Origin of the sequence: Streptomyces sp. NPDC057623 (assembly GCF_042800355.1) — a bacterium.
Taxonomy (GTDB): domain Bacteria; phylum Actinomycetota; class Actinomycetes; order Streptomycetales; family Streptomycetaceae; genus Streptomyces.
The window spans coordinates 1-40,850 of sequence record NZ_JBHVGZ010000005.1 but is presented as its reverse complement, the minus strand read 5'-3'; the positions used below and the strand labels follow the sequence as shown (position 1 = coordinate 40,850).

Annotated in this window: 35 protein-coding genes and 1 pseudogene; 18 read left to right on the top strand and 18 right to left on the bottom strand. The window is 72.1% G+C overall.

Annotated features, from left to right (window positions below):
• Positions 1–125 precede the first annotated feature (125 nt).
• Complete coding sequence (locus ACFU95_RS07350; protein ID WP_383823646.1) at positions 126–887, bottom strand: CDP-alcohol phosphatidyltransferase family protein; 762 nt, start codon at positions 885–887, stop codon at positions 126–128.
• Positions 888–995: 108 nt separating this feature from the next.
• On the opposite strand from ACFU95_RS07350, the gene ACFU95_RS07345 reads away from it, so the two are divergent.
• From ACFU95_RS07345 to ACFU95_RS07325, 5 genes and pseudogenes are all read left to right on the top strand, one after another.
• Positions 996–1,979, top strand: a complete 984-nt coding sequence (locus ACFU95_RS07345) for a zinc-binding alcohol dehydrogenase (protein WP_383823057.1) — start codon at positions 996–998, stop codon at positions 1,977–1,979.
• Between the two features lie 150 nt (positions 1,980–2,129).
• Positions 2,130–2,528 carry a 6-pyruvoyl tetrahydropterin synthase family protein gene (locus ACFU95_RS07340; protein ID WP_383823055.1) on the top strand — a complete coding sequence of 133 codons (399 nt, stop codon included), beginning with the start codon at positions 2,130–2,132 and terminating at the stop codon, positions 2,526–2,528.
• The gene (locus tag ACFU95_RS07335; protein WP_383823053.1) at positions 2,525–3,745 is read left to right on the top strand and encodes a glycosyltransferase family 4 protein; all 1,221 of its coding nucleotides are present in this window, start codon (positions 2,525–2,527) and stop codon (positions 3,743–3,745) included. Before ACFU95_RS07340 ends, ACFU95_RS07335 begins: the two co-directional genes overlap by 4 nt.
• Before the next feature lie 137 nt (positions 3,746–3,882).
• Positions 3,883–4,830, top strand: a complete 948-nt coding sequence (locus ACFU95_RS07330; RefSeq protein WP_383823644.1) for an SAM-dependent methyltransferase — start codon at positions 3,883–3,885, stop codon at positions 4,828–4,830.
• A pseudogene (locus ACFU95_RS07325) lies at positions 4,827–5,843 on the top strand (lysylphosphatidylglycerol synthase transmembrane domain-containing protein); the annotation flags it as partial. The gene ACFU95_RS07330 and the pseudogene ACFU95_RS07325, both read left to right, overlap by 4 nt.
• A gap of 146 nt (positions 5,844–5,989) precedes the next feature.
• Here ACFU95_RS07325 and ACFU95_RS07320 read toward each other — a convergent pair.
• Positions 5,990–6,775, bottom strand: coding sequence for a creatininase family protein (locus ACFU95_RS07320; RefSeq protein WP_383823050.1), 786 nt, complete (start codon positions 6,773–6,775; stop codon positions 5,990–5,992).
• A gap of 41 nt (positions 6,776–6,816) precedes the next feature.
• Between ACFU95_RS07320 and ribA the strand changes: the two genes are divergently transcribed.
• The 6 genes from ribA to ACFU95_RS07290 are packed head-to-tail and all read left to right on the top strand — an operon-like array spanning position 6,817 to position 12,004.
• On the top strand, positions 6,817–7,485 hold the full coding sequence (gene ribA / locus ACFU95_RS07315; protein ID WP_383823047.1) for a GTP cyclohydrolase II: 669 nt from the start codon (positions 6,817–6,819) through the stop codon (positions 7,483–7,485).
• 33 nt (positions 7,486–7,518) lie between these two features.
• On the top strand, positions 7,519–8,490 hold the full coding sequence (locus ACFU95_RS07310; RefSeq protein ID WP_383823045.1) for an ornithine cyclodeaminase family protein: 972 nt from the start codon (positions 7,519–7,521) through the stop codon (positions 8,488–8,490).
• A gap of 2 nt (positions 8,491–8,492) precedes the next feature.
• Positions 8,493–8,648, top strand: a complete 156-nt coding sequence (locus ACFU95_RS07305) for a hypothetical protein (RefSeq protein ID WP_383823042.1) — start codon at positions 8,493–8,495, stop codon at positions 8,646–8,648.
• Positions 8,645–9,790, top strand: coding sequence for an NAD(P)/FAD-dependent oxidoreductase (locus ACFU95_RS07300; protein ID WP_383823039.1), 1,146 nt, complete (start codon positions 8,645–8,647; stop codon positions 9,788–9,790). The genes ACFU95_RS07305 and ACFU95_RS07300 overlap by 4 nt, the downstream gene beginning before the upstream one ends.
• Entirely contained in the window at positions 9,787–10,848 is a 1,062-nt protein-coding gene (locus ACFU95_RS07295) for a saccharopine dehydrogenase (protein ID WP_383823037.1), read from the top strand. The genes ACFU95_RS07300 and ACFU95_RS07295 overlap by 4 nt, the downstream gene beginning before the upstream one ends.
• Positions 10,841–12,004, top strand: coding sequence for a saccharopine dehydrogenase family protein (locus tag ACFU95_RS07290; protein WP_383823034.1), 1,164 nt, complete (start codon positions 10,841–10,843; stop codon positions 12,002–12,004). Before ACFU95_RS07295 ends, ACFU95_RS07290 begins: the two co-directional genes overlap by 8 nt.
• A gap of 12 nt (positions 12,005–12,016) precedes the next feature.
• Here ACFU95_RS07290 and ACFU95_RS07285 read toward each other — a convergent pair whose 3' ends face one another.
• The 3 genes from ACFU95_RS07285 to ACFU95_RS07275 all read right to left on the bottom strand — a co-directional run bounded on the left by ACFU95_RS07285 (position 12,017) and on the right by ACFU95_RS07275 (position 15,240).
• Positions 12,017–13,249, bottom strand: coding sequence for a serine hydrolase domain-containing protein (locus ACFU95_RS07285; protein ID WP_383823031.1), 1,233 nt, complete (start codon positions 13,247–13,249; stop codon positions 12,017–12,019).
• 66 nt (positions 13,250–13,315) lie between these two features.
• A complete protein-coding gene (locus tag ACFU95_RS07280; protein ID WP_383823028.1) occupies positions 13,316–14,665 on the bottom strand; it encodes an MFS transporter in 1,350 nt (449 codons plus the stop codon).
• Positions 14,662–15,240, bottom strand: a complete 579-nt coding sequence (locus ACFU95_RS07275; RefSeq protein ID WP_383823025.1) for a TetR/AcrR family transcriptional regulator — start codon at positions 15,238–15,240, stop codon at positions 14,662–14,664. The genes ACFU95_RS07280 and ACFU95_RS07275 overlap by 4 nt, the downstream gene beginning before the upstream one ends.
• 101 nt (positions 15,241–15,341) lie before the next feature.
• Here ACFU95_RS07275 and ACFU95_RS07270 point away from each other — a divergent pair, with 101 nt between their 5' ends.
• Entirely contained in the window at positions 15,342–15,791 is a 450-nt protein-coding gene (locus ACFU95_RS07270; protein ID WP_383823023.1) for a PPOX class F420-dependent oxidoreductase, read from the top strand.
• Positions 15,792–15,871: 80 nt separating this feature from the next.
• On the top strand, positions 15,872–17,974 hold the full coding sequence (locus ACFU95_RS07265; RefSeq protein WP_383823021.1) for a tetratricopeptide repeat protein: 2,103 nt from the start codon (positions 15,872–15,874) through the stop codon (positions 17,972–17,974).
• Here the strand turns inward: ACFU95_RS07265 and ACFU95_RS07260 are convergent.
• Entirely contained in the window at positions 17,961–19,262 is a 1,302-nt protein-coding gene (locus ACFU95_RS07260) for a hypothetical protein (RefSeq protein ID WP_383823018.1), read from the bottom strand. The genes ACFU95_RS07265 and ACFU95_RS07260 overlap by 14 nt on opposite strands.
• A 646-nt stretch (positions 19,263–19,908) precedes the next feature.
• On the opposite strand from ACFU95_RS07260, the gene ACFU95_RS07255 reads away from it, so the two are divergent.
• Complete coding sequence (locus ACFU95_RS07255; RefSeq protein ID WP_383823015.1) at positions 19,909–20,325, top strand: VOC family protein; 417 nt, start codon at positions 19,909–19,911, stop codon at positions 20,323–20,325.
• Between the two features lie 67 nt (positions 20,326–20,392).
• Here ACFU95_RS07255 and ACFU95_RS07250 read toward each other — a convergent pair whose 3' ends face one another.
• On the bottom strand, positions 20,393–21,733 hold the full coding sequence (locus ACFU95_RS07250; protein WP_383823012.1) for an MFS transporter: 1,341 nt from the start codon (positions 21,731–21,733) through the stop codon (positions 20,393–20,395).
• Positions 21,734–21,976: 243 nt separating this feature from the next.
• The gene (locus ACFU95_RS07245; protein WP_383823009.1) at positions 21,977–22,642 is read right to left on the bottom strand and encodes a TetR/AcrR family transcriptional regulator; all 666 of its coding nucleotides are present in this window, start codon (positions 22,640–22,642) and stop codon (positions 21,977–21,979) included.
• Between the two features lie 166 nt (positions 22,643–22,808).
• On the opposite strand from ACFU95_RS07245, the gene ACFU95_RS07240 reads away from it, so the two are divergent.
• Both ACFU95_RS07240 and ACFU95_RS07235 read left to right on the top strand, forming a co-directional pair.
• Complete coding sequence (locus tag ACFU95_RS07240; RefSeq protein ID WP_383823005.1) at positions 22,809–23,693, top strand: shikimate dehydrogenase; 885 nt, start codon at positions 22,809–22,811, stop codon at positions 23,691–23,693.
• A 23-nt stretch (positions 23,694–23,716) separates the two neighbouring features.
• Positions 23,717–25,510 carry a bifunctional sugar phosphate isomerase/epimerase/4-hydroxyphenylpyruvate dioxygenase family protein gene (locus tag ACFU95_RS07235; RefSeq protein ID WP_383823002.1) on the top strand — a complete coding sequence of 598 codons (1,794 nt, stop codon included), beginning with the start codon at positions 23,717–23,719 and terminating at the stop codon, positions 25,508–25,510.
• Here ACFU95_RS07235 and ACFU95_RS07230 read toward each other — a convergent pair.
• Genes ACFU95_RS07230 through tkt form a run of 8 tightly spaced genes read right to left on the bottom strand, consistent with a single transcriptional unit; the run spans position 25,497 to position 35,838 of the window.
• Positions 25,497–26,963 carry a membrane-associated oxidoreductase gene (locus ACFU95_RS07230; RefSeq protein WP_383823000.1) on the bottom strand — a complete coding sequence of 489 codons (1,467 nt, stop codon included), beginning with the start codon at positions 26,961–26,963 and terminating at the stop codon, positions 25,497–25,499. The genes ACFU95_RS07235 and ACFU95_RS07230 overlap by 14 nt on opposite strands.
• A 51-nt stretch (positions 26,964–27,014) precedes the next feature.
• The gene (locus tag ACFU95_RS07225) at positions 27,015–27,602 is read right to left on the bottom strand and encodes a histidine phosphatase family protein (protein WP_383822997.1); all 588 of its coding nucleotides are present in this window, start codon (positions 27,600–27,602) and stop codon (positions 27,015–27,017) included.
• Between the two features lie 6 nt (positions 27,603–27,608).
• Entirely contained in the window at positions 27,609–28,487 is an 879-nt protein-coding gene (gnd, locus tag ACFU95_RS07220) for a phosphogluconate dehydrogenase (NAD(+)-dependent, decarboxylating) (protein ID WP_383822995.1), read from the bottom strand.
• A gap of 1 nt (position 28,488) precedes the next feature.
• Positions 28,489–30,141: a glucose-6-phosphate isomerase gene (gene pgi / locus ACFU95_RS07215; RefSeq protein ID WP_383822992.1), complete on the bottom strand. Its 1,653-nt coding sequence runs from the start codon at positions 30,139–30,141 to the stop codon at positions 28,489–28,491.
• Positions 30,134–31,069 carry a glucose-6-phosphate dehydrogenase assembly protein OpcA gene (gene opcA / locus ACFU95_RS07210; protein WP_383822989.1) on the bottom strand — a complete coding sequence of 312 codons (936 nt, stop codon included), beginning with the start codon at positions 31,067–31,069 and terminating at the stop codon, positions 30,134–30,136. The genes pgi and opcA overlap by 8 nt, the downstream gene beginning before the upstream one ends.
• On the bottom strand, positions 31,066–32,595 hold the full coding sequence (gene zwf / locus ACFU95_RS07205) for a glucose-6-phosphate dehydrogenase (RefSeq protein ID WP_383822986.1): 1,530 nt from the start codon (positions 32,593–32,595) through the stop codon (positions 31,066–31,068). Before zwf ends, opcA begins: the two co-directional genes overlap by 4 nt.
• Positions 32,592–33,734, bottom strand: a complete 1,143-nt coding sequence (gene tal, locus ACFU95_RS07200) for a transaldolase (RefSeq protein WP_383822984.1) — start codon at positions 33,732–33,734, stop codon at positions 32,592–32,594. The genes zwf and tal overlap by 4 nt, the downstream gene beginning before the upstream one ends.
• A 28-nt stretch (positions 33,735–33,762) precedes the next feature.
• On the bottom strand, positions 33,763–35,838 hold the full coding sequence (gene tkt / locus ACFU95_RS07195; RefSeq protein ID WP_383822982.1) for a transketolase: 2,076 nt from the start codon (positions 35,836–35,838) through the stop codon (positions 33,763–33,765).
• Positions 35,839–36,013: 175 nt separating this feature from the next.
• On the opposite strand from tkt, the gene ACFU95_RS07190 reads away from it, so the two are divergent.
• Positions 36,014–36,928, top strand: a complete 915-nt coding sequence (locus ACFU95_RS07190) for a helix-turn-helix domain-containing protein (RefSeq protein WP_383822980.1) — start codon at positions 36,014–36,016, stop codon at positions 36,926–36,928.
• 55 nt (positions 36,929–36,983) lie between these two features.
• Here ACFU95_RS07190 and ACFU95_RS07185 read toward each other — a convergent pair whose 3' ends face one another.
• The gene (locus ACFU95_RS07185) at positions 36,984–38,345 is read right to left on the bottom strand and encodes a rhodanese-like domain-containing protein (RefSeq protein WP_383822977.1); all 1,362 of its coding nucleotides are present in this window, start codon (positions 38,343–38,345) and stop codon (positions 36,984–36,986) included.
• Between the two features lie 124 nt (positions 38,346–38,469).
• Between ACFU95_RS07185 and ACFU95_RS07180 the strand changes: the two genes are divergently transcribed.
• Entirely contained in the window at positions 38,470–38,889 is a 420-nt protein-coding gene (locus ACFU95_RS07180; RefSeq protein WP_383822975.1) for a spore germination protein GerW family protein, read from the top strand.
• A gap of 88 nt (positions 38,890–38,977) precedes the next feature.
• On the opposite strand, the gene ACFU95_RS07175 is transcribed toward ACFU95_RS07180, so the two are convergent.
• Complete coding sequence (locus tag ACFU95_RS07175; protein WP_383822973.1) at positions 38,978–40,372, bottom strand: glycoside hydrolase family 16 protein; 1,395 nt, start codon at positions 40,370–40,372, stop codon at positions 38,978–38,980.
• Positions 40,373–40,850 lie beyond the last annotated feature (478 nt).

Here is a 40,850-nt window from a genome sequence, read left to right as displayed (position 1 = left end):
GGTGGGCAACATTGGGGGGAATGACGAAGCCCCCCCCCCCGACGCGGCCCCGACCCACAAACCAACCGAACCGCGCTACACGCACCCCCACCGAACAGCAACAGGCGCCGCAGGCATCCACCCGCTCAGGACGCCACCAGCTCCCGCACCTCTGCCAGCCGCGCCCCCCGCCGCGTACGCGACGTCCGGAACAGCCACAGCACGTCCCGGCCGAACGACCAGACCAGCGCCGCCAGAGCCGTCGCGGTGACCGCGAACGTCGCCGCGTACGGGAAGAGACCGGACGCCGCCAGCAGCAGGAAAACGCCCTGCATCGCGGCGACCGTCTTACGCGGGGTGCTCGGCGGGAGCGGGGCGTTGAGCCAGGGCCAGACGCGGGCGGCGGCGACGAAGCCGTAGCGCATGGCGCCGATGAGAAGGACCCACGGGCCCAGCGACATCGAGACGTACACGCTCAACACCAGGATCAGGAACGCGTCCACTTCCATGTCGAAACGTGCGCCCAGGGCCGTCGACGTGCCGGTGCGGCGGGCCACCTTGCCGTCCACGCCGTCGAGGATCAGCGCCACCGCCGTGAGGCCGACGAACAGCGTCACCGGCGGTGAACTCTGGAAGGAGTCCGCCACCAGGGCCGTGACACCGCCCACCAGCGTCGCCCGGCCGAGGGTGACCCGGTTCGCCGGCCCGAAGGAGCGCAGCCGGGACCGGTGCAGGGCCAGCGAGAGCAGCGCCCAGGTGGCGATGGCGAAGACGAGGCCGGTCAGCCAGCCCGCCGGTCCCATGCCGATCGCCGATCCGAGCAGGGCCAGCAACAGGATCTGCACGCCCGCTCCCACAGCGGTCTCCTGCTGGACCAGCCTTGCTTCGTACGTGTTGTTCAGGGCCACCGCACATTCCTCCGGCCAGATGACAGAGTCGATCAAGGCCGCGTACTGTGCGCGACCTGTGCACACCTCGGTACGTGAACAGCTTCCCGATCGTTCAGGAGGAATCCGATGAACCGCACCGCACGTGCGTTCTGGCTCAGCTCTCCGGGTGAAGGAGAGATCCGGGAGGTCACCCTGCCGGAGCCGGGCGAGGACGACGTCCTGGTGCGGTCGCTGTACTCCGGAGTCAGCCGGGGCACGGAGACTCTCGTGTTCCGCGGCGGCGTCCCGGAGAGTCAGCACGCGGCCATGCGGGCGCCGTTCCAGGAGGGCGAGTTCCCCGCCCCGGTGAAGTACGGGTACCTGAGTGTCGGCGTGGTGGAAGCGGGGCCGACGGCACTCGTCGGCCGCACCGTCTTCTGTCTCCACCCGCACCAGACCCGGTACGTCGTCCCCGCCGCCGCGGTGACCGTCGTACCGGACACCGTGCCCGCCGAACGGGCCTTCCTCGCGGGCACCGTCGAGACCGCCGTCAACGCCCTCTGGGACGCCGCGCCCCTGGTCGGCGACCGGATCGCCGTGGTCGGCGGCGGCATGGTCGGCTGCTCGGTGGCCGCCCTCCTGGCCCGCTTTCCGGGCGTGCGGCTCCAGTTGGTCGACGCCGATCCGGGCCGGGCCGAGGTCGCCAAGGCCCTCGGCGCGGGTTTCGCCTTGCCCGAGGCGGCGCTCGGCGAGTGCGATCTGGTCGTCCACGCCAGCGCCACCGAGCAGGGCCTCGCCCGGTCGCTCGAACTGCTCAGGCCCGAGGGCACCGTCCTCGAACTCAGCTGGTACGGCGACCGGCGGATCAGCCTCCCGCTCGGCGAGGACTTCCACTCCCGCCGGCTCGTCGTCCGCAGCAGCCAGGTCGGCACCGTGTCCCCAGCCCGCAGCGCCAGCCGTACCTACGCCGACCGGCTCGCCCTGGCCCTCGACCTGCTCGCCGACCCGGCCCTGGACGCGCTCGTCACCGGGGAGAGTGCCTTCGAGGACCTGCCCGAGGTGATGCCGAAGCTCGCCTCCGGGCAGATCCCGGCGCTCTGCCATCGCGTCAGGTACACGGACGCGCCCTGACAGGCTCGTTCAATCCGGGACGACGACAGTGCCTGACCTGAGAAAAGAGTGAGAGAGGGCTGAACAAGGGGAAGCGAAGAGCCGTACTACACGGCATCCCCGGCGGCAATCAGCCGGGGACTAGGCGTACCGCACCTGGAGGGTCGTCCGTTGTTCAGCATCACCGTCCGCGATCACATCATGATCGCCCACAGCTTCCGCGGCGACGTCTTCGGGCCCGCGCAGCGTCTGCATGGAGCGACGTTCCTGGTGGACGCCACGTTCCGGCGCGAGCAGCTGGACGACGACAACATCGTCGTCGACATCGGACTGGCCACGCAGGAACTGGGCGCCGTCGTCGCCGAGCTGAACTACCGAAACCTCGACAACGAGCCCGCCTTCGCCGGCGTCAACACCTCCACCGAGTTCCTGGCCAAGGTCATCGCCGACCGGCTCGCCGAGCGGATCGAGAAGGGCGCGCTGGGCGAGGGCGCCCGGGGGCTCGCGGGCCTCACGGTCACCCTGCACGAGTCGCATGTCGCCTGGGCGAGTTACGAGCGTGCCCTGTGACCGACGTGACCCTGGAGAAGCGGGCCCTGCAACAGCCGAGCCCGGAGAAGGCGGAGAAGACCAAGCTCGGCTATGTGCCCGTGCAGCACTCCGCTCTGAAGAACGCCGAGATCATCCCCATGTCCCTGCGCTCCGTGCACTTCGTCATGCCGGGCGGCGTCGACGACCCGACCGTGCCGAGCGGCGGCAACGCCTATGACCGGCGGGTCAGTCTGGATCTGCCCGGCTTCGGCTGGCAGGTGCACAAGCACGCGGTGGACGGCAGCTGGCCCAGCCCCGGTGCCGCGGCCCGTGCGGAACTCGCCCGTACGCTGCGGGAGTTCCCGGACGGGACCGTCGTCCTGCTGGACGGGCTGGTCGCCTGCGGTGTGCCCGAGATCATCGTCCCGGAGGCTGAGCGGCTGCGCCTCGCGGTCCTCGTCCACCTCCCGCTCGGCGACGAGACGGGACTGGAGCCCGCCGTCGCCGCGGAACTCGACGCCCGGGAACGCACCGTGCTGCGGGCCGTCCCCGCGGTGATCGCCACCAGCGACTGGGCGGTCCGCCGTCTCGTCTCCCACCACGGCCTCGCCCCCGAACGGGTCCATGTCGCCGCCCCCGGCGCCGACATCGCCCCCCTCGCGTCCGGCACCGACGGTGTGTCACGTCTGCTGTGCGTGGCCGCCGTGACGCCGCGCAAGGGACAGCACCGGCTGGTGGAGGCACTGGCGACGGTGACCGACCTGCCGTGGAGCTGTGTGTGCGTGGGCGGGCTGAACCAGGATCCCGAGTACGTGGCCGAGCTGCGGTCCCTGATCGCCCGGCACGGCCTCCAGGACCGGCTGATCCTCGCGGGCCCGCAGTCCGGCGCCGAACTCGACGCCAGCTACAACACCGCCGACCTCATGGTGCTCACCTCCTACGCCGAGACGTACGGCATGGCGGTGACAGAAGCACTCGCGCGCGGTATCCCCGTACTGGCGACGGACGTCGGTGGCCTGCCGGAGGCGGTCGGCCGGGCCCCCGACGGCGGTGTCCCCGGCATCCTCGTCCCGCCGGAGAACCCGGCGGCGATCGCCGTCGAACTGCGCGGCTGGTTCGGCGAGGCGGACGTACGACGCCGGCTGAAGGCGGCGGCCCGCGGACGCCGGGCCGCCCTGAACGGCTGGGCCGGCACGGCCCGCAGCCTGGCCGCGGTACTGGGCCGACTGCCGAACGAACCCCGGAGGGCGGCATGAGGAAGACGGCGACGACACAGGCCGGGGGGACGATTCCGGCCCAGCCGGGCCCCAGGGACGCGACGGACGCGACGGACATGTCGGCTCCGGCGCAGCAGCCGGGGCCGCAGAGCGGGATCGTTTCGGCGGAGGGTGACATGAGCGGCGTATCCGTACCGGCGGGGTCCGACGCGGACGCCGTGATTCTCGGGGCCGGGCCCAGCTTCCGCCCCGGAGAGCGGGCCACCGTCCGCCTCAGGGACGCCGGGCCCGACGACCCGCCCCGCTACGCCCCGGAGTGGCTGGAGCTGCGCGAAGGCGCCGATGCCACCGCGCGGGCCCACGACCTGCTCGATCCGCTGCGGATCCGGCTCGCCAATCTCCCCGGACGTGCCGGGCTGGTCATCCACGACGTGGGCTGCGGCACCGGCTCCATGGGCCGCTGGCTCGCGCCCCATCTGGACGGCGCCCAGCACTGGATCCTGCACGACCGCGACCCCTACCTCCTGCACTTCGCCGCGGTGGCCTCCCCGCGCTCCGGCGCCGACGGCAGCCGTGTCACCGTCGAGACGCGCCGCGGCGACATCGGCCGCCTCACCGCGGACGCCCTGGCCGGCGCCTCGCTGGTGACCGCCTCCGCCCTGCTCGACGTCCTCACCCGCGACGAGGTCGGCGTTCTCGCCGCGGCCTGTGCGGGCGCGGGCTGTCCGGCGCTGCTGACGCTGTCCGTCGCCGGCCGCGTCGAACTCACCCCGTCCGACCCGCTGGACGCGGAGATCGCCGAGGCGTTCAACGCCCACCAGCGCCGCTCGGGCATGCTGGGACCGGACGCGATCACCGCGGCGGCCGAGGCGTTCGCCGAGCACGGTGCGACCGTGCAGGTGCATCCCAGCCCCTGGCGGCTGGGGCCCGACGAGGCGGCGCTCACCGCCCAGTGGCTGCGCGGCTGGGTCGGCGCGGCGGTCGAGGAACGCCCCGGACTGCGCGAGCGCGCCGACCGCTATCTGTCCGAACGCCTCGCCGCCTGCCAGGCCGGCGAACTGCGCGTCGTGGTCCACCACAGCGACCTGCTCGCACTGTGCCGACCGACGGGCGGAGCGTCATGAGCGTGGAGACGGTGGCCAGGGCGCGCGTCACACGGCGCGCGGCGGTACGTACGGCTGCCCTCGCCCCCACCGCCGTGGCCGTCTCCGCCTCCCGTATCGGCGTCGTCGTCACCGAGCCCCGCCCGGGAGCCGTCGACCCCGACGCACCGCGCCGCCGTCCCCTGCGTGCCCTTCTGTCCCGCCTCAACACCCCCACCGTCCGCACCCACCTGGGCACGGCCGTCGGCGTCGCCATCCTCGGCGTGCTGTTCTGGCGGCTCGGCACCGGTGTCTTCCTCGACGGGCTGCGGCGGATCGACGCGACGGCGCTGGTGGCGGCGCTGGGGATCGGGGCCGCCACCACCGTGTTCAGCGCGTGGCGTTGGCAGCTCGTGGCCAGGGGTCTGCGGATCCGGCTGCCGCTCGGGCCCGCGGTCACCGACTACTACCGCGCGCTGTTCCTCAACGCGGCCCTCCCGGGCGGTGTCCTCGGCGACGTGCACCGGGCGGTGCGGCACGGGCAGAGCGCCGGTGACATGGGGCGCGGTGTCCGCGCGGTCGTCCTCGAGCGGACCGCGGGGCAGGTCGTCCTCGCGGTCGTCGGCGCCGTCGTGCTGCTGACCATGCCGTCCCCCGTGCTGAACGAGGCCCGCGACCTCACGCCGCTCGTCCTGTTCGCCGCGGTGGGCGCGCTCGCCGTGGTGGCCGCCGTGCGCATGAACCGTGCGCCCTCCCGTCGCGACCGGACGAAGCCGACCGCTGTGCGCACCACCCTCGGTGAGGCCCGCGAAGCCCTGCTGTCCCGCCGCAACGGTCCCGGGGTCGCCATCTCCTCCGCGGTCGTCCTCGCCGGACACCTCGCGATGTTCGTGCTCGCCGCGCGGATCGCGGGCTCCGCCGCCTCCGTGGCCGCCTTGCTGCCGCTCGCCGTCCTGGCCCTGCTCGCCATGGGCCTGCCCCTGAACGTCGGCGGTTTCGGCCCCCGGGAAGGCGTCACCGCCTGGGCGTTCGGGGCCGCGGGACTGGGCGCCGACACCGGCCTGGCCGTCGCCGTCGTGTACGGCGTCCTCAGCTTCGTGGCCGCCCTGCCCGGCGCTCTCGTTCTCGTCGCCCGCTGGTACACCGGCCTGCGCGCGGGTTCCGGGTCCGCCGTCCCCATGGCGGACCCGGAACCCAGCCGCTATTTTGCGTCTCCCGTGTCCCGAACGGAATCGTCCGTGGAGGTCAGCAGTGACACATACGCGCCGAAGGAATCCGCGAGGCTCGCCAGCAGCCGCTTCCCCTTTTCCGCGGAGCCCAGTGAAGGGCGGCCGATGACGCCCGAATCGGTATAGCCGGACATACCGAGGGTGAGCAGATGACGGCGGTCGTCCGATACGAAATCGGAAGTCTCATAACCGGGTCGGATCAATTCGGGATGAGTGTGCAGAAGGATGGAGGTCTCAATTTCCCCCGCGTGCATGTCGGTGAGCAGCGAGGTCTCCACCCCCGCCCGCTCCCGTGCCGCCTCCCAGTCCTCCGCGGCCGGGAACAGCGCCATCCGCTCACCGCGCGCGCAGGACTCCTGAACGACGTTGCCCAGCACGTAGTTTCCGCCGTGCCCGTTGACCAGCACCAACGCGTCGACGCCCGAACGGCGGAGCGAAGCCGCTATGTCCCGTACCACCGCATGAAGGGTCACCGAGGAGATGCTGACGGTCCCCGGCCAGGCCGCGTGCTCGTGCGAGCAGGAGATGGTCACCGGCGGAAGGAGGTGCACCGGGTACGCGCCGGCTATCTCGCGCGCGACGGCACAGGCCACGAGCGTGTCGGTCGCCAGCGGAAGGTACGCGCCGTGCTGCTCGAAGCTCCCGACGGGAAGGACCGCGACCTGCCGTGAAACGCCCGCTCCTCGCGCCCGTACGTCTTCGGTGGTGTCCGCCGGCACCAGCGAGTGTGCCGCCGGCCGCGTTTTTGAACCACTCATCTTTTCACGGCCTTTCGTCTCTGCTTAGGAACTGAAGAATCATGACAGAAAAAATGGGCGTACTCGGCAAGAAGTCCGGACAGCGGACGCAGCGTTCCGGCGTGGAACGCGTGGTGAATGCCCCCTTGCCCACCGTGTACGGCGAATTCCGCGCGGTCGGCTACCTCGACCACGATCGCGGTGACGAGCAAGTGGCCCTGGTCTACGGCGAGATAGGCACGCAGGACGTTCTCACCCGGCTGCACTCCGAGTGCCTGACCGGCGACGCCTTCGGTTCCCAGCACTGCGAGTGCGGTGACCAGCTGGCCTCCGCGCTGCGTGCCGTCGTCGCCGAGGGCAGCGGCATCGTCGTCTATCTGCGGGGCCACGAGGGCCGCGGCATCGGTCTGCTCGGCAAGCTGCGGGCGATGGCCCTTCAGGCGGAGGGCCTGGACACCGTCGAGGCCAACCTCGCGCTCGGCCTGCCGGTGGACGCCCGCGACTACGGGGTCGCCGCCGAGATCCTGCACGACCTGGGGGTGAACAGCGTCCGCCTGATGTCGAACAACCCGCGCAAGCGTGAGGCGTTGGTGCGCCACGGCATCGAGGTGGCCGAGCAGGTCCCGCTGCTGATCCCGCCGTGCGAGAACAACATCACCTATCTGCGCACCAAGCGGGAGCGCCTCGACCACCACCTGCCCCATCTGGACGCGGTCGCACACCTGTCCTGATTGCGGCAGGGTCCGTCCGGACAGGAAGAGGGAATGACCGACGACGTCCTCTTCCTCTCCGGAGAGCAGGTGGCACGCCTGCTCGACCTCGACGCGGCGATCGCCTCGCAGCGCGCGGCCTTCATGGCGCTCGGCGCCGACGCGGCCGACCTGCCCGGGAAGATCATGCACCCGAGCCGCTTCGACGACAGCGTGGTCTTCGCGTATCTGTCCCGGTTGTCGGCGGACACCGGGACCGTCGCGAAGATCGGCAGCGTCAACCCGGGCAACGCGGCGTCCGGCCTGCCCACCGTGCACGCCGTCATCACCGTGCTCGACCCGGTCACGGGCCGCCTGGCCGCCGTCATGGACGGCACGGCCGTCACGACCCTGCGCACGGCCGCCGGGAGCGCCGTGGCGTTCGACGCCCTGTCCACCCCCGACAGCGCGGACCTCGCCCTTCTCGGCTCCGGCACCCAGGCCCTCGCCCACGCGCGGGCCGTCGCCCGGGTGCGGGACCTGAGGTCCGTACGCCTGTGGAGCCCGACCGCACGCAACCGCACCCGCGCCGCCGAGCGGCTCACGGCCGAACTGGGCCTCGCCGTCGAGCCGGTCGGCACCGCGGAGGAGGCCGTGACGGGGGCGTCGCTGGTCGCGGCCTGCACGCTCAGCACGACGCCGGTCGTGCGCGGTCAGTGGCTGGCTCCCGGGTGCACGGTGGTCAGCGTGGGGTCGTTCGAGCCGGGCCGGCGCGAGGTGGACGCGGAGGTCGTACGGCGGGCCGCGGCCGTCGTCGTCGACGATCCGGTGACCGCGGCCGAGCACGCCGGGCCGGTGGTGGAAGCCCTGCGCGCGGGGTTGCTGACCACCGACGGTCCGGTCGGGCTGGGAGCCGTCCTCACCGGCCGGCGCACCGCCCGGACGGGACCCGACGAGATCGTCTACTACAACAGCGTCGGCCTCGGCATCCAGGACGCGGCCGCCGCCTGGGCCGTGGTCGAGGCGGCCGGAAAGGCGGGTCTGTGACCATGCGCGAGGACATCGTGGCGGGCGGGGCAGCACCCCGGCGTATCGACGGTGCGGGAGCCGGCCGCCGTGCCGACCGTGTCGACCGCGGGCCGGGCAGCCGGGAGCCGTCCGGCGACGGAGTGACGGTCGGGCCGGCCGAGGAGGTGCGGTCGTGAACAGCCACGCGAGCGTCGTCGTCATCGGCGGCGGCGTGATGGGCACCAGCATCGCCTGTCACCTGGCCCGGGCGGGCGTACGGGACGTCGTCCTCGTCGAGCGGGACGAGCTGGCTTCCGGGTCCACCTCCAAGGCGGCCGGCGGGGTGCGGGCGCAGTTCTCCGACGAGCTCAACGTGCGGCTGGGGGCGCGGAGTCTGGAGGCGTTCGCGCGCTTCGAGGAGGAGACCGGGTACGACATCGGGCTGCACCGGGTCGGCTACCTGTTCCTGCTCTCGACCGCGCAGGAGGTCGAGAGCTTCGAGGCGGGCGTCCGGCTCCAGAACTCCCTGGGGGTGCCGAGCCGGATGATCGAGCCCGCCGAGGCGCGCAGGCTGTCCCCGCTGATCAGCACCGACGGACTGCTGGCGGCCGCCTACTCGCCGGACGACGGCCACTGCACCCCCGAATCCGTCGTCCACGGCTACGCGTCCGCCGCCCGCCAGTACGGGGCGCGGATCCTACGCCACACCGACGTCACCGGCATCGAACTGCACGGCGACCGGATCACCGCCGTGACGACCACCATCGGCCGCATCGCCACCGACACCGTGATCTGCGCGGCCGGCCCCTGGTCGCGGGCGGTCGGCGCGATGGCCGGCGTGGACCTGCCGGTGGTACCGCTGCGCCGCCAGATCGCCGTCACCGAACCCGTCCCCGGACTGCCGCCGCGGCTGCCCATGACCATCGACTTCACCACCAGCCTCTACTTCCACACCGAGGGCCCCGGCCTCCTCCTCGGCATGTCCGACCCCGACGAGCGTCCCGGCTTCGCCACCGACACCCACGACCGCTGGATCCCCCGCCTGACCGCGGCCATGGAACGCCGCGCCCCCGCCCTGCTCGACCTGCGCCGCACGGGAGGCTGGGCGGGTCTCTACGAGGTCACACCGGACCACAACGCCCTGATCGGCGAGGCGACTTCGGTGTCCCGCTTCCTGTACGCGACCGGCTTCTCCGGCCACGGCTTTCTGCAGGGCCCGGCCGTCGGCGAGGTCGTCCGTGACCTGTACCTCGGCCGCGTACCCTTCGTGGACGTCACCCCCTTGAGCGCCGGCCGGTTCGCGGCCGACGCCCCGCGCCCGGAGGCCAACCGCGTATGACCGATCTCCACCTGTGGCTGCGCCACGAGGTCCGTTCCACGGAGCGACGCACACCGATCGTGCCGTCCGACGCACGGCGGCTCGTCGAGAGCGGGGTGACGCTCACCGTCGAGGAGTCCCCGCAGCGGATCTTCCCCGTCGAGGAGTACGAGGCGGTCGGCTGCCGGGTCGTCCCTGCCGGGTCGTGGGTGTCGGCGCCCGAGCAGGCCGTCGTCACCGGACTCAAGGAACTCCCGGACCAGCCGGGCGCACTCACCCACCGGCACATCTTCTTCGGGCACGCCTACAAGCAGCAGCCCGGCGCCGAGGACCTCCTGGGGCGCTTCGCCGTCGGCGGTGGGGCGCTCCTGGACCTGGAGTACCTGGTGGACGACGACGGCCGACGCCTCGCCGCCTTCGGCTTCTGGGCCGGCTACCTCGGTGCCGCCCTGGCCGTCCTCCAGCACCGCGGGAAGCTCGTCGCACCGCTGACGCCCACGTCGAAGGAGGATTTGGACGAGACCCTCCGACCCGCCCCCGGCGACGAGGGGTTCACCGCCCTCGTGATCGGCGCCCTGGGCCGCAGCGGCCGGGGAGCACGCCTCGCGTTCCTGACCGCCGGGGTCGAGGCCACCCCCTGGGACCTCGCCGAGACCCGGGACGTGGACCGGCCGGCCCTGCTGGCGCACGACGTGACGGTGAACGCCGTCCTCGCCACCACCCCCGTCCCGCCCTTCCTCCGTGAGCAGGACCTCGACGACCCGGCCCGCCGGCTGCGCACCCTCTGCGACGTCACCGTCGACGTCGGCTCCCCCCTGAACGTCCTGCCGGTCTACGACCGCACCACCGACTGGACCGACCCCGTCCGCCGGCTGCGCGAGGAACCCCCGCTCGACCTGATCGCCATCGACAACCTGCCCTCCCTGCTGCCGCGCGAGTCCAGCACCGACTTCTCCGCGGCGCTGCTGCCTCAGCTGCTGGACTTCGGGACGGGCGGGCCCTGGGGGCGCTGTCTGGAACGGTTCCACCAGACCTGCCGTGAACTCGGCGTCGCAGAGGGGGAGTTCCGTCATGCCTGAGCTCTCCGCGCGGCTTCCCGCGAGCGGCACCGTCCACTGGGTCGGCGCCGGACTGTCCACGGGCAGTGGACTGGCCCGGCTGTGCGACACCGCCGACCGCGTACGGCTGTGGCACCGCACCGAGGACCGCGCCGCCGACGCGTTGGCCGGACTCGGGCTCACCGGACGTGCCGAGCCCCGCGCCTACACGCTTCCCGCGCTCGCCGCCGAACTGGCCCCCGGCGACATCGTCGTATCGATGCTGCCCGCACCGGAGCACGCCGGGATCCTGGCGGCCTGCGTCGCGCAGGAGGCGCACTTCGCCTGCTCCAGCTATGTGTCGGACGCCGTCCTCGAACAGGTGCCCGCGGCTGCCGCGGCCGGGCTCGTCGTCCTCACCGAGGCCGGCCTCGACCCGGGCATCGACCACCTCTTCGCCCACTGCCTCGTCGGCCGCGCCCGGGAGGCCGTCGGTGACGACACGGCCGCCTCGTACAGCCTCACGTCGTACTGCGGCGGCGTCCCCGCCGTCCCGAACGACTTCAGGTACCGCTTCAGCTGGGCGCCCGCCGGAGTGCTCAACGCCCTGCGCTCACCGGCCCGTTACGTCCAAGGCGGCGCCGAGACCGTCGCCGGGCGGCCGTGGGAGGCGACGCGGAGGCATGTCGTCGACGGGGAGACCTTCGAGGTCTACCCCAACCGTGACAGCGTTCCGTTCATCGAGCAGTACGGGCTGCCGGACACATGGAAGCCGCAGGACTTCGTGCGCGGCACGCTGCGCCTGGAGGGCTGGCTGCGCGCCTGGGACACCGTCTTCGAGCAGCTGAAGGCCGGTGACGACGCCCGGATCGCCGCCCTGGCGGCCGAGTTGGCGGCCGCCCACCCCACGACGGACGCCGACCGCGACCGGGTGGTCCTCGCCGTGTCGCTGGACGTGCGCGGCGGGGGAGGGCGGACGTGGTCCGGCAGTTACCTCCTCGACCTGGTGGGGGACGCGGAGGAGAGCGCGATGGCCCGCTGTGTCTCGCGCCCCCTGGCCCTGGGCGTCCGCCACATCCTGGACGGCTCCCTGCCGGCGGGCCTGAACCGCGCCGCCGAGACGGCGGCCCGCTCGGCGGAGTGGTTGCGGGAACTCGCCCTGGAGGGCGTGGAGTGCACCTTGCGCGTGGACCAGTGACCGGCAGCGCTCTCAGGCGTCGGTGACGGACTCGTTCACGAGCCGCTTGAGGTCCTGGAACAGCGTGTGCGAGGACTTGGGCCGCACCTGCGTCATGAACTGCACCGTCAGGTCGTGGCGCGGGTCGACCCAGAACGTGGTGGTCGCCACCCCGCTCCAGCCGTAGGCGCCCAGGACGGTCGGGGCCTTCGTCCGCGCCGGGTCGATCACCACGGAGACGCCGAGACCGAAGCCCATGCCGTCGTTGCCGTGCTCGTCATGGGCGGGGCGGCTGCCGAAGGCGCGCAGGTCGGCGCCGCCCGGCAGATGGTTGGTCGTCATCAGGTCCACGGTCTCGGGGGCCAGCAGCCGGGTGCCGTCGAGCTCGCCGCGGCGGCGCAGCAACTCCATGAAGCGGTGGACGTCGTGCGCGGAGGCGGCCATACCGCCGCTGCCGGACAGGAAGCGGGGCCTGCCGCGCAACGGGAGGCCGGGGATCGGCTCGATGCCGCCGGTGTCGCTCTCGCCGTACAACTCCGAGAGCCTGCCCGCCTGTTCGTCGCTCACGCAGAACCCGGCGTCGGTCATCCCGAGCGGCCCGAAGATCCGCTCGGCGAAGAACGTGTCGAGCGGCTGTCCGGACACCACCTCGATGACCCGGCCCAGGACGTTGGTGGCGACCGAGTAGTTCCACTGCGTCCCCGGCTCGAACTGCAACGGCAGGCTCGCGTACACGTCGACCGTCCTGGCCAGGTCGGAGCCGGGCAGCACGGCCGACTCCAGGTTGGCGTCGCGGTACAGGGCGTCGACGGGGTGGGTGTGGTAGAAGGCGAAGGTCAGTCCGGCGGTGTGGGTCATCAGGTGCCGGACGGTCATCGGTCCCTCGGCGGGACGGGTCACCGTGTCGGCGCCGGATCCGCTGACGTACACCCTGGGCTCGGCGAAGGCGGGCAGATGGCGGCCGACCGGGTCGTCGAGCGACAGCTTCCCCTCCTCCACCAGCAGTAGCGCGGCCACCGAGGTGACCGGCTTGGTCATGGAGTAGATCCGCCACAGGGTGTCGGCCTCGACGGGCAGCCCCGCCGCGAGGTCCCGACGGCCGTGCGTGGCGAGGTGGGCGACGCGTCCGCCGCGGGCGACGGACACCAGGTAGCCGGGTATCCGCCCCTCGTCGACGACATGGGCGAAGTGCTGGTCGAGGCGGTCCAGTGCCTTCGGGTCCAGCCCGACCTCACCCGGGTCGACCTCTTGTGTCAGCAGTGCCATCGTTCTCCTCCGAATACGTACGACGAGGGTGCGCTCCGGCATACCCCGGCGGAACGGCCTCTGATCTCATCGTCGCGCAGGAACACGTGTACGGTCCGTCGATTGGCCATGATCGTCGTTCGGCGCGGCGTGCCGCCCCGGCAGCCCCCGGCCCAGGGCCGCACCGGCCAGCGCGAGGGCGGCGAAGGCGCCCAGCGGCAGCGCCGGACCGTCACCCGACCCCATGAGGGCGGTCGCGGCGGCCACGCCCAGCACCGGCCCGACGTTCATCGCGGTCTGCTGAAGCCCGCCGGCCACACCGGCCGACCCGACGGCGGCCTCCCGTACGACGACATGGGTCGCCGCCACCATCACCGTGCCGAACCCGGCCCCCACCAGGGCGAACCCGGCGCAGAGGGCGGGGACGGCCGACGTGCGGGAGAGGACCAGGATCCCGAGCGCCAGGACCGCCATCGCCGCCACGGTCGTCCGGCGGGCCCCGGCCCGGCGCAGCAGCACCGCGCAGGTGGGCGCCGCGACCACCATCAGCAGGGCCAGCGGCAGGCTGACCAGAGCGCTGCGGAACGGGTCCAGGCCGAGCGGTCCCTGCAACAGGAAGGTGCCGACGAACAGCGTGCCCGACAGCGCCGCCGACGCGGCCACCAGGATGCCGAGCGCCGCCCCGACGGCCGCCGGTCCGACGACGTCGGGCGGCAGGAGCGGGCTCGCGGCACGGCGCTCGTGCCGGACGAAAACGGCACCGGTGACCGTGGCGGTCGCGGCGGTGAGGGCCCACCCCGGCAGGGCGACCAGGGCGTGGACCGCACAGGCCAGGGTCACCGCGAGCAGGAGCGCTCCGGGCAGGTCGAGCCGGACGGGGGAGGCCGTGCGTGAGGGCCGTACGGCCAGCGCCAGCACGCCGAGCGCGAGGGCGGGGACGACATTCAGCAGGAACACGGCCCGCCAGCCCGGCCCCGCCACCAGCGCACCGCCCACCAACGGCCCGGCGGCGGCCGCCACCCCGATCGCGGCGGTCCGCACGGCGATCGGCGCCCGCAGCCGGTCGGCCGGGAACGCGGCCCGCAGCATCCCGAGCGTGGCCGGCTGGAGCAGCGCGCCGAACACGCCCTGCACGACGCGCAGTCCGATCACCCAGCCGACGCCGGGTGCCACCGCGATGCCGGCCGACGCGGCGGCGAACCCGAGCATGCCGATACCGAAGAGCCGATGGTGCCCGTACCGGTCGCCGAGCCGCCCGGCGAACACCAACAGGCTCGCCACCGCGATGAGATAGCCGGTGCTGGTCCACTGGAGCTGTTCGTAGGAGGCGCCCAGGTCCCGTCGCAGGGTGGGCTGGGCGACGGTCAGGACGGTGCCGTCGAACGCGACGATCACGGCCCCGACGACGCTGCTCGCGAGAGTGAGCCGCGGGTTCACTCGCCCACCGGCCCGAGGTGCGCGTCCAGGGACGCCCGCAGCAGCGGCGCGAAGTCGTCCGTATCCGTGGCGAGTTGGAGACTGCCCCAGCCCCACAGCTGCGCGATGCCGTGCAGGTTGGCCCACAACGCGCCCGCGAGGAGACGGGCGTCGGCGTCGGGACGTACCCGGCCGACCAGGTCCACCAGGCGGCCGAAGAGGGGGAGGCTGGTGTCCCGCAGGCCCAGATGGCCGCTCTCCAGCAGATCGTGACGGAACATCAGCTCGTACATGCCGCGATTGCCCAGCGCGAACTCCAGATAGACCCGTCCCAGCGCGGCCACCTGCGCCCGTGGGCTCGACGTCTCGTCCCCGGCCGCCGCGGTCGCCCGCCGCCCCAGCTCCTCGAAGCCGCGGCGTGCGATGGCCGACAGCAGCTCCAGGTGGGTGGCGAAGTAGCGGCGCGGGGCACCGTGCGAGACGCCTGCCCGGCGGGCGATCTCCCGGAGGGTGAGTGCCTGGGCGCCCTCGCGCGCCACGAGATCCACCCCGACGTCGATGAGCCGGGCCCGAAGTCCTGATGCGGATTCCTGCATAGACACTGTCTACCATGATCGAGTAGACAGTGTCTACGTCAGGGAGTGCGCAGAAGAAGGGGAAGGGAATGGGCAAGCCGCTCGGCACCGTTGTTTCAGACATGACTCAGGACGCCACCCAGAACGCACTGCTCGCGCTGCTCTCCGAGAGCCACGGCGGGGTGCTGGTCACCCTCAAACGCGACGGCCGGCCGCAGCTGTCGAACGTCGGCCACGCCTACTGTCCCGACGAACGGATCATCCGCGTCTCGATCACCGACGACCGCGCCAAGACCCGCAACCTGCGCCGGGACCCCAGGGCGTCGTACCACGTCACGACCCCCGACCGGTGGGCGTACACCGTCGCCGAGGGCACGGCCGACCTGGCGCCGGTCGCGCGGGACCCGTACGACGCCACGGTCGAGGAACTCGTCCGCCTCTACCGGGACGTCCTGGGCGAGCATCCCGACTGGGAGGACTTCCGGGCGGCGATGGTCCGGGACGGGCGGCTGGTGCTGCGGCTGCGCGTGGAGCGCGTGTACGGCATCGCGAAGGACGCCGACCGGGGCTGAGTAACCGTCACCTCCCCCTTCTGGCGTTAGGGTTGATCACCTGGGAGTGACGTGGGGACACGGGCGGGGGAGTGCGCGGCATGCTGGATCCGATTTCGCTGGGCGCGATCGGCGCGGTGCTCGGAGCGGTCGGTTCGGGCATGGCGAACGAGGCCGGCAAATGGGCCTGGGAGTCCGCGGGCGGCCTGGTCCGCCGCATCGCCGGACGCGAGGTGTCCGCGCCCAGCACACCGCGCGAACTGGACGACGTGGCCCGCCTGGTGCACGAACGGGTGCACACGGATCCCCAACTCGCCCGCTCATGGGCTCAGTTCGCCCGCGGCGTCCGACTTCCCGGCGCGCCCGGCGCTGCCCTCGACCGCCCCTGTCTGCCCGCGGCACCGCGCTTCTTCACGGACCGCCAGCAGGCCCTGAAGCACCTAGACAAGGAAGCGGCCCGGCCCTTCGAGGGACGCCCGAGGCTCGCCCTGCTGCACGGCCCGGAAGGCATCGGCACCAGCACGCTCGCCCTCCACTGGGGCTGGCGGCAGACCGCCCGCTTCCCCGACGGGCAGCTGTACGCCGACCTGGGCACCCTCGCCCCCGAAGCGGTCCTCGGCACGCTCCTGCGCCGACTCGGACTGCCGGACGAGGAGGTACCCCCGGCCGCTGCGGACCGCGCCGACCTCCTCCGGCGCTGTCTGACCGACCGGCGGCTGCTCCTCGTCCTCGACCACGCCCGGTCCGCGGCGCAGCTGCGACCGCTGCTTGCCTCGTCGCCCGGCGTCTTCACGATCGTCGTCGCCCGGCACCCGCTCGCCGGCTTCGACGCCCTGCGCATCCCCGTCGGCCCGCTGGCCAGGCGTGACGCCACCCGGCTGCTCACCGAACTCGTGGGCAGAGAGGCGATCAGCGCGGCCCGCGCCACCCTGCCCGCCGTCCTCGACCGCTGCGCCGGCTCGCCGTACGCCCTGCGCGCCGCCGCACTCCGACTGACCTCCCCGCCCGAGCGCCTGGAGGCCCCCGCCATGCCCGAGGCCGACCCCGTCCGCACCGCCGCCGACGACGCCTACCGCGCGCTCACGCCGGACGCGGCCCGGCTCTACCGCCTCGCCGGTCTGCGTGCCTGGCCCGCCCTCGACGCCCCGGCCGCCGCGCGCGCCGCGGAACTCGACGAGTCGCAGGCCGCCCGCCACCTGGAGGCCCTCGCCGACGCCCTGCTCGTCGAACGCACCGACAGCGGCCGCTACCGCTACCGCCCCTCCGTCCGCGCGCACGCCGAACGCACGGCGGCCACCGTCGACGGCATCGCGGCCTGCTCGGCGGCCGTCGCCCGGGTCGTCCATCGCTACCGCGATCTGGCGGTCGGCGCGTCCAGGGCGGCGTTGCCGGAGAGCTGGCGGGTGCCGTCCGCCGACTCACCGGTGACCTTCCCGGACCGGGGCGCGGCCGTCGCCGCCCTCGCCGCGGAGGCGACCGGGCTCGTCGAGGCGGTGCACGCGGCCGAGGAGTTCCGCGACCGGGACACGGTCGTCCTGCTCTGCCGCGCCCTGTGGCCCCTCCAGCTGAAGGCCGGTCACCACGAGGTGCTGCTGCCCGCGCTCCGCGCCGGGGTGCGCGTCGCCGACGAGCACGTCCCCGGCACCCGGACGGCCGGCGCCCTGCACGCCCAACTGGCCCACACTCTCACCGAGTTGCGCCGCTGGGACGAGGCGGAACCCGAGGCGGTCGCCGCCGCGCGCGACGAACAGAGCGCCGGACACGTACGCGGCCACGCCTCCGCCGTCGAGTTCCTCGGCCTGCTGCGGCTGCGGCAGTGGCGGTTCGACGAGGCGTACACCTGCTTCGAGGAGGCGTACGGCATCCTCGACGCCATCGGCCCCGACGACGAGGGGGCGGCCGATCTCCCGCGCGCCCGCGCCCTGTTGGAGCGGCACCGGGGCCGTGCCCTGCGTGGCCTGGGGCGCCGGGCCGAGGCGGTCGAACGGCTGCAGCGGGCCCTGCGCTTCTTCCGGGACAGCGGCGAGGCATACAACACCGCCCGCACTCTGACCGACCTCGCCGAAACCCTCCTCGACGGGGGTGAGCCGGCAGCGGCGCTCCCCCTGATCGACGAGGCGCTCGCGGCGCTCGGGCGGGAGAACGCCGCGTATCACGTGGCGCTCCTGCGGGTGTTGCGGGAGCGGTGCGTCACGCAGGAGTGACCGTCACCGGGTGGACCGTCGCCCCTGTGCGGACGCTCAGCCCCTGCTCGACAAGCTCCGCCGGCGACCTGCCCGCCCCCAGCCATGCATGCAGCGCCGACGCGTACACCGCCGGATCGGCATGCGCACCCGGCCCGGCCTCCAGTCGCAGCAGCGCCCCGGCACGGGTGCGGACGACGCAGGTTCCGGGACCGGTGACATACGCGGCGAGCGCGCACTGCGGATGCCGGCCGAGGATCTCCGCCGTCCAGTGGGCGGGGGAGACGAAGCGGGGGTCGTGGGCGGACCCGTACCGGAACACCACGTCCGCGAGCGCGAGTTGGTCGACCTCACGGGTGTCCTCGTGGACGGCCGTGTGCGCGTGGCCGGTGGTGTCGTACGGCGCCGGGTGCGGGCCCGCGTACCGGGTGACCGCGACCCCGCCGGCGCCAGGGAGCCGGGTGAGCACACTCATCGGCACGGAGTGCGCGGCGGGCTCGTACGGCGGAAGAGGGAGCGGTTCGAGGCGGGCGGGGACGGCGGGTTCGGGGATGCCGATCAGGTCGTAGAAGAGGCGTCGCAGGCGGGCCGCCGACTCGCCGGGGAAGGAACTGACGAACTCGGCTGGTTCGGGCCGTGGTTGGTGCCGGTCCAGCAGCGTCTCGATCTGGGGGCGCAGGGGAAGTGCGGGATCCAGGCAGGGCGCGGTGCGGACGAAGGCATGCGCCGGCGCGTCGGGGGCGAGCCCGGCGAGGGGCGCGGCGCCCAGGAGCACCGGGGTGCCGAGTGCGGCGGCGTAGTACGTGACCGAGCCGTGGTCACCGAGCACGGCGTCGGCGGCGATCAGTGCCTGCCGCCAGCCTTCCAGGGGGTCGATCAGAGCCAGGCCCGCACGTCGGGCGCGGTCGAGCCAGGCGCGGATCTGTCCGGGGCCGTGCCCGTGCCAGATGTTGGGGTGCAACACGGCCGCGAGACGGTACTCGTCGGCCGGGAACTCCGAGGTCAGGCGTGGCAGCAGGGAGGGCAGCAGGTCATCGGCGCCGCCGTCCCCGAACAGCGAGTCCGGGTTCCAGGTGGAGTTCAGGACGATCAGGCGCTGCCCCCGTGCGACCCCGAGGGCGCGGCGGAAGCGCTCGCGGTAGGGGCGGGCCGCCAGCATGCGGTCCCAGCAGGGGTCCCCGGCGAGTACGGCCGTGTGCGCGGCCTCGGGGCAGACGGTGCGCAGCCGCTCGTACTGCTCGGGGTGGGAGAGGACGAGGGCGTCGGCGACCGTCGCGCCGCGCTCGTCGAGCAACCACTCCGGGGACAACCCGAAGACCGGTTCTGACCCGGCTCGCCGCCCGTCGGGTGTCGGGTGTCGGGTGTCGGGTGTCGGGTGTCGGGTGTCGGGTGTCGGGTGTCGCCAGCCTCTTAGTATATCCGACACCATGGGACAATATGGCCAACAGTCCATCAATTGACCGGAGTTGACCGCCGAAGCTCGCGGAGACGGCGAGTGCGACCGGTGTCTCGATCGCCTGCTCCCACGGCACCACGGGCACTCCCGTGTCCGCCAGCAACTCGGCGACCCCCGCCCGGAACGCCGACGACCCGGGGCACGTCGCCAGCAACTGCACCCGAAGGTCGTCGTGGAACAGCGGAAGCACGTCCAGCAGCCGGGTCGCGGAGGTCACGTTGTGCACCACCAGGAGGACCTTCCGGGTCTGTCCCCGTGTCGCCCACCGTGCCGCGTCGTCCCCGACCGGCACGCGTATCCATCCGGCCCCCGTCACGTGCCCGTCCGCCTCTCGTCCCCGGTCGCATGATCGGGCAACGATAGTCAACGCCCGTCTGAGGCGCCCCGCCGGGCCGCAGGACCAGGACGCCGGACGGAGGGCCTATGGCCGATGGTGCCGGCGCACGGGAGCCGCCTACGCTGCCGAGTGGATCAACGCCGATCAGATGGAGGGTCGACCATGCCGGTCAACGGCCGCAGCCACATCCGTATCGCCCGCCCGTCCCGGGACCTCGCCGCGGCGGAGCGGTTCTGGGCCGAAGGGCTGGGACTCGCCGTCGTATGGCGGGCCGTGGGTGGCGGGGAGCCGGGCGAGCACGATCTGTTGATGCTGGGCTGGCCGGACGCCGACTGGCATCTGGAGCTCGTCCACGACTCGGCCCACCCGGTCGAACCCCGCCCGACCGAGGAGGACCTCCTCGTCGTCTATGTGGACGGCCCTGTGCCGGACGACCTGGTGGCCCGGCTGGAGCGGCACGGCGGCAAGCGGGTCGTGTCGCCCAACCCGTACTGGAACGAGTGGGGAGTCACGGTCGAGGACCCGGACGGGTACCGGCTGGTGCTGTGCAGGAGGGCCTGGTCGAACGAGGGCGCATGACGCGGGCGTGACCCGGGCCCCCGGCGCTGTCCTCGCGTCCGGAGGCCCGAGTCACCCGAGCCAGGGATCAGGCTGCGACCGTCTCCCGCTGGGCCCCCTTGTCGGAGGCACGTTCGCCGAGCTGTTCCGTCGGGACCTTGGCGGTCTCGCGGGCGGAGAGGGCGGCCACGATCGGGGGCACGCAGAGGGCCGCCGTGAAGAAGGCCACGGCGGACCAGTCGTCGCCGTCCGGGCCGGCGATCTGCGCGGCGAAGGTGACCGCGAAACCGGCTACCGCGAAGCCGATCTGGGTGCCGATGGCCATGCCGGACAGCCGGACCCGGGTGGAGAACATCTCGCCGTAGAAGGAGGGCCACACGCCGTTCGCGGCGCTGTAGACCACACCGAAGGCGATGATGCCCAGCAGCAGGGTCAGCGGGTAGGAGCCGGTGGAGATCGCCCACAGGTAGAGGAACATCGTCACCGCGCTGCCGGCCGCGCCGATCAGGTACACCGGGCGGCGCCCGATGCGGTCCGAGAGCGTGGCCCACAGCGGGATCGCGCCGAGCGCGACCAGGTTGGCGAGCGCGCCCACCCACAGCATGGCGGACCGGTCCATCCCGACCGCGTCGCTGGTGGCGTACGACAGTGCCCACACCGTGAAGATCGTGCTGACCGAGGCGACCAGCGCACCGGCGATCACCCGTAGCACGTCCGCCCAGTGCTCCCGCATCAGCACGGCGAGCGGCAGCTTGACGACGCCCTCGGAGGCGGCCTGCTGCTCGAAGGCCGGCGTCTCGTCCAGCTTGCGGCGGATGACGTAGCCGACGACGGCGACCGCGATGCTCATCCAGAACGGAACGCGCCAGCCCCACGAGAGCAGCTGCTCCTCCGGGAGCGCGGCGACCGGGATGAAGACCAGGGTGGCCAGCAGCTGCCCGCCCTGGGTGCCGCTGAGCGTGAAGCTGGTGAAGAAGCCGCGCCGGTGCGGCGGCGCGTGTTCCAAGGTCATCGAGTTGGCGCTGGCCTGCTCACCCGCCGCCGAGATGCCCTGGAGCACCCGGCAGAGCACCAGCAGGACGGGGGCGAGGGTGCCGACCTGGTCGCGGGTCGGCAGACAGCCGATGAGGAACGTCGACACGCCCATCAGGATCAGCGTGAAGACCATGATCTTCTTACGTCCCAGCCGGTCGCCGTAGTGACCGAGGAACAGCGCGCCGACCGGCCGGGCCGCGTACGCCACACCGAACGTGGCCAGCGAGAGCAGGGTCGCCGTCGCCGGGTCGGACTCGTCGAAGAAGACCTCGGGGAAGATCAGCGCGGCGGCGCTGCCGTAGATGAAGAAGTCGTAGTACTCCAGGGCGCTGCCGATCCAGGCAGCCATGGCCGCTTTCTTCGGCTGGCCGACGGCGGTGTCGGGGACGGACACAGGGGTGCTCCTTCGAGGGAACTCCACCTTACGGGGAGTGAGTGCAGAGGAGAGGTGCCGGATCCCTGGGGTGACGGGGCGGCCGACCGGAAGCTAACCGGTTAATTAACCCACTGGATAGTTAGTAGCGGATGGCTACGGATGGTGCGCCGAGGTTTCCCGGGTGTCAAGAGGTCGAGCCGAAGGATCTTGTCGCGCGGGGCGGCCGGACCGGCCCCTGGTCGGTCCTGTGCCGGTCCTCGGTCAGTCCTCCGCCCGCGGTGCCGTCAGGTACGCGATCACCATGTCGCCGAGCATCGTGCGGTAGTGCTCGCGCTGCGCCGGATCCACCAGGTCGCGGCCGAACAGGGCGCCGAAGGTGTGCCGGTTGGAGACCCGGAAGAAGCAGAAGGAGCTGATCATCGCGTGCAGGTCGACGGCGTCCACGTCGGCCGTGAACAGGCCGGACCGCTGCCCCGACTCGAGGATCCGGCGGATCACGTCCAGCGCGGGCGAGCCGATCTTGGCGAGCTTCTCGGAGGCGGCGATGTGCTCGGCCCCGTGGATGTTCTCGATGCTGACCAGGCGGATGAAGTCCGGGTGCTGCTCATGGTGGTCGAAGGTGAGTTCCGCCAGCCGGCGGATGGCCGCGACCGGGTCCAGGTGCTCGACGTCGAGCTGCTGCTCGGTCTCCCGGATCACGCCGTACGCCCGCTCCAGTACGGCCGTGAACAGCTGTTCCTTGCCGCCGAAGTAGTAGTAGATCATCCGCTTCGTGGTGCTGGTGCGGGCGGCGATGTCGTCGACCCGGGCCCCGGCGAAGCCCACCCGGGCGAACTCCTGCGTCGCGACGTCGAGGATCTCGGCCTGGGTGCGGGCGGCGTCACGGGTCCGCCCGTTGCTGCGTGCCGGCTCTTCGACGCTGGTCATCGGCTTCCTTCGGCGAGGGGCGAGCGTGCCCCGGTGGCCCACCCGCGTGCCGGTGATTGTAGAAGCCCGGCCGTCTCCGGTGCCGGGGCAGCCCTTCCCAAGCTCCGGTCCGCCTGCTATTACTAACTCACCAGTTCGTACATTAGTGAGCCGCTCAGGAGGTCCGGTGGGCAAGGACGCCAAGGACTCGTATCTCGTCGGGCTGATCGGTTCCGGCATCGGCCCGTCGCTCAGCCCGGCGCTGCACGAGCGGGAGGCCGACCGGCAGGGCCTGCGCTATCTGTACCGGCTCATCGACATCGACGCGCTCGGCGTCCCGCCGCAGGCGGTGGGCGACCTGGTGCGGGCCGCCCGCGACCTCGGCTTCGACGGGCTCAACATCACGCACCCGTGCAAGCAGCTCGTCATCGAGCACCTGGACGCGCTCGCCCCGCAGGCCGAGGCGCTGGGCGCGGTCAACACCGTCGTCTTCGAGGACGGCCGGGCCGTCGGCCACAACACGGACGTCACCGGCTTCGCCGCCTCCTTCGCCCGGGGGCTGCCGGACGTACCGCTGGAGCGGGTCGTGCAGCTGGGTGCCGGTGGCGCGGGGGCGGCGGTCGCACACGCCATGCTGACCCTCGGCGCCGGGCGGGTCACCGTCGTCGACGCGCTGGGCGACCGGGCCGGCGATCTCGCCGCCTCCCTGAACCGGCACTTCGGTGCCGGCCGGGCCGTCGGCGCCACCCCGGACGCGCTGGCCACACTGATCGGCCGCGCCGACGGCCTCGTCCACGCCACCCCCACCGGCATGGCCGCCCACCCCGGCCTGCCCCTCCCGGCCGAACTGCTCCACCCGGGGCTGTGGGTCGCCGAGGTCGTCTACCGCCCGCTGGAGACGGAGCTGCTGCGCACGGCCCGGGCGATCGGCTGCGCCGCTTTGGACGGGGGCGGGATGGCCGTGTTCCAGGCCGCCGACGCCTTCCGCCTGTTCACGGGACGTGAGCCCGACAGCACGCGGATGCTCGCGGACATCGCCGAACTCGCGGGCGCCGTCGGAACCCCCAGGTAACAGAGGCAGGAAGAGGTACCGGCATGCGCACGTCCATCGCCACCGTCTCCCTCAGCGGATCCCTCACCGAGAAGCTCACCGCGGCCTCCCGGGCCGGCTTCGACGGGGTGGAGATCTTCGAGAACGACCTGCTGGCCAGCCCCCTCACTCCCGAGGAGATCCGCGCCCGCTGCGCCGACCTCGGCCTCACCGTCGACCTCTACCAGCCGATGCGGGACATCGAGGCCGTGCCCGCCGACGAGTTCGCCCGCGGTCTGCGCCGAGCCCGGCACAAGTTCGAGGTGATGCGGCGGCTCGGCGCCGACACCGTCCTCGTCTGCTCCAGCGTGCACCCGCTCGCCGTGGACGACGACGCGCTCGCCGCGTACCACCTGCGCCAACTCGCCGACCTGGCCCAGCAGTTCGGCATCCGGGTGGCGTACGAGGCACTCGCCTGGGGACGGCACGTCAGCACGTACGACCATGCCTGGCGCATCGTCGAGGCAGCCGACCACCCGGCGCTCGGCACCTGCCTGGACAGCTTCCACATCCTGTCCCGCGGCTCGGACCCCAAGGGCATCGAGGACATCCCCGGCGAGAAGATCTTCTTCCTCCAGCTCGCCGACGCCCCGCTGCTCGCGATGGACGTCCTCCAGTGGAGCCGCCACTACCGCTGCTTCCCCGGCCAGGGCGGCTTCGACGTCGCCGGCCTCGTACGCCACGTCCTGCGCACGGGATACGACGGCCCGCTCTCGCTGGAGGTCTTCAACGACGTCTTCCGCCAGGCCGAGGCAGGCCCGACCGCCGTCGACGCCCACCGCTCTCTGCTGGTCCTCCAGGAGACGGTCGGCGTCGCCACCCCGCCCCCGCCCGTCGTCCCCACCGGCGTCGCCTTCGCCGAACTGGTCACGCCGGACGCCGAGCCGGTCTCGGCCGTCCTCGGCGCCCTGGGCTTCGCCCGCACCGCACGGCACCGCAGCAAGCCGGTCGACCTCTGGCAGCAGGGCGAGGCCAGGATCCTGGTCAACACCTCGGGCGCCGCACGCCGGGACGGCACCGGACTCGCCGCGATCGGCCTGGAGTCCCCCGACCCGGCCGGCGCCGCCCGCCGCGCCGAGGCACTCCTGGCCCCCGTCCTGCCCCGCCGCCGCGCCCCGGAGGACGCCCCGCTCGACGCGGTCGCGGCACCCGACGGCACGCAGCTCTTCTTCTGCGCGAGGGCGCGGAACGAACTGCCCGACTGGCGCGCCGACTTCACGGACGCCGCACACGAGGCCGGAACGCCGGGCGTCCACGGCATCGACCACCTCGCCCTCACCCAGCCCTGGCACCACTTCGACGAGGCGACCCTCTTCCACCGCAGCGTCCTCGGCCTGCACGCCCAGGAGAGCGTCGACGTCGCCGACCCGTACGGCCTGCTGCGCAGCCGCGCCGTCACCAACGCCGACGGGAGTGTGCGGATCGCCCTGAGCGTCGGCGCGGCGCCCACCGACGACCCGGTGCACGCCCAGCACATCGCGCTGGCCACGGACGACGTGGTCACCGCGGCGCGCGGCTTCCGGGCCTCGGGTGGCCGGCTGCTGCCGATCCCCGCCAACTACTACGACGACCTGGCGGCGCGGTACGAGTTCGCCGACGGCGAGCTGGAGACGTATCGCGAGCTGGGCATCCTCTACGACCGTGACGCGCACGGCGAGTTCCGGCACTGCTACACCGTGACGGTCGGCCGCGTCTTCTTCGAGCTGGTGCAGCGGGACGGCTACCGGGGATACGGCGCCCAGAACGCGCCGGTGCGGCTGGCCGCCCAGCACGCCGGGCGGGCGGTCATTGGCGGCTGACGGTCCGGGTCACGCCGGCGATGACCGTCGTGGCCAGGATCCAGCCGGTGAGGACGAGGACGTACGCCAGCGCCTGCTGACCGCCCTCCGGGGCGAACGCCGGCTCCTGCCCGAAGGAGATCACCGGCAGCAGCAGGTCGAGGGTGTAGAACACCGGGTTGAAGTGCGGTGCCTCGTCCGCCTTCAGCGCCGGGGGCGCGTGCACCGCGAAGGCGACGGAGCCGATGGCGAGCAGCGACAGCAGCCAGCCGAGCGCACGCATCGGGCGGAATCCGTAGCCCACGGTGGCGTCCTGGACGTGGCCCCACAGGCGGCCGTACCAGGGCAGCGTGGTGCGGTGGCGGCGCTGCTTGGCGAGCTGGACGAGACGGGCGGCGTGGTCGTCGCCGGTGCGGCGGTACGCGGCGGTCAACTGCTCGTAGCCGTGCGGGTCGAAGGTGTCGTCGTCCCGCTCCAGCATGGGCAGCCGCTGCTCGGGTGGCACGTGCGGGGTCAGGGAGACGTAGGTGAGGTCGAGGAGACGGACCTGGTCCGGCAGCATCTCCGGATCCAGGTTGAGGTGCTCTATCTGGGAGCGGCGCAGATTGAGCATGCCCTCGATCTGAGGGCCCGTGCGCAGCCACACTTCGCCGATGACACTGCTGCTCGCCCGCATCGCGGTGCCGCCTGGGTTGGAGAGCCGGCTGCGGAGCAGGTCGAGCCGACCGGGTATGCGGGCGCCCCGCAGATCGATGCGGCCGTATGCGCTCAGCCGCCTGCACAGGACGTTGGCGCCCACCTCGAGAGCCTCGGCGTTGAGGACGAAGCCGCCGGGATGGCGGAGCTCGGCTTCCTCCAGCCGCAGCGAGCCGCTGACCGTGGCGCCGTTGAGACGGATCTCGCCGCGCGTGCGCAGACGCGACGCGCACAGATCCTCCCCGACGGTCACCTGGTGGAGCTGGAGGACCGGATCCACGGTTCCCTCCGGCGCCGTGACCTCGGCACCCTCCAGGTACAGCGCCCCGGCGATCTGCGCCCCGCCGAGCCGTACCCGCCCCCCGAACCGGCACTCCGTCAGCCGCAGTCCGCCGTCGACCCGCATCCGCGCGGCCGCCAGCCCGGGCAGCCGGGACCCGGTCAGATTGAGGTACTTCAGCTGGGCGCCGGAGAGGTCCGGGACGTCGTCGAAGTGACAGTGACTCAGACGCGCGACGCTGTCGATCGTCGCGTACCGCACGTCCAGTACACCGGTGATCCGCGCGCCCGCCACCTTGAGGGCGGCCACCTCTCCGCTCTCCACGGGTCCGTCGAGCAGCAGAGCTCTCAACACCGCGGCGCGCACCGTCCGTAGCGTCCCCCAGTCGGCCCCGTCGAGCGGGTCCTCGTCCGCCGCCTCGCGGAAGTCCACGGCCGCACCCTTGGGAAAGGCCTGCCACACCCGCAGCTCGGCCGGCGTCAGATCGTTGATCTCCATCAGCCGGGACTCTGACGCCGGCCGCCCCACCTGTCAACTCCGCCCCGGGAGTTACGGCCGGGTGTTCCAGTCGGCGATCACGGGACGCCCGTGCTCCGTCGAGAGCCGGCTCACCGTGCCCGTCGCCAGCTGGAACAGGCGCCCCTGCGCCGGGGCGAGCCCCAGTCGGCGGGCCGTCACCACGCGCAGGAAGTGGCCGTGCGCCACGAGGACGACGTCGCCGTCGAGCAGCGCCACGTCCACCCGCGACAGCACCCGGTCGGCCCGTGCGCCCACCTCGGCCGGGGATTCCCCGGGGTGACCGTCCGGGCCGGGCGGCACTCCGTCGGTCCACAGGTACCAGTCGGGGCGGGAGCGGTGGATGGTGGCGGTGGTGACGCCCTCGTAGCCGCCGTAGTCCCATTCGTGCAGGTCCGGGTCCGGTACGGCGCCGGACACGCCCGCCAGTTCGGCGGTGCGGGCCGCGCGGCGCAGCGGGCTGGTGAGGGCCAGGGAGAAGGAGCGGCAGGAGAGGAGCGGGGCCAGCGACTTGGCCTGTTCCTCTCCGGCCGCGGTGAGGGGCAGGTCGGTCCAGCTGGTGTGCTGTCCCGACCTGCTCCACTCCGTTTCTCCGTGGCGGACCAGGTAGAGATCCCCCACGGCGGGCTACTTCTTCGACTCGACGGCGTGCCCGCCGAACTGGTTGCGCAGCGCCGCGATCATCTTCATCTGCGGGGAGTCGTCCTGACGGGACGCGAACCGCGCGAAGAGGGAGGTGGTGATCGCGGGCAGCGGCACGGCGTGGTCGATGGCCGCCTCGACGGTCCACCGTCCCTCGCCGGAGTCCTGCGCGAAGCCCTTCAGCCTCTCCAGGTGCTCGTCCTCGTCGAGGGCGTTCACCGCGAGGTCCAGCAGCCAGGAACGGATGACCGTGCCCTCCTGCCAGGAGCGGAAGACCTCGCGGACGTTGTCCACCGACTCGACCTTCTCCAGCAGCTCCCAGCCCTCGGCGTAGGCCTGCATCATGGCGTACTCGATGCCGTTGTGGACCATCTTCGCGAAGTGCCCGGCGCCCACCTTGCCCGCGTGGACATAGCCGTACGGCCCCTCCGGCTTGAGCGCCTCGAAGATCGGCTTGAGCCGGTCGACGTGCTCCTTCTCGCCGCCCACCATCAGGGCGTAGCCGTTCTGCAGGCCCCACACACCGCCGGACACGCCCGCGTCGACGAAGCCGATGCCGTGCGCGCTCAGCTCCTTGGCGTGCTGCTCGTCGTCCGTCCAGCGGGAGTTGCCGCCGTCGACCACGGTGTCGTAGGGCTTGAGGAGGCTGCCCAGCTGGTCGATCACGAGCTGGGTGGGCCGGCCGGCCGGGACCATGACCCAGACCGTGCGCGGCGCGTCGAGCCGGTCGACGAGGTCGGCCAGGCTCGCGACGTCGGACAGTTCGGGGTTGGTGTCGTAGCCGACGACCGTGTGGCCGGCGTTGCGCAGACGCTCGCGCATGTTGCCGCCCATCTTGCCGAGACCAACAAGACCGATCTGCATGTCAGTTCACTTCCTTGAGTTCACGGTAGGCGGCCACGAGGGCGGCGGTGGACGAATCGAGACCGGGGACCTCGGCCCCCGTGGTGAGGGCGGGCTCGACCCGCTTGGCGAGGACCTTGCCCAGCTCGACGCCCCACTGGTCGAAGGAGTCGATGTTCCAGACGGCGCCCTGCACGAAGACCTTGTGCTCGTAGAGGGCGACCAGCTGGCCGAGGACCGACGGGGTCAGCTCCGGGGCGAGGATCGTGGTGGTGGGGTGGTTGCCGAGGAAGGTGCGGTGCGGGACCTGCTCCTCGGGCACTCCCTCCGCGCGCACCTCGTCCGCGGTCTTGCCGAAGGCCAGCGCCTGGCCCTGCGCGAAGAGGTTGGCCATCAACAGATCGTGCTGCGCCCCCAGTTCGTCGCTCAGTTCGGCGACCGGCCGGGCGAAGCCGATCAGGTCGGCCGGGATCAGCCGGGTGCCCTGGTGGATCAGCTGGTAGTAGGCGTGCTGTCCGTTGGTGCCGGGCGTGCCCCACACCACCGGACCGGTCTCCCAGCCCACGACCTGGCCGTCGCGGTCGACCGACTTGCCGTTGGACTCCATGTCCAGCTGCTGGAGATACGCCGTGAACTTCGACAGGTAGTGCGAGTACGGCAGCACCGCATGCGACTCGGCGCCGAAGAAGTTGACGTACCAGATGCCCAGCAGGCCCAGGATCAGCGGGGCGTTGGCCTTGGCGGGCGCGGTGCGGAAGTGCTCGTCGACGGTGTGGAAGCCGTCGAGCATCTCCCGGAAGCGCTCCGGGCCGATGGCGATCATCAGGGACAGGCCGATCGCCGAGTCGTAGGAGTAGCGGCCGCCGACCCAGTCCCAGAACTCGAACATGTTGTCCGGGTCGATGCCGAAGTCCGTCACCTTCTCGGCATTCGTCGACAGGGCGACAAAGTGCTTGGCGACCGCCTTGTCCTCGCCGCCGAGCCCGGCCAGCAGCCAGGAGCGGGCCGAGGTGGCGTTGGTGATCGTCTCGATCGTGGTGAACGTCTTGGACGCGACGACGAACAGCGTCTCCGCCGGGTCCAGGTCACGGACCGCCTCATGGAGGTCGGCGCCGTCGACGTTGGACACGAACCGGAACGTCAACTCCCGTGCCGTGAACGGGCGAAGAGCCTCGTACGCCATCGCGGGCCCGAGGTCGGAGCCGCCGATGCCGATGTTGACGACATTGCGGATACGACGGCCCGTGTGGCCGGTCCACTCACCGGAGCGGACACGGTCCGCGAACGCGCTCATCTTGTCGAGCACCGCGTGCACCTCGGGCACGACGTTCTCGCCGTCCACCTCGATCACGGCCTCGCGCGGCGCCCGCAGCGCGGTGTGCAGCACCGCCCGGTCCTCGGTGACGTTGATCCGCTCGCCGCGGAACATCGCGTCCCGCAGCCCGGACACGTCGGTGGCGGCGGCCAGTTCCCGCAGCAGGGCGAGCGTCTCGTCGGTGATCAGCTGCTTGGAGTAGTCGATGCGCAGATCACCGACGCGTACGACGTACCGCTCGGCGCGGGAGGGATCGGCCGCGAACAGCTCACGCAGCCGCGGGCGCTGGAGCACGTCCGCGCGGTGGTCCTCCAGGGCCGCCCACTCGGGGCGCCGGGTGAGCCGGGGAGTCTCAGACATGAGAGGGGTTCTCCTTGGTGGCCTCGCCCCGCAGGGCGATGGCGTACATCTCGTCCGCGTCGAGGCGCCTGAGCTCCTCGGCGATGAGTTCGGAGGTGGTGCGGACCTTCAGCGCCAGGGTGCGGGACGGCTGGTCCGGCAGGGACAGCGTGGCCAGCGGGCCCTCGGGGCGGTCGATGACGATCTCGCCGTTCTCGGTGCCCAGGCGCACGCCGGTGACGACCGGTCCGGCGGTCACGACCCGTTCGGCCGTGACGTGCAGGCGGGCTTCCAGCCAGCGGGCCAGCAGCTCGGCGGCCGGGTTGTCGGCCTCGGCCTCCACCACGGCCGAGATGATCGGCACCCGAGCCTGGTCCAGGGCCGCGGCGAGCATGGAGCGCCACGGGGTGAGCCGGGTCCAGGCGAGGTCGGTGTCGCCGGGTGCGTAGGAGCGCGCGCGGGCCTCCAGCTCCGCCTGCGGGTTCTCGGTGGTGTAGAGATCGGTGATCCGGCGCTGCGCCAGCGCGCCCAGCGGATCCTTCGCGGGGTTCTCCGGCGCCTCCACCGGCCACCACACCACGACCGGCGCGTCCGGCAGCAGCAGCGGCAGCACCACCGAGTCGGCGTGCTCGGACACCTCGCCGTACATCCGCAGCACGACCGTCTCGCCGGTACCGGCGTCGGCGCCCACCCGGACCTCGGCGTCCAGGTGCGAGCGGGTGCGGTCACGCGGGGTACGGGCGTGCCGCTTGATCACGACCAGGGTGCGCGCGGGGTGCTCGTGCGAGGCCTCCTCGGCGGCCTTGATCGAGTCGTACGCGTTCTCCTCGTCCGTGACGATCACCATCGTCAGGACCATGCCCACGGCCGGTGTGCCGATCGCGCGGCGGCCCTGCACCAGCGCCTTGTTGATCTTGCTTGCCGTGGTGTCGGTCAGGTCGATCTTCATGGCCTGCGCCAGCTCCGTCCGTCTCGTGCGAGCATCTCGTCGGCTTCCTCGGGTCCCCAGCTCCCGGACGCGTACTGCGCCGGCTTGCCGTGGGAGTCCCAGTAGTCCTCGATCGGGTCGAGGATCTTCCAGGACTCTTCCACTTCCTGGTGACGGGGGAACAAATTGGCGTCACCGAGGAGGACATCCAGGATGAGCCGCTCGTACGCCTCCGGGCTGGACTCCGTGAACGACTCGCCGTAGGCGAAGTCCATCGTCACGTCCCGGATCTCCATCGAGGTGCCCGGCACCTTGGAGCCGAACCGCACCGTCATGCCCTCGTCCGGCTGGACACGGATGACGATCGCGTTCTGCCCGAGCTCCTCGGTGGCGGTGGAGTCGAAGGGGGAGTGCGGCGCCCGCTGGAAGACGACCGCGATCTCGGTGACCCGCCGCCCGAGCCGCTTGCCGGTGCGCAGGTAGAACGGCACACCCGCCCAGCGCCGGTTGTCGACGTTCAGCTTGACCGCGGCGTACGTGTCGGTCTTCGAGCGCGCGTCGATACCGTCCTCCTGGAGGTACCCGACCACCTGCTCGCCGCCCTGCCAGCTCGCCGCGTACTGCCCGCGCACGGTGTGGCTGCCCAGGTCCTCCGGCAGCTTCACCGCCTTGAGCACCTTCAGCTTCTCGGTGAGCAGCGAGGCGGCGTCGAAGGCGGCCGGCTCCTCCATGGCGGTCAGCGCCATCAGCTGGAGCAGGTGGTTCTGGATGACGTCACGGGCCGAGCCGATGCCGTCGTAGTAGCCCGCCCGGCCGCCGATGCCGATGTCCTCGGCCATCGTGATCTGCACGTGGTCGACATACGACCGGTTCCAGATCGGCTCGAACATCTGGTTGGCGAACCGCAGCGCCAGGATGTTCTGGACGGTCTCCTTGCCCAGGTAGTGGTCGATCCGGAAGACCTGCTCCGGGTCGAACACGTCGTGCACGATCGCGTTCAGCTCCTGGGCGCTCGTGAGGTCGTGGCCGAACGGCTTCTCGATGACCGCCCGCCGCCAGGACCCCTCGGGGGCGTCGGCCAGGCCGTGCTTCTTCAGCTGCCGTACGACCTCCGGGAAGAACTTCGGCGGTACGGAGAGGTAGAAGGCGTAGTTGCCGCTCGTACCGCGGGCCGCGTCCAGCTCGTCGACCGTCTGGCGCAGCTGCTTGAACGCCTCGTCGTCGTCGAAGGCCCCGGGGATGAACCGCATGCCCTCGGACAGCTGCTGCCAGACCTCCTCACGGAACTCCGTACGGGCGTGCTCGCGCACCGAGTCGTGCACGACCTGCGCGAAGTCCTCGTCCTCCCAGTCACGGCGGGCGAACCCGACGAGCGAGAAGCCCGGCGGCAGCATGCCGCGGTTGGCCAGGTCGTAGACGGCCGGCATCAGCTTCTTGCGGGACAGGTCGCCGGTGACCCCGAAGATGACGAGCCCGGACGGGCCCGCGATACGGGGCAGACGGCGGTCGCGCGCGTCGCGCAGGGGGTTGTCCCAGTCGGCGATCATTCTGCGTCAGCTCCCTTGCTGCCGAGCGACTTCTTCACGGCGTCCAACAGGTCCTGCCACGCCACCTCGAACTTGGCGACGCCCTCGTCCTCCAACCGGGTGACGACCTCGTCGTACGAGATCCCCAGCGCCTGAACGGCGGCCAGGTCGGCGCGGGCCTGCGCGTAACCGCCGGTGACCGTGTCGCCGGTGATCTCGCCGTGGTCGGCGGTGGCGTCGAGCGTGGCTTCGGGCATCGTGTTGACAGTGCCCGGCGCGACCAGTTCATCCACGTACAGGGTCGACTTGTACGCGGGGTCCTTCACCCCGGTGGAAGCCCACAGCGGGCGCTGCTTGTTGGCCTGGGCGCCGGTCAGGGCGGTCCAGCGGTCGCCGCCCCCGAAGACCTCCTCATAGGCCTCGTAGGCGAGACGGGCGTTGGCCAGCGCGGCCCTGCCCTTGAGCCCGAGGGCCGCGTCCGTACCGATCGCGGTCAGCCGCTTGTCGATCTCGGCGTCGACCCGGGAGACGAAGAAGGACGCCACGGAGTGGATGCCGGACAGGTCCAGGCCCTGCGCGGCGGCCTTCTCCAGGCCGGCCAGATAGGCGTCCATGACCTCGCGGTAGCGCTCCAGGGAGAAGATCAGCGTGACGTTGACGCTGATGCCCTGGGCGATGACCTCGGTGATGGCGGGCAGACCTGCCCTGGTCGCCGGGATCTTGATCATCACGTTGGGGCGGTCGACCAGCCAGGCCAGCTGCCTGGCCTCGGCGACGGTGGCCGCCGTGTCGTGGGCGAGCCGCGGGTCGACCTCGATGGAGACCCGGCCGTCCCGCCCGTGGGTGGCGTCGTACACGGGCCGCAGGATGTCGGCGGCGGCGCGCACGTCGGCGGTGGTCATCATGCGCACGGCCTCGTCGACCGTGACGCCCCGCACCGCGAGGTCGGCGAGCTGCTCCTCGTAGCCCTCACCGGAGCCGATGGCGGCCTGGAAGATGGACGGGTTGGTGGTGACGCCCACGACGTTCCTGTTCGCGACGAGTTCGGCGAGGTTGCCGGACTCGATCCGCTTGCGCGACAGGTCGTCCAGCCAGATCGAGACGCCTTCGTCGGAGAGGCGCTTCAGGGTTCGGGCGGTCGCGGTTGCTTCGGTGGTCACTGTGCTCAACTTCTCTCTGGCGTTCGGATCAACCGCGGGCGAGGGCAAGGGACTCCCTCGCGGCGACGGCGACGTTCTCAGGGGTGAAGCCGTACTCGGCGAACAGGGTCGCGGCATCCGCGGAGGCACCGAAGTGCTCCAGGGAGACGATGCGTCCCGCGTCGCCCACGAACCGGTACCAGGTCAGCCCGATACCGGCCTCGACGGCGACCCGCGCCTTCACGGCCGGCGGCAGGACGCTCTCGCGGTACTCGCGCGGCTGCTCCTCGAACCACTCCACCGACGGCATCGACACCACGCGGGTACCGATCCCGTCGGCCTCCAACCGCTCCCGCGCGGCGACGGCGAGCTGGACCTCGGATCCGGTGGCGATGAGGATCACCTCGGGCGTCTCGCCGGAGGACTCCGCGAGGACGTAACCGCCCTTCGCCGCATCGGGGTTGACGGGCAGCGTCGGCACACCCTGGCGGGTGAGCGCGAGCCCGTGCGGGGCCGGGTCGGTGGAGTGCCGCTTCAGGATCTCGGCCCAGGCGACCGCGGTCTCGTTGGCGTCGGCGGGGCGGACGATGTTCAGGCCCGGGATCGCCCGCAGCGAGGCCAGGTGCTCGACCGGCTGGTGGGTGGGGCCGTCCTCGCCGAGGCCGACGGAGTCGTGCGTCCAGACGAACGTCACCGGCAGCTGCATCAGCGCGGCCATGCGGACCGCGTTGCGCATGTAGTCGGAGAACACGAGGAACGTGCCGCCGTAGACGCGGGTGTTGCCGTGCAGGGCGATGCCGTTCATCTCGGCGGCCATCGAGAACTCGCGGATGCCGAAGTGGATGGTGCGGCCGTACGGGTCGGCCTCGGGCAGCGGGTTGCCCTTCGGCAGGAACGAACTCGTCTTGTCGATGGTGGTGTTGTTGGAGCCGGCGAGGTCGGCCGAGCCGCCCCACAGCTCCGGGACGACGGCGCCGAGGGCCTGGAGCACCTTGCCGGAGGCGGCCCGGGTGGCGACCGACTTGCCCTCCTCGAAGACCGGCAGGGCGTCCTCCCAGCCGTCGGGCAGCTGCCCGGCGACGATCCGGTCGAACAGCTGGGCCCGCTCGGGGTGGGTGGAGCGCCAGACGCCGAGCTGCTTGTCCCAGGCCGCGTGCGCCTCGGCACCCCGGTCGAGGGCGCGGCGGGAGTGGGCGAGGACCTCGTCTGCGACCTCGAAGGTCCGCTCCGGGTCGAAGCCGAGGATGCGCTTGGTGGCGGCGATCTCGTCGGCGCCGAGGGCGGAGCCGTGGGAGGCCTCCGTGTTCTGGGCGTTGGGGGCGGGCCAGGCGATGATCGTGCGCATGGCGATGATGGAGGGGCGCTCGGTCTCGGCCTGCGCCGCCCTGAGCGCCGCGTACAGCGCGTGGACGTCGATGTCGCCGCCCAGCGCGGGCTCGATCCGCTGCACGTGCCAGCCGTACGCCTCGTAGCGCTTCAGCACGTCCTCGGAGAACGCGGTCGCGGTGTCGCCCTCGATGGAGATGTGGTTGTCGTCGTAGAGGAAGACCAGGTTGCCGAGCTTCTGGTGGCCGGCGAGCGAGGACGCCTCGGCGGAGACGCCCTCCTCCAGGTCACCGTCGGAGACGATCGCCCAGATGGTGTGGTCGAACGGGGACTCGCCCTCCGGGGCCTCGGGGTCGAACAGGCCGCGCTCGTAACGGGCGGCCATCGCCATGCCGACGGCGTTGGCGACGCCCTGGCCGAGCGGGCCGGTCGTCGTCTCGACCCCCGCCGTGTGCCCGTACTCCGGGTGACCCGGCGTCTTCGAACCCTGGGTCCGGAAGGCCCTGAGGTCGTCGAGCTCCAGCTCGTACCCGGCGAGGAAGAGCTGGGTGTAGAGGGTCAGCGAGGTGTGGCCGGGGGAGAGGACGAAACGGTCCCGGCCGGTCCACTCGGGGTCGGCGGGATCGTGCCGCATCACCTTCTGAAAGATCGTGTACGCCGCCGGGGCGAGGCTCATCGCGGTGCCCGGGTGGCCGTTGCCGACCTGCTGAACGGCATCGGCCGCCAGGAGGCGGGCCGTGTCGACGGCACGCCGGTCGAGTTCGGTCCATTCGAAGCTGTCCGGTGTCTGCGTGCTCATCTTCAAAAGTCCTCGATCGCAGCGAAGTGGCTGGTCCAACGCGTTCAAAAGTAAAAGTCTGACTTTTATGAGGGAAGGTCGGCGTGTGTCACGCTGTGGTGAAAGTGGGACACCGCCGCCGGCGCAGCGCACGGCTGAGATGGGCGGCGCGCAACTGAGGCGGCACGAGACGGACATGGTGGACACAAGGGTCGAAGGCGGCGACGGAGGCGACGAAGGCGACGGAGGGATCAGAACGTTTCCCTTCCCCGTCGAGCTGAGCGTCGGCGGCGTCGGCATGCAGATCGGCCCGATGGGCGGCGGCGACCACGCCTGGCACGCCGACGAGGCGCCGCTGGAGCGTGTGCACCGCATCGACTTCCACGTCGTGATGCTCTTCAGCCGGGGGCCCGTACGCCACATGATCGACTTCACGGAGTACGAGGCGGGCCCCGGCGACCTGTTGTGGATCCGTCCCGGACAGGTCCATCGGTTCTCCCGGACCAGCGAGTACCGGGGGATCGTCCTTGCCATGCAGCCCGGCTTCCTGCCCCGCGCCACGGTCGAGGCCACCGGCCTCTACCGCTACGACCTCCCACCCCTGCTCCACCCCGACGAAGCCCAGCTCACCGCCCTGCGGTCGTCGCTGGCCCAACTCGGCGGCGAGTACGAGGACACGACGACCCTGCCCCTGAGCCTGCACACCGCGGTCCTGCGCCACTCACTGACGGCGTTCCTGCTGCGCCTGGCCCACCTCGCCGCGAGCTCGGCGGAGGCCGAGCGCCGCCAGGCCGACACGACCTTCACCCTCTTCCGGGACGCGGTCGAGCAGGGCTTCGCCACCAACCACAGCGTCAGCGCCTACGCCGACCAGCTCGGTTACTCCCGTCGCACCCTCGTCCGGGCCGTCCGCGCCGCCACCGGCCAGACGCCCAAGGGCTTCATCGACCGACGCGTGATCCTGGAGGCCAAGCGGCTCCTGGCGCACACGGACCTGCCGATCGGGCGGGTGGGCGCGGCGATCGGGTTCCCGGACGCCGCGAACTTCTCCAAGTTCTTCCACCAGCACACGGAGGTGACGCCGGCGGCGTTCCGGTCGGATCTGCGGTAGGGCTCCGCCGGGTGGGGCGGTGCGGAACCGTGGGCCGATTCGTTCGGGGGCTCGCTCATGGGCCCTGCCGGAGTGTGCCGCCGGTGGCCTCCGCCCAGTCGTCGGGGCCGCCCTCGAGGACGGTGACGTCATGGTCGCCGGTGCGTTGGAGAAGGCTGGCGGCGGTCATCGCGCGTACCCCGCGCGAGCAGTGCACCAGCGGGCTCGGCGGGGCCGAGTCCGGATGGGCGGCCAGGGTGCCGAGCTCGATATCGACGGCGCCGGGGATGTGCCCGGCTTCCCACTCGGACCGCTGGCGGACGTCGAGGACGGGACGGTCGTCGCCGACGCGGTCGGGCGTCACGACGTCGACGGTCTCCCGCTCGCCTCCGGCGGCCGTCCAGGCGTCCATGGTGAGATGTCCGCTGAGCCGCTCGTACCCGATCTTCAGGGCCTGCCAGGTGAGTTCGGCGAGGTCCTGGCCGGGCGCCGTGACGAGGACGAGCGGGGTGTCGTCGGGCAGCAGCCAGCCGAGCCAGGTCGCGAACTGGCCGCGCAGCTGGACGGAGAGGGCGCCGGGGATGTGGCCGGCGGCGAAGTCCTCGACCCGTCGTACGTCGACGATCCGCGCGCCCTCGCCGAGCAGGCGACGTACGTCGGCCGTGGACAGGGGCGGCAGCGGGGGCGCCGCGGCGAGCACGACAGGACCGCGCCGGTTCACCTCGGCCAGCCGGTCGAAGTACGCGGGATAGGACCCGAGGCCGCCGACCAGCCGCCGTACGAAACTGTCCTCGTCCGGCGCGCGGAGCAGGTCGTTGGCCCGCTTCTCGGCACCGATGGTGGTGGTGCGCTCGGCGCCCGGCGGCGCGGAGCAGAAGGACCCGGCGCCGTGCGTGGGCCACACGGCCGTGAAGTCCGGTAGCCGGGCGAGGCACCGCAGGGAGCGGTACTGGGCGCGGGCGAGTTCCTCCGCGCGGTCGGCGCCCAGCAGGTCGGTGCGGGCGGCCGAGCCGACGATCAGCGAACCGCCGGTGAAGACCCCCAACTCCCGTGCGCCGTCGAGGAGCAGGAAGGACAGGTGCTCGTCCGTGTGCCCGGGGGTGGCCAGCGCGCGCAGGGTCAGCCCGCCCAGGTCCACCTCGTCGCCGTCCGCCAGGCCCCGGTGCTCGAAGGCACGCCGTCCGGCGGCGGACGCCAGCACCGTCGCCCCGTCGTCTGCCGCCAGCTGGAGCGCGCCGGTGAGGAAGTCGGCGTGCAGGTGGGTGTCGGCGGCGTAGGCCACGGTGAGCCCGCGCCGCCCGGCCTCGGCGCGCAGGGCACGCAGATCACGGCTCACGTCGACGGCCAGGGCGCGGCCCTCGCCCAGGTCGACGAGGTAGGCGCTGTTGCCGAGACCGCTGTCGACCAGCGGAACCAGGTGATCGTCGGCGAATCCCATGGGGTCCTCCATCTGCCACGGTACGCGCCGGGTGCCCCGTTGACCCACCTGCCGCACCTCGCCCTCGGGTCCGGGGACGGCGGGTTTCCTTGACAGTCGGCCCCCGCTTGTCTACGAGTGCTGCATGACCGCCCACGAAGCGAACCCCGCCCCCGTGCCGCCGACGAGCACGGAGACCACCGCGACGCACGCCGCGGATGTCCTGCTGGAACACCTGGCCGACAGACTCGGCGGCAGTGCCTCCGTCAGTGCCGTCTACGGCGAACCCGTCACCGCCGACGGCGTCACCGTCATCCCGGTCGCCAAGGTCGCCTTCGGCCTCGGCGGCGGAGCCGGACGGATCGGCGACCCCGGCACCGGCGAGGGCGGCGGCGCCGGGGGAGGGGTGGACGCCGCCCCGGTGGGCTACATCGAGATCAGCAACGGCATCGCGACGTACCGGCCCATCCGCCGGACCTGGACCGACGTCGCCGTACCGCTCGCCGCCCTCGTCCTCGGCGCCGCGCTCCCGAAGATCGTCCAGGTGTTACGACGCCGACGCTGACCGCGACGACGCCCCGCGAGGGCCGGGGCACTCGCGGGGCAGGGACCAGAAAGAAGGTGACCGTGCCGCGCACCGTGCGACGCGCCGGTCAGCGGCCGAAGTTGAACCAGTTGACGTTCACGAAGTCCGACGACTGGCCGCTGGTGAAGGTGAGATAGACGTCGTGGGTGCCGCTCACCCCGCTGATGTTCGCCGGGATGGTCCGCCACGACTGCCAGCCGCCGGTGTTGCCCACGGAGAAGCTGCCCACGGGTGCGTTGCCACGGCTGTCGAGACGCACCTCGACCAGACCGCTGACGCCGCCCGCCGCACCGCTCGCCACCCGGGCGACGAACTGGGTGGCCGCCGTGGAACCGAAGTTGACGCCCTTGTACAGCGCCCAGTCGCCGTTCGCCACGGCGCCGATGTTCTGGCCGCCGCCCGAGTCGGAGGTGGTCTCGGCGCTCACGCCGCTCTGACCGTCGTAGGACTCGGCCTGGATGGCGCTGTACGCGTCACGGTTGCCGGTCGGCGGGGGCGTGGTACCGCTCCCACTGGACAGCACCTGGACATAGTCGACGACCATGGCGTGCCCCGGCTGCGTTCCGCTGTCCGGGCCGCCGCCGAAGGCGTCCGGGAAGCCGCCGCCCATGGCCACGTTGAGGATGATGAAGAAACCGTGGTTCGTGGCGTTCGCCCAGGTCGTCGCGTCGACCTGGTTGGCCCGCACGGTGTGGAAGTTGGTGCCGTCGAGGTAGAAGCGGATCTCCTCGGTGCTCGTCGAGCGGTCCCACTCCATCGCGTAGGTGTGGAAGCCCGCCTGGCAGGTCGTGCCGGAGCAGGTGGTGTTGCCGCCGATGCCGCTGGTCTCGTTGCAGGGGCCGCCCGGTGAGGTGCCGCAGTGCATCGTGGCGAAGACGGTGTTGTTCCCCTGCGTGTTCTCCATGATGTCCAGCTCGCCGACGCTGGGCCAGTTCCAGTAGTCGCCGCGGTAGGGCGCGCCCAGCATCCAGAACGCCGGCCAGTATCCCTTGGCGGCGGCCCCGGTCACGTTCGGCACCTGGATCCGGGACTCCACGCGGAGCTTGCCGCCCGCCGGGGGCTGGAAGTCGGTGCGGTTGGTCTCGACGCGGCCGGAGGTCCAGTTGCCGGAGGCGTCCCGCCGCGGGGTGATGCGGAGGTTGCCGTTGCCGTCGAGCGCGACGTTGTCGGTGCTGCTCGTCATCGTCTCGATCTCGCCGGTGCCCCAGTTGGCGGGACCGCCGGGATAGCCCTTGCCGGTCGCGTACTGCCAGTTGGAGGTGTTCACGCCGCTGCCGGCGGCGCCGTTGAAGTCGTCCAGGAAGACCCGCGTCCAGCCCGACGGGGGCGTGGGCGCGGAGGCGTTCGCGGACGGGACGGCGACGGTGGCGGCGGCCGCCGCCAGTCCGACGGTGCCGAGCAGGGCGACGAGCGTCCGCCTGAGGGAGCGGTGTCTGCGGTGTATGCCGGAGGGTTCACTCATGGGGGTGCTGCCTCTCGGAGTACGGGGGTGGGGGTGCGGATGCCTTCGGGAGCCCGTGGGATCCATGCGCCGGGCGGCGACGCTGAGAGCGCTCTCACAGTGTCGCCAATGTGCTCCCCGTCCCCCCGGCCGTCAAGAGGTGAAGCGGAGAAATCCCCTCCGTCGCAGGCGAGTTCACCCTGTGAATGCGTAAATGTGCCAGGGGGTGTTTCGAAAGTCCCGTGCGGTGCCCGCGTCCGCCGCGGCAGCGGCTGGTGTCACAGCCGGTGCGTGCCCTCGGCGTGCCGGGCGAAGGCCCTCGTACTGGACGTACTTGGGCCTTCGGCCGGTACGGCGAGGGTGCGTGCCGGGCGCCGCGGGTGCTGTGCGGGACTTTCGAAACACCCCCTAAAGCGCGTTGCAGAAGGCCGTGATCTGGGCATTTCCCTTGTATGCGTGGGGTGTTGAGGGCTGATCCGTTGTGGGTGGAGACGTTTAC

Excerpts from the sequence above, each read along its gene's own strand:
- ACFU95_RS07275 (WP_383823025.1), bottom strand. The coding sequence starts at position 15,240 with ATGCAGGAATCCGCATCAGGACTTCGGGCCCGGCTCATCGACGTCGGG.
- ACFU95_RS07185 (WP_383822977.1), bottom strand. The coding sequence starts at position 38,345 with ATGGGATTCGCCGACGATCACCTGGTTCCGCTGGTCGACAGCGGTCTC.
- ACFU95_RS07230 (WP_383823000.1), bottom strand. The coding sequence starts at position 26,963 with ATGGAGATCAACGATCTGACGCCGGCCGAGCTGCGGGTGTGGCAGGCC.
- ACFU95_RS07255 (WP_383823015.1), top strand. The coding sequence starts at position 19,909 with ATGCCGGTCAACGGCCGCAGCCACATCCGTATCGCCCGCCCGTCCCGG.
- ACFU95_RS07270 (WP_383823023.1), top strand. The coding sequence starts at position 15,342 with ATGACTCAGGACGCCACCCAGAACGCACTGCTCGCGCTGCTCTCCGAG.
- tkt (WP_383822982.1), bottom strand. The coding sequence starts at position 35,838 with ATGAGCACGCAGACACCGGACAGCTTCGAATGGACCGAACTCGACCGG.
- ACFU95_RS07295 (WP_383823037.1), top strand. The coding sequence starts at position 9,787 with ATGACCGATCTCCACCTGTGGCTGCGCCACGAGGTCCGTTCCACGGAG.
- zwf (WP_383822986.1), bottom strand. The coding sequence starts at position 32,595 with ATGATCGCCGACTGGGACAACCCCCTGCGCGACGCGCGCGACCGCCGT.
- ACFU95_RS07330 (WP_383823644.1), top strand. The coding sequence starts at position 3,883 with ATGAGCGGCGTATCCGTACCGGCGGGGTCCGACGCGGACGCCGTGATT.
- gnd (WP_383822995.1), bottom strand. The coding sequence starts at position 28,487 with ATGCAGATCGGTCTTGTTGGTCTCGGCAAGATGGGCGGCAACATGCGC.
- ACFU95_RS07345 (WP_383823057.1), top strand. The coding sequence starts at position 996 with ATGAACCGCACCGCACGTGCGTTCTGGCTCAGCTCTCCGGGTGAAGGA.
- ACFU95_RS07245 (WP_383823009.1), bottom strand. The coding sequence starts at position 22,642 with ATGACCAGCGTCGAAGAGCCGGCACGCAGCAACGGGCGGACCCGTGAC.
- ACFU95_RS07285 (WP_383823031.1), bottom strand. The coding sequence starts at position 13,249 with ATGGCACTGCTGACACAAGAGGTCGACCCGGGTGAGGTCGGGCTGGAC.
- ACFU95_RS07190 (WP_383822980.1), top strand. The coding sequence starts at position 36,014 with ATGGTGGACACAAGGGTCGAAGGCGGCGACGGAGGCGACGAAGGCGAC.
- ribA (WP_383823047.1), top strand. The coding sequence starts at position 6,817 with ATGACAGAAAAAATGGGCGTACTCGGCAAGAAGTCCGGACAGCGGACG.
- ACFU95_RS07320 (WP_383823050.1), bottom strand. The coding sequence starts at position 6,775 with ATGAGTGGTTCAAAAACGCGGCCGGCGGCACACTCGCTGGTGCCGGCG.
- pgi (WP_383822992.1), bottom strand. The coding sequence starts at position 30,141 with ATGTCTGAGACTCCCCGGCTCACCCGGCGCCCCGAGTGGGCGGCCCTG.
- ACFU95_RS07235 (WP_383823002.1), top strand. The coding sequence starts at position 23,717 with ATGCGCACGTCCATCGCCACCGTCTCCCTCAGCGGATCCCTCACCGAG.
- ACFU95_RS07305 (WP_383823042.1), top strand. The coding sequence starts at position 8,493 with ATGCGCGAGGACATCGTGGCGGGCGGGGCAGCACCCCGGCGTATCGAC.
- ACFU95_RS07180 (WP_383822975.1), top strand. The coding sequence starts at position 38,470 with ATGACCGCCCACGAAGCGAACCCCGCCCCCGTGCCGCCGACGAGCACG.
- ACFU95_RS07310 (WP_383823045.1), top strand. The coding sequence starts at position 7,519 with ATGACCGACGACGTCCTCTTCCTCTCCGGAGAGCAGGTGGCACGCCTG.
- opcA (WP_383822989.1), bottom strand. The coding sequence starts at position 31,069 with ATGAAGATCGACCTGACCGACACCACGGCAAGCAAGATCAACAAGGCG.
- ACFU95_RS07175 (WP_383822973.1), bottom strand. The coding sequence starts at position 40,372 with ATGAGTGAACCCTCCGGCATACACCGCAGACACCGCTCCCTCAGGCGG.
- ACFU95_RS07290 (WP_383823034.1), top strand. The coding sequence starts at position 10,841 with ATGCCTGAGCTCTCCGCGCGGCTTCCCGCGAGCGGCACCGTCCACTGG.
- ACFU95_RS07265 (WP_383823021.1), top strand. The coding sequence starts at position 15,872 with ATGCTGGATCCGATTTCGCTGGGCGCGATCGGCGCGGTGCTCGGAGCG.